This window comes from Novosphingobium rosa NBRC 15208 (genome assembly GCF_001598555.1).
Taxonomy (GTDB): Bacteria; Pseudomonadota; Alphaproteobacteria; order Sphingomonadales; family Sphingomonadaceae; genus Novosphingobium; species Novosphingobium rosa.
In genome coordinates this window covers 1-43,574 of the sequence record NZ_BCZE01000068.1, presented here as the reverse complement: position 1 = coordinate 43,574, position 43,574 = coordinate 1, and the positions used below count along the sequence as shown (strand labels likewise).

57 protein-coding genes, 2 tRNA genes and 1 pseudogene are annotated in these 43,574 nt (G+C 62.5%); 34 read left to right on the top strand and 26 right to left on the bottom strand.

The window, feature by feature from the left end; all coding sequences use genetic code 11:
* From SR3_RS22880 to SR3_RS22860, 8 genes are all read right to left on the bottom strand, one after another.
* Positions 1–222, bottom strand: a 222-nt coding sequence (locus tag SR3_RS22880; RefSeq protein WP_218018875.1) for a hypothetical protein, incomplete at its 3' end; no start/stop codon positions are given.
* Positions 223–320: 98 nt separating this feature from the next.
* Positions 321–845, bottom strand: coding sequence for a hypothetical protein (locus tag SR3_RS31565; RefSeq protein ID WP_157099057.1), 525 nt, complete (start codon positions 843–845; stop codon positions 321–323).
* A 16-nt stretch (positions 846–861) separates the two neighbouring features.
* Positions 862–1,254, bottom strand: coding sequence for a type II toxin-antitoxin system HicB family antitoxin (locus SR3_RS22875; RefSeq protein ID WP_068091063.1), 393 nt, complete (start codon positions 1,252–1,254; stop codon positions 862–864).
* 66 nt (positions 1,255–1,320) lie between these two features.
* The gene (locus SR3_RS30815) at positions 1,321–1,503 is read right to left on the bottom strand and encodes a type II toxin-antitoxin system HicA family toxin (protein WP_084455844.1); all 183 of its coding nucleotides are present in this window, start codon (positions 1,501–1,503) and stop codon (positions 1,321–1,323) included.
* A gap of 61 nt (positions 1,504–1,564) precedes the next feature.
* Entirely contained in the window at positions 1,565–2,365 is an 801-nt protein-coding gene (locus SR3_RS31560; RefSeq protein ID WP_157099056.1) for a hypothetical protein, read from the bottom strand.
* A gap of 17 nt (positions 2,366–2,382) precedes the next feature.
* On the bottom strand, positions 2,383–2,817 hold the full coding sequence (locus tag SR3_RS31555) for a hypothetical protein (RefSeq protein WP_157099055.1): 435 nt from the start codon (positions 2,815–2,817) through the stop codon (positions 2,383–2,385).
* A gap of 57 nt (positions 2,818–2,874) precedes the next feature.
* Complete coding sequence (locus tag SR3_RS22865; RefSeq protein ID WP_068091060.1) at positions 2,875–3,333, bottom strand: hypothetical protein; 459 nt, start codon at positions 3,331–3,333, stop codon at positions 2,875–2,877.
* 34 nt (positions 3,334–3,367) lie between these two features.
* Complete coding sequence (locus SR3_RS22860) at positions 3,368–4,114, bottom strand: LexA family transcriptional regulator (RefSeq protein WP_157099054.1); 747 nt, start codon at positions 4,112–4,114, stop codon at positions 3,368–3,370.
* Between SR3_RS22860 and SR3_RS30810 the strand changes: the two genes are divergently transcribed.
* The 18 genes from SR3_RS30810 to SR3_RS22785 are packed head-to-tail and all read left to right on the top strand — an operon-like array spanning position 4,113 to position 12,263.
* The gene (locus SR3_RS30810; protein WP_084455843.1) at positions 4,113–4,457 is read left to right on the top strand and encodes a transcriptional regulator; all 345 of its coding nucleotides are present in this window, start codon (positions 4,113–4,115) and stop codon (positions 4,455–4,457) included. The two genes, SR3_RS22860 and SR3_RS30810, sit on opposite strands and share 2 nt — an antisense overlap.
* Positions 4,454–4,903 (top strand): hypothetical protein, encoded by a 450-nt coding sequence (locus SR3_RS22855; protein WP_068091056.1) that lies wholly within the window; start codon positions 4,454–4,456, stop codon positions 4,901–4,903. The genes SR3_RS30810 and SR3_RS22855 overlap by 4 nt, the downstream gene beginning before the upstream one ends.
* A gap of 8 nt (positions 4,904–4,911) precedes the next feature.
* On the top strand, positions 4,912–5,247 hold the full coding sequence (locus SR3_RS22850) for an ogr/Delta-like zinc finger family protein (protein ID WP_218018874.1): 336 nt from the start codon (positions 4,912–4,914) through the stop codon (positions 5,245–5,247).
* A 22-nt stretch (positions 5,248–5,269) separates the two neighbouring features.
* Entirely contained in the window at positions 5,270–5,551 is a 282-nt protein-coding gene (locus tag SR3_RS22845) for a hypothetical protein (protein WP_068091054.1), read from the top strand.
* A complete protein-coding gene (locus SR3_RS22840) occupies positions 5,548–8,241 on the top strand; it encodes a toprim domain-containing protein (RefSeq protein ID WP_068091051.1) in 2,694 nt (897 codons plus the stop codon). Before SR3_RS22845 ends, SR3_RS22840 begins: the two co-directional genes overlap by 4 nt.
* Positions 8,238–8,774 carry a hypothetical protein gene (locus SR3_RS22835; RefSeq protein ID WP_068091049.1) on the top strand — a complete coding sequence of 179 codons (537 nt, stop codon included), beginning with the start codon at positions 8,238–8,240 and terminating at the stop codon, positions 8,772–8,774. The genes SR3_RS22840 and SR3_RS22835 overlap by 4 nt, the downstream gene beginning before the upstream one ends.
* On the top strand, positions 8,764–8,946 hold the full coding sequence (locus SR3_RS22830) for a hypothetical protein (RefSeq protein ID WP_068091048.1): 183 nt from the start codon (positions 8,764–8,766) through the stop codon (positions 8,944–8,946). The genes SR3_RS22835 and SR3_RS22830 overlap by 11 nt, the downstream gene beginning before the upstream one ends.
* 11 nt (positions 8,947–8,957) lie before the next feature.
* Positions 8,958–9,200: a hypothetical protein gene (locus tag SR3_RS22825; RefSeq protein ID WP_068091046.1), complete on the top strand. Its 243-nt coding sequence runs from the start codon at positions 8,958–8,960 to the stop codon at positions 9,198–9,200.
* Positions 9,200–9,349, top strand: coding sequence for a hypothetical protein (locus SR3_RS31550; RefSeq protein ID WP_157099053.1), 150 nt, complete (start codon positions 9,200–9,202; stop codon positions 9,347–9,349). The genes SR3_RS22825 and SR3_RS31550 overlap by 1 nt, the downstream gene beginning before the upstream one ends.
* Positions 9,349–9,573, top strand: a complete 225-nt coding sequence (locus tag SR3_RS22820; RefSeq protein WP_068091044.1) for a hypothetical protein — start codon at positions 9,349–9,351, stop codon at positions 9,571–9,573. The genes SR3_RS31550 and SR3_RS22820 overlap by 1 nt, the downstream gene beginning before the upstream one ends.
* Positions 9,566–9,727 carry a hypothetical protein gene (locus SR3_RS31545; RefSeq protein ID WP_157099052.1) on the top strand — a complete coding sequence of 54 codons (162 nt, stop codon included), beginning with the start codon at positions 9,566–9,568 and terminating at the stop codon, positions 9,725–9,727. Before SR3_RS22820 ends, SR3_RS31545 begins: the two co-directional genes overlap by 8 nt.
* The gene (locus SR3_RS22815; RefSeq protein ID WP_068091042.1) at positions 9,717–9,983 is read left to right on the top strand and encodes a hypothetical protein; all 267 of its coding nucleotides are present in this window, start codon (positions 9,717–9,719) and stop codon (positions 9,981–9,983) included. The genes SR3_RS31545 and SR3_RS22815 overlap by 11 nt, the downstream gene beginning before the upstream one ends.
* A gap of 25 nt (positions 9,984–10,008) precedes the next feature.
* Positions 10,009–10,290, top strand: a complete 282-nt coding sequence (locus tag SR3_RS22810) for a hypothetical protein (RefSeq protein WP_068091040.1) — start codon at positions 10,009–10,011, stop codon at positions 10,288–10,290.
* Positions 10,287–10,904 (top strand): hypothetical protein, encoded by a 618-nt coding sequence (locus SR3_RS22805; RefSeq protein ID WP_068091038.1) that lies wholly within the window; start codon positions 10,287–10,289, stop codon positions 10,902–10,904. The genes SR3_RS22810 and SR3_RS22805 overlap by 4 nt, the downstream gene beginning before the upstream one ends.
* Positions 10,897–11,121 (top strand): hypothetical protein, encoded by a 225-nt coding sequence (locus SR3_RS22800; RefSeq protein WP_068091037.1) that lies wholly within the window; start codon positions 10,897–10,899, stop codon positions 11,119–11,121. The genes SR3_RS22805 and SR3_RS22800 overlap by 8 nt, the downstream gene beginning before the upstream one ends.
* Positions 11,122–11,132: 11 nt before the next feature.
* Positions 11,133–11,525, top strand: a complete 393-nt coding sequence (locus tag SR3_RS22795; RefSeq protein WP_068091035.1) for a hypothetical protein — start codon at positions 11,133–11,135, stop codon at positions 11,523–11,525.
* A complete protein-coding gene (locus SR3_RS22790) occupies positions 11,518–11,748 on the top strand; it encodes a hypothetical protein (RefSeq protein WP_068091033.1) in 231 nt (76 codons plus the stop codon). The genes SR3_RS22795 and SR3_RS22790 overlap by 8 nt, the downstream gene beginning before the upstream one ends.
* Positions 11,745–12,263 carry an ASCH domain-containing protein gene (locus SR3_RS22785; protein WP_068091031.1) on the top strand — a complete coding sequence of 173 codons (519 nt, stop codon included), beginning with the start codon at positions 11,745–11,747 and terminating at the stop codon, positions 12,261–12,263. The genes SR3_RS22790 and SR3_RS22785 overlap by 4 nt, the downstream gene beginning before the upstream one ends.
* 50 nt (positions 12,264–12,313) lie before the next feature.
* Here SR3_RS22785 and SR3_RS22780 read toward each other — a convergent pair whose 3' ends face one another.
* Positions 12,314–12,607 carry a hypothetical protein gene (locus SR3_RS22780; RefSeq protein ID WP_169805695.1) on the bottom strand — a complete coding sequence of 98 codons (294 nt, stop codon included), beginning with the start codon at positions 12,605–12,607 and terminating at the stop codon, positions 12,314–12,316.
* Positions 12,608–12,756: 149 nt separating this feature from the next.
* On the opposite strand from SR3_RS22780, the gene SR3_RS22775 reads away from it, so the two are divergent.
* Positions 12,757–13,506 (top strand): DNA methyltransferase, encoded by a 750-nt coding sequence (locus tag SR3_RS22775; RefSeq protein WP_068091027.1) that lies wholly within the window; start codon positions 12,757–12,759, stop codon positions 13,504–13,506.
* 57 nt (positions 13,507–13,563) lie between these two features.
* Positions 13,564–14,607, top strand: a pseudogene (locus SR3_RS32505) (recombinase family protein); the annotation flags it as partial.
* Here SR3_RS32505 and SR3_RS32500 read toward each other — a convergent pair.
* The 7 genes from SR3_RS32500 to aspS all read right to left on the bottom strand — a co-directional run bounded on the left by SR3_RS32500 (position 14,584) and on the right by aspS (position 20,613).
* Complete coding sequence (locus SR3_RS32500; RefSeq protein WP_245654060.1) at positions 14,584–14,721, bottom strand: hypothetical protein; 138 nt, start codon at positions 14,719–14,721, stop codon at positions 14,584–14,586. The pseudogene SR3_RS32505 and the gene SR3_RS32500 sit on opposite strands and share 24 nt — an antisense overlap.
* Before the next feature lie 30 nt (positions 14,722–14,751).
* Complete coding sequence (locus SR3_RS32495; RefSeq protein ID WP_068091025.1) at positions 14,752–14,946, bottom strand: hypothetical protein; 195 nt, start codon at positions 14,944–14,946, stop codon at positions 14,752–14,754.
* 235 nt (positions 14,947–15,181) lie between these two features.
* Positions 15,182–15,258 (bottom strand) — tRNA-Met (locus tag SR3_RS22765).
* 237 nt (positions 15,259–15,495) lie between these two features.
* The gene (gene mltG, locus SR3_RS22760; RefSeq protein WP_068091023.1) at positions 15,496–16,473 is read right to left on the bottom strand and encodes an endolytic transglycosylase MltG; all 978 of its coding nucleotides are present in this window, start codon (positions 16,471–16,473) and stop codon (positions 15,496–15,498) included.
* A gap of 97 nt (positions 16,474–16,570) precedes the next feature.
* Positions 16,571–17,836, bottom strand: a complete 1,266-nt coding sequence (gene fabF, locus SR3_RS22755; RefSeq protein WP_068091021.1) for a beta-ketoacyl-ACP synthase II — start codon at positions 17,834–17,836, stop codon at positions 16,571–16,573.
* A 316-nt stretch (positions 17,837–18,152) separates the two neighbouring features.
* The gene (locus SR3_RS22750) at positions 18,153–18,389 is read right to left on the bottom strand and encodes an acyl carrier protein (protein ID WP_068091019.1); all 237 of its coding nucleotides are present in this window, start codon (positions 18,387–18,389) and stop codon (positions 18,153–18,155) included.
* Between the two features lie 439 nt (positions 18,390–18,828).
* Complete coding sequence (gene aspS, locus SR3_RS22745) at positions 18,829–20,613, bottom strand: aspartate--tRNA ligase (protein ID WP_068091018.1); 1,785 nt, start codon at positions 20,611–20,613, stop codon at positions 18,829–18,831.
* A 234-nt stretch (positions 20,614–20,847) separates the two neighbouring features.
* Here aspS and rnd point away from each other — a divergent pair, with 234 nt between their 5' ends.
* The 4 genes from rnd to SR3_RS31540 all read left to right on the top strand — a co-directional run bounded on the left by rnd (position 20,848) and on the right by SR3_RS31540 (position 23,918).
* On the top strand, positions 20,848–22,056 hold the full coding sequence (gene rnd / locus SR3_RS22740; protein WP_068091016.1) for a ribonuclease D: 1,209 nt from the start codon (positions 20,848–20,850) through the stop codon (positions 22,054–22,056).
* A gap of 5 nt (positions 22,057–22,061) precedes the next feature.
* Positions 22,062–22,958, top strand: a complete 897-nt coding sequence (locus tag SR3_RS22735) for a hydrogen peroxide-inducible genes activator (protein ID WP_068091014.1) — start codon at positions 22,062–22,064, stop codon at positions 22,956–22,958.
* A complete protein-coding gene (locus tag SR3_RS22730) occupies positions 22,955–23,602 on the top strand; it encodes a YitT family protein (RefSeq protein ID WP_068091012.1) in 648 nt (215 codons plus the stop codon). Before SR3_RS22735 ends, SR3_RS22730 begins: the two co-directional genes overlap by 4 nt.
* 151 nt (positions 23,603–23,753) lie before the next feature.
* Positions 23,754–23,918, top strand: coding sequence for a hypothetical protein (locus tag SR3_RS31540; protein ID WP_157099051.1), 165 nt, complete (start codon positions 23,754–23,756; stop codon positions 23,916–23,918).
* A 37-nt stretch (positions 23,919–23,955) separates the two neighbouring features.
* Here SR3_RS31540 and pgsA read toward each other — a convergent pair whose 3' ends face one another.
* Complete coding sequence (gene pgsA / locus SR3_RS22725; RefSeq protein ID WP_068091067.1) at positions 23,956–24,531, bottom strand: CDP-diacylglycerol--glycerol-3-phosphate 3-phosphatidyltransferase; 576 nt, start codon at positions 24,529–24,531, stop codon at positions 23,956–23,958.
* 209 nt (positions 24,532–24,740) lie between these two features.
* Between pgsA and SR3_RS22720 the strand changes: the two genes are divergently transcribed.
* Positions 24,741–26,045 carry an MFS transporter gene (locus SR3_RS22720; RefSeq protein WP_068091009.1) on the top strand — a complete coding sequence of 435 codons (1,305 nt, stop codon included), beginning with the start codon at positions 24,741–24,743 and terminating at the stop codon, positions 26,043–26,045.
* A 10-nt stretch (positions 26,046–26,055) separates the two neighbouring features.
* On the opposite strand, the gene SR3_RS22715 is transcribed toward SR3_RS22720, so the two are convergent.
* Together SR3_RS22715 and SR3_RS22710 are read right to left on the bottom strand one after the other, a co-directional pair.
* Positions 26,056–26,304, bottom strand: a complete 249-nt coding sequence (locus SR3_RS22715; protein ID WP_068091007.1) for a hypothetical protein — start codon at positions 26,302–26,304, stop codon at positions 26,056–26,058.
* Positions 26,305–26,432: 128 nt separating this feature from the next.
* Complete coding sequence (locus SR3_RS22710; RefSeq protein ID WP_068091005.1) at positions 26,433–26,852, bottom strand: EVE domain-containing protein; 420 nt, start codon at positions 26,850–26,852, stop codon at positions 26,433–26,435.
* 107 nt (positions 26,853–26,959) lie between these two features.
* Here SR3_RS22710 and SR3_RS22705 point away from each other — a divergent pair, with 107 nt between their 5' ends.
* Together SR3_RS22705 and SR3_RS22700 are read left to right on the top strand one after the other, a co-directional pair.
* Complete coding sequence (locus SR3_RS22705) at positions 26,960–27,895, top strand: isopenicillin N synthase family dioxygenase (RefSeq protein WP_068091003.1); 936 nt, start codon at positions 26,960–26,962, stop codon at positions 27,893–27,895.
* A gap of 34 nt (positions 27,896–27,929) precedes the next feature.
* Positions 27,930–28,883: a 2-hydroxyacid dehydrogenase gene (locus SR3_RS22700; RefSeq protein ID WP_068091001.1), complete on the top strand. Its 954-nt coding sequence runs from the start codon at positions 27,930–27,932 to the stop codon at positions 28,881–28,883.
* A gap of 170 nt (positions 28,884–29,053) precedes the next feature.
* On the opposite strand, the gene SR3_RS22695 is transcribed toward SR3_RS22700, so the two are convergent.
* Together SR3_RS22695 and recG are read right to left on the bottom strand one after the other, a co-directional pair.
* On the bottom strand, positions 29,054–29,719 hold the full coding sequence (locus SR3_RS22695; RefSeq protein WP_068090999.1) for a hypothetical protein: 666 nt from the start codon (positions 29,717–29,719) through the stop codon (positions 29,054–29,056).
* Positions 29,720–29,754: 35 nt separating this feature from the next.
* Positions 29,755–31,815: an ATP-dependent DNA helicase RecG gene (recG, locus tag SR3_RS22690; protein ID WP_068091065.1), complete on the bottom strand. Its 2,061-nt coding sequence runs from the start codon at positions 31,813–31,815 to the stop codon at positions 29,755–29,757.
* Between the two features lie 107 nt (positions 31,816–31,922).
* On the opposite strand from recG, the gene SR3_RS22685 reads away from it, so the two are divergent.
* Together SR3_RS22685 and mfd are read left to right on the top strand one after the other, a co-directional pair.
* Positions 31,923–32,201 (top strand): FAD assembly factor SdhE, encoded by a 279-nt coding sequence (locus tag SR3_RS22685; protein WP_068090997.1) that lies wholly within the window; start codon positions 31,923–31,925, stop codon positions 32,199–32,201.
* Positions 32,202–32,360: 159 nt separating this feature from the next.
* A complete protein-coding gene (mfd, locus tag SR3_RS22680) occupies positions 32,361–35,864 on the top strand; it encodes a transcription-repair coupling factor (protein ID WP_068090995.1) in 3,504 nt (1,167 codons plus the stop codon).
* Positions 35,865–36,119: 255 nt separating this feature from the next.
* On the opposite strand, the gene SR3_RS22675 is transcribed toward mfd, so the two are convergent.
* Entirely contained in the window at positions 36,120–37,478 is a 1,359-nt protein-coding gene (locus SR3_RS22675) for a bifunctional diguanylate cyclase/phosphodiesterase (protein WP_068090993.1), read from the bottom strand.
* Positions 37,479–37,634: 156 nt separating this feature from the next.
* On the opposite strand from SR3_RS22675, the gene SR3_RS22670 reads away from it, so the two are divergent.
* The 4 genes from SR3_RS22670 (at position 37,635) to SR3_RS31535 (ending at position 40,642) form a co-directional block, all read left to right on the top strand.
* Positions 37,635–38,414 (top strand): NAD kinase, encoded by a 780-nt coding sequence (locus SR3_RS22670; protein WP_068090991.1) that lies wholly within the window; start codon positions 37,635–37,637, stop codon positions 38,412–38,414.
* Between the two features lie 238 nt (positions 38,415–38,652).
* Positions 38,653–38,727 (top strand) — tRNA-Asn (locus SR3_RS22665).
* A 432-nt stretch (positions 38,728–39,159) separates the two neighbouring features.
* Positions 39,160–39,741, top strand: coding sequence for a Panacea domain-containing protein (locus tag SR3_RS30800; RefSeq protein ID WP_157099050.1), 582 nt, complete (start codon positions 39,160–39,162; stop codon positions 39,739–39,741).
* A 583-nt stretch (positions 39,742–40,324) separates the two neighbouring features.
* Positions 40,325–40,642 carry a hypothetical protein gene (locus SR3_RS31535; RefSeq protein ID WP_157099049.1) on the top strand — a complete coding sequence of 106 codons (318 nt, stop codon included), beginning with the start codon at positions 40,325–40,327 and terminating at the stop codon, positions 40,640–40,642.
* A 393-nt stretch (positions 40,643–41,035) separates the two neighbouring features.
* On the opposite strand, the gene SR3_RS32850 is transcribed toward SR3_RS31535, so the two are convergent.
* Positions 41,036–41,227 (bottom strand): helix-turn-helix domain-containing protein, encoded by a 192-nt coding sequence (locus SR3_RS32850; protein ID WP_407668196.1) that lies wholly within the window; start codon positions 41,225–41,227, stop codon positions 41,036–41,038.
* A gap of 100 nt (positions 41,228–41,327) precedes the next feature.
* Positions 41,328–42,005 carry a hypothetical protein gene (locus SR3_RS22645; RefSeq protein WP_157099048.1) on the bottom strand — a complete coding sequence of 226 codons (678 nt, stop codon included), beginning with the start codon at positions 42,003–42,005 and terminating at the stop codon, positions 41,328–41,330.
* On the opposite strand from SR3_RS22645, the gene SR3_RS32245 reads away from it, so the two are divergent.
* The gene (locus tag SR3_RS32245) at positions 42,004–42,474 is read left to right on the top strand and encodes a KTSC domain-containing protein (protein WP_218018873.1); all 471 of its coding nucleotides are present in this window, start codon (positions 42,004–42,006) and stop codon (positions 42,472–42,474) included. The genes SR3_RS22645 and SR3_RS32245 overlap by 2 nt on opposite strands.
* A 249-nt stretch (positions 42,475–42,723) precedes the next feature.
* Here the strand turns inward: SR3_RS32245 and SR3_RS22640 are convergent, their stop codons facing one another.
* Together SR3_RS22640 and SR3_RS31935 are read right to left on the bottom strand one after the other, a co-directional pair.
* Positions 42,724–43,134, bottom strand: a complete 411-nt coding sequence (locus SR3_RS22640) for a hypothetical protein (protein WP_068090981.1) — start codon at positions 43,132–43,134, stop codon at positions 42,724–42,726.
* On the bottom strand, positions 43,134–43,574 hold a 441-nt coding region (locus tag SR3_RS31935), incomplete at its 5' end, for a hypothetical protein (RefSeq protein ID WP_218018872.1). The genes SR3_RS22640 and SR3_RS31935, both read right to left, overlap by 1 nt.

The following is a 43,574-nucleotide window of genomic DNA, read 5'->3' as shown; positions in this document are numbered from 1 at the left end:
GCCTATTTTCGCGGTCTGGCGAGATAGGTTCAACGGCACAAAGGGCGCTGGCGTGGCCGTATCAGCCTGCGCGGGCTCTCGCGGCGGGGCCATATCGCCCGCCGAGGCTTCATCGCAGGCCGGTAGCGCCAAGGTTATGGCCAGCGCCGCGATGGGCATCGCCAGCAGGCGCGCTTGCCGCGCGCCGCGCGCAGGCATAGGGGTGTCATCAGCTTGAATCATGGCTTCTCTCCATGGTTGCAGGTCAGGGCGGCAAGGGATCTTCGACCATCCCATGTCGCCCGCTTCCTCAAAATTTGAAAATCTACGGCGCGCAGTTTTCACGCGGCAAAAATCTTCTTCTTAGCCATGATCTTCAAATCATCAGCATGAGAATTGATTGCAGACAAATGCATTTGTGCCCGTTCTTCAGGATCTTGGCCTTCGAAAAAAGAAAGAAAAGATCCGCGCCATTTCACATATTCTTTTACAAAATCATCGCCTAAATATATTAGATTGTTTTCAAAAACTTCATTTAAAGCACCAAATTTCTCACTAAGCCCTCCCAAATGCTCAATATATTTATCTTTCCCAAAATATGAATTTTTATCTAAATTCTCAAATTTATAATGATAAGCAAGTAGGGTGCATGCATTGTGGAGCTTGTGCCACTTACTAAAAAAATCAGAAAAAATCTCTCTTTGAATATCAAATACTTTATTTTTATAGTATTTTTTCAAATCAAGATTTAGCAAGTGCTCCGCTGTTTTTACAGCGTTTCTTTGATTGAGATAACCACCAAACCATATCCCAACCAGAGCCGACGCTGGTGAAACGAAGCCAAGTAAAACGCTCGCCTCCAACATAATCCCTCCGATCAAATCAGTGCATGCCGCGGATCTCGTTTCGCGTGGCCTCTGCGATGAAGGCGCTCCGCGTCAGCTTGCGCTGGGCCGCCGCCGCATCGATGTCGGCCAGCGTGCCGGAATCCAGCGACAGATTGACGCGGACGGATCGGGTGGAAACGCTCAGGCGCGGCACGGCCAGCAGGAACGCACCCTCGGCCAGATCATCGGCCACAACCGCCAGCACCTCTTTCAGGCTGCGCGGCGTGACCTCCTGCGCATCCTCGAACCACAGCGTCAGCGCTTCGGTGGCCATGGGCAGCAGCTCATCTTCAGTATCGGCGGCGGAAAAACATCCGGGCAGATCAGGCCAGCTGATCCCATAGGAGCTGTCTTCTTCCTTATGCACCAGGGCGATATAGGTCTTCATGTGGGTTACCTCCGGGGCGGTGGGGAGCCCTTAACAATCATTATCTAGGCGGGTAGCTGGCCCTTTTCAGAGCCAGCCAGCATCTTTAGCGATTTTGCGAGCCGTGCCGGTTGGCAGGTCTTTCTTGGGGTGAGGAACAACCAAGTGCTGACCGTCTTTGCGGAACTTGTGGTGGGAGCCACGGGTGGAAATCTCTTCCCACCCTTCCGCCAGCAGGCGCTTGATGATCTTGGTGCTGTCCCGTTCCATGCGTACATATATACACACTGGAACCGAAGGGCGCAAGCAGAGTTGTGTAAATATTTGCGCATCATTTTGCCAAATGGCTGAGATACCCTGATACCTCCGGGGCGTGGCTCAGATAAAGGTGCGCTCCACCGTAAATGTCGAGTGTCCAACGCGCTACCGCAGTAACATCCTTTGCAAGCTTTATTTTATTATATGTATCAACTACAAGAGATTTAACTTTGACAGCAGCAGCTTTGGCAACATTGTTGACGTCTGCATCTAGTTCTAAATTTTCCAAGGCCTTGTAAGCTACAATAATTTGTTTGAAATCACCAATAGGGGCCAGCCATCCGACAAAATTTACATATTTGATATCAAAAAGGAATTTCTTCAAACCTTCGATGAGGGCCGCGCGTATGATATCGTGCTCTTGAAACTCGTGTTCGCCCAGCCACTGCAGAAGAGTTTCAACTTCTGCTCTAAACTCATCCAACTCATCTCCATCCGGCACCTCGTATGCCATTTCATACGAGAAGCTGGACGCAATCATAGCGATAGTGTCCAGGCAATCTTCTTTGAGATATTCCCGATTAACTAATTCCCATGGGTTTTGTAGACCACCCATAGAAAAGGCATTCGAGGTTAACACTATCGAGTTAACAATACGCGCCTTTGTCGAAGCGGGCACGTTTAAGGACTCTACCGCAAGCTTCAATCGGTGAACCCGTTCATTTATAGCGGCTATGACCCGCCAAAATTCGGACGATCCTTGCTCAACATCAAATCTCACCGCAAGATAAGTGATGCCGGCAGAGCTACTATTCTCTTTCAGTCCCACCAGACAATCATAGTAATCTTGTGCAATGTTAGTCAGCTTGCTCAAAATAACCCCCAATTATCTCAGCGAGAAATCCAATTGCTGATGCGATCCTGCCGGAAAAGGCGGCTTGCACGCTTCTCCATGCAAAACCCCTCGATATAGGCGCCGCGCTTTGACCATTGCCGGATGTGCCGATCCGTGATCACGCCATCGGCATCGACATATTCAAATTTGGCCCATGTCCCAGCATTTTGGATTGACGGATCATCAATGCTGGTAACCCACGCGTCACGCGAAAGCCAATCTTGCCCGTGAGCGTTGAGCTTGCGAGGCTCGGCGCCTTGAATAGCTCCGAGCCGTTTTTGTCTTGCGGCCCTTGTACGCACATCAACTTCTTCCGGTGTGCGGTCAGGATTAAGCGATGCTGCTCCGGCCCGTGACGCGGCAGCTTGGGATTTTAGCAGAGCAGCCATTTCCCCAGCCTTCTTCCAGGCGTGGAATGGGTTCCATTCCATAGTCGGCCTCCCATAGGTCGAGAAATGAATATTCACATCAGAACATTGGACGGGCCATCACAAAATACCGTTCAACGTCATCAACACGCCGCAGCCAAAGCAACCAAGGGATAGAAACAAAGTCACAATTGCGCCCCAAAGCGTGCGAGTGCCTTGGACTGTATGCTTTTGCGGCTCTTCAATCCCCCCCGCCTCAATCATGCGCGATTGAGCATTCTTTAGGCGGTAATAAGTTGTCATCATAAATTCCGCTTGGGAAAAATAAGCGAAAAAGTGCGCTATCAAGGCTAAGAACAATCCCAACCCAAAGAGACCGACACCACATTTCAGAAAGGAAGAGTCAGCGACGTGACCTTTATTGCCAACAAACGTCAGCAACCCGATAATCGAGCCGCCATTAACAAGGATCATGCTCTTGAGCGCAGACAAGCCTAGCTGGCTCTGCACATCCATCCGGTACATGACCTCTTTCGACTGCTGATCAAAGTCGCTAGCCCAATAATCTGGCTTCTCCATCTTCGCCCCCTCTGATGTCGCCCAGGTTGAGTGGTCACATTTTGCGGACAATAGCTACCACACGCCCCAGCACATGCATCTCGCCGTCATAGGCTGTGCGATTTGGCGCCAAGGGATTGTCGGCCAGCATCTCCACGCCGCCATCGGCCAGAGGCTCCAGACGGCGGATCGAGCCGCAATTGGCATAGGCGATGAACCAGAATTTGGATGCGACCGTGATGGACTGCTGTGAACAGTCGATAAACAGCAAGTCACTGTCACGGATAGTCGGTTCCATCGAATCGCCGATCCCTTGGGCGAACAGCAGGTTTTCGGGTGCCGAGTTCGTATAGGCCCGCAGCCAATCCCGGTCGAAACTCCGGATCATCTCGGTGACAGGCACGTCCAGATAGGTTGCCCCCATCCCCAGATTAAGGTCGATCTCGCGCACTTGCACGATGTTGAGTTGCTCTGCCAAATTCTCCGGGGTCGGAACTGGTAAGGCTCCGGCAGAGGGATCATCTGTATCGCCCATCAGAAAGGCAGCTGTGGTGCCGAGCAGATGTGCGATCTTATGCAAGTGCTTAGAGCCCTGAGACGGCTCATTCAGCAGCTTCCAAATGGTGGCCTGAGACACTCCGACTGCGCGCGCAAAAGCGCTCTGGCCGAAGCCATGCTGCTTCATCAGAGATTCGAGTCTGTCATTCCTAAACACGAGCCTATCGTAACAACCTTGGTTGTAGGCATCGCTAATCTTTTTCCGTTTGACGGACCTACAGCTTTGGTTGTAATCATCGGTCATGGATACCACTCCCACCCCATTCGAAGCGCTGGAGCAGGCGGTTTTACGCGCAGGCGGGCAGTCCGCTCTCGCGCGGATCTGCAAGGTCAGCCAGACGGCAGTGTGGAAATGGCTTCAGAGTTCGAAGCGCCTTCCGTCTGAACACGTTTTTGCTGTCGAAGCGGCCACCGGCGTTCCCCGTTATCTCCTGCGGCCAGACATCTACCCGCGCGACATGCCGCCAGCACCGCGCTGGTTGGGTGTCGATCAGGATGCGGGCCCAATCGTATTTCCCGATTCGCGCACCAGAAACGGCAATCGCCTGACCTTTTTGGACACGCCTGCGCGGAGTGCCGCCCGGTGACCAAACAGCGTGATCCCCTCACCCCCTATCGCGCCCTGTGCCGCATCGAAGAGGTGCTGGGCTGGGATGGCATTGCCACTATCATCAGCAAGAACGTGTGGCATTGCCGCAAGATGTCAGACCCTGACACCGGGCGGGAACTGTGCCTGCAAGATGCCATCCGGCTTGATGCCGCCTTCCAGCGCGCGGGCGGCGTCGGCTTCCCGCTGATGGAGGCCCATTTTGCTCAGCTGGTCCTCACCACCGATCCGGGTGTTGCAGCGCCGCTGACAGGCGCCCTCACCAAGGCGGTGAAGGAAAACGCGGAAGGCATCGCCGCCGCGCTCGCCCTGGTCGAAGATGCCAGCGATCCGAAGGTGCGCCGCAAGGCCATCAAGGAAGTCGAGGAAAGCATCGAGGCCTCGCTCTCCCTGCTCTTCCACATCAAACATGGGGTTTCTCAGTGAGCGCCTTTGTGCCGACCGAAGAAAATCTGCCTGACCGCGATGGTGAACTGTGCTGCCCGCATTGCCGGTGGCGCGCGACCCGCCGCACAAGCCGCCCCATCGTGGTCACCCTGCGCGAGATCTATTACCAGTGCAGCAACCTCGCGTGTGGCCATACGTGGAAGGCCAGTCTGGTCTACGATTACGGGTTGGTCCCCAGCGCCATCCCCGATCCCAAGGTCAACCTGCCCCTCAAACCCATGGACCGCCAGACCGTCATGACGGCCAAGGCTGACGCCAAGGCCGACCCCAACCAACCACGCCTGTTTGACTGGCCCGGTGGGCCCAGCCCCGCAGCGGCCTAACCACCAGCACCATCCAAAACCGATGATTTTCAACGGCCCGCAAAGGGCCGAGGGGGAAGCTTTGTCTAAATTTATCGCGCCAGCGCCGCTGAAGCGCAAATCCGCCATGCGGATCGCCACCCTGGAAGCGCTGGTCACCGCCATGGAAGACGCGCTGGACGCCAGCGGCACCCTCCTCATCAAGGCGAGTGTCTACGGCGAACTGTCCGACGAGGCGAAGGAGAGCATCCGCGCCCAGATCGCAGAAAATTCGGAACTGCAAGGCATCGCCCAATACCATCTGGAAGAGGGCCGCGCACAGTGAGCCTTCAGCAAGAAATCATCAACGGGCTCAAGGACGAGTTCAAATTCAAGACGCTCGGCAAGGAATGGTTGCAGGGGGGCAAGTGCCCGGATTGCAAGCAGACCACCGTGTTCTGCGCCGCCGTCGATCCCAAGGTGGTCCGGTGCGGGCGGTCGAACGAATGCCGGTGGGAAGACACTGTGCGCAACCTGCTGCCCGATCTGTTCGAGGACTGGTCAAAGCGCCACCCCCGCACCGAAGCCGAGCCCAACGCGGCGGCTGACGCCTATCTGAGCCATGAGCGCGGCTTGGACCTGATGCTGCTGCGCGGCAGCTATACCGAAGAGCTGTATCAGGACTATAAAACACGCGCCACCGGCGCCACGGTGCGCTTCCGCATCGCCGACACCTATTGGGAACGCATCATCGACCGCCCCGGGCGCTTCGGGAAGAAGGCCCATTTCGAGCGCGGCGGCACCTATGGCGGCCATGTCTGGATGCCGCCGGTCACCAGCATCGAAAAGCTGGCACAGGCAGACGAGATCCTGATCACGGAAGGCATCTTCGATGCCACCGCCATCACGCAGGTGCATCGCCACGCCGTGTCGGCCATGTCGACCAGCAACTACCCTGACCGCTTCCTTGCCGATCTGCGCAGCGAATGCGTGCGAGCAAAGCGCCATGATTTCCCCCGCCTGGTCTTCGCCTTCGATGTAGGCCGGGCCGGTGTCGAGGCCACGCGCGACTATGTGAAGCGGGCCAAGCGGGACAATTGGGAAGCCGAGGCGATGCAGGTGCATCCCGACGGCGAGGGCAAAAAGCTCGACTGGAATGACCTGCTGCTGCGGCACGTCAACTGGAAGGGTAACCCTGAAAAGGCACCTCTCAGCGATACCGCCTTTGAAACCTACCGCTACAACGGCGCGATCACCATCGCGGAGACGGCCCATGCCAAGGGCAAGCTGATCGCTGCCCGCCGCGCGGAGCAGGCGAAATCGGCCACCTTCTACTTCCGCCACAACAACATCACCTATTGGGCCAAGGTCAAATCGGACGATGACGATGATGATGGCGGCAAGAAGAGCCTGAGCGGCAAGGTTCACGTCGAGCAGATCGCCAATTGCGCCTTCCGCCTGCTCTACCGCGAGCGGGACGATATCAAGAATGAGACCCGCTATTTCGCGCGGATCGACTTCCCAGAGGGCCAGTCGGAAAAGGCCACGCCGTTTTCCAACAGCGCAATCTCCAGCGTTGGCGAGTTCCGGAAGACGCTGGCCCTGCATGCCAGCCTCTACACCGGCACCGCCGAGCAGCTTGACCGCATCATGCTCAACCAGCTGCGCGGGCTCAAGGTGGTGCAGCCCATCCCCTTCACCGGCTATTCGCGGGACCATAAGGCGTGGGTGCTGGGCAATATCGCGGTCCACAAGGGCGCGACCCACAAGCTGAACAGCGAGGATTACTTCGATTTCGGCAAATCGGCGGTCAAGCTGCTCAGCCGCAAGCGCATGCTGGATCTGTATTACGATCCCGACCAGCTGAAATTCGACTGGCTTCCGCACCTCTGGACGGCATGGGGCCCGAAGGGGCTGGTGGCGCTGGCCTTCTTCACCATGAGCCTGTTTGCGGTGCAGATCCGCGACAAGCACAAGTCGCTGGGCCTGCTGGAGATCACCGGGGAGCCCGGCGCGGGCAAATCGACCTTGATCGAGTTCCTGTGGAAGCTGCTGGGCCGCAACGGCTACGAGGGCTTCGACCCGAACAAGGCGACCCCGGCGTTTCTGGCGCGCAGCTTCCTGCAGGTGTCCAACCTTCCGGTCGGGCTGGTCGAGGGCAAGCGCGGGGAGGACGACAAGACGCCCCACATCAAGGCGTTCGATTATAACGAGCTGCTGGTGCTGTATAATGGCCGCTCACCGCGCGGCACCGCCCAGAAATCCAACGATTACGAGACGAACGAGCCCGATTTCCTCGGCAGCGTCTATGTGATGCAGAATGAGCGCATCAACGGCATCCCGGCGGTGCTGCAGCGCCTCATGTCGATGAACATCGACAAGTCCAACTGGTCGGCGGAAACCAAGGCATCGGCGGTGAAGCTGGAGCAATGGCCCAGCGAGGAGGTGTCCGGCACGCTGATCCATGTCGTGCGACAGGAAGCCAAGTGGCTGGAATTCTTCTTCGAACGCTTCAGCTACCACGATGAAGAGATGCCCAAGCGCAAGCCGGGCCTGTACGAAGCGCGCCCGATCAAGTGCCACAGCCAGCTGGCCGCCGCCGTCGAGGCGCTGGCCGGTCTGTTCCCCAGCAAGCTGGCGCAGTCGTGGATCGACCAGACCGTCGCCTTTGTCGATGCCATGGCGCTCGACCGCCAAACCAGCGCCGGTGGCGACCATCCGCTGGTGGTCCGCTTCTGGGAACTGATCGATGCGCTGCTCGACCGGGAGAAGGCGACGGAAAAGGGCACTGGCCTGTCCATCAACCAGTCGCGCAACAGCAAAACCACGATGGCGATCCGCCTGACCGACTTCGAAATCAAGTGCCGCAATGCCGGGCTGACCCTGCCCGACATGGACAAGCTGAAGAAGGTGTTGAGCAGCAGCAAGAACCCGAAATTCCTTGCCCAGAAGAAGGTGAACAACCCCGACGGCAAGGTGGTGGCCTGCTGGGTCTTCGAATGGAAGGGCGACGAAGCGGAGGGCCGGATCATATGACCGCGCACCCCCGCTACAGCCGCCCGGCGCCGGTCGATTATGCCCGGCTTGAGGCGCCCACCGCCTTCCGCGTGTGGCAGGGCATCGAGAGCGAAGACCCGCCCTATGAGCAGAACAACCTCTCCGCCCTGCTGGGCATGGCCGAAAGCATGCTGGCCACCCGGCAAAGGCGCTCTCCCGAGCTGATCGCCGGTGGCGCCATGGATGCGGAATCGGCCCGGGCCGAACTGGCCGCCGCCGCCGATCTGGTGACCGACTGGCGCTGGATCGTCACCGGCGAAGGCCAGCCCGCCGATGCCGCCAGCCTGCCGGCGCGCCGCGAACTGCTCGATCAGGCCCTGCGCACCATCGCCGCCATCGCTCGCGAGCGCGACGGCTTCTCCACCGCGCTGGAGCAGCAGGGGCACCTTGTGATCGCGATGCGCTGGCACCTCGAAGAGGGCCGCCGGACGCATGAGATCGCCGCCTTCAACCACGAAAGCCGCCGCATCGCCGCGCAGGCCCAGCAGAAGGATCTTGCCCGTGCCGCTTGAGCTCCACTCCCACGGTTGCCCCTGCGAGCGCTGCCCCGCCGCCCAGCCTCACCCGGACGACAGCCGCTTTATCCCGCGCTGCCTTCCCATCGCCATCCCCCTCTCCGGCGTCCTCTGGATCGCCCTCTGGGCCGCTCTGGCCTGCCTTTTCCCCGACGCTTTCGCCCACTGAAAGGATTGCCCATGCCTGCCACCGTCACGCGCCACCGCATCGCCAACGCCGCAGTCGGGCGCCCGACTGCCCAGCCTATCCCCCGTCCTGTCGCCCGGCCCTTGGCCATCGTGATCTGCGCCGCATGTGAGTGCGAGGCCATCACGAAGCCCGGCACCATGCCCAAGCATTGGGCGACGGAAGAGATCGGCGGCCAGACCTATGCCTTCTGCCCCGACGACGCGGCGGATCTGCCCAAGGCCACCCGCCAGTGATGCGCCTCAACCGCCCCAACCGGCGCGAGGCCGCGTGGATCGCCCTTGGCCTGCTGGCCTTCAACGGCTTCCTTTATGCCTGCGACCGCACCGTGGCCGGTGCCGTGCAGTGCCATATGCTGGGCTGCACGCCCCATAGGTGGTTCTGATGGCCGGGCGCCGCATGTCTCCCGCCGAGGTGGCCAGACGCATCGATGCGCTGGACACCTTGCGCCTCTCCCGCCCGCTGACCGATGCGGAGAAGGCCGAGGCCGACAACCTCGCCAGTCGCCAGTATCAGCGCGTTTATCGGCAGGGTGGGGCCTTCGCGATCGGCGAGCGCCGCCGTACCGCCCAGCGCCACGCCCGGCAGGCGGTGGTGCGGCATGGATAAGCTGTTCACCCTAGCCCTGCTGGCCCTGATGGTGGCCTTTGTGGGCGCCTGCATCTTGCTCGGCACCAGCACCGCCGGAACGCAAACGCTGTATCAGGCCTGCCTGGCAGACCCGACCGTGGCCGCGATGGGGAGGCCCTGCCGTGCCCGGTAAGCACCGCCCCGCCCGCAAGGCGCCGCCAAAGCCGAAGCCCACCACGGCGGAACGCACCCGCGCGCTGCGCGAGGCTTTCGAGCTGGGGCTGCAGATGGGCTGCACGCCAGCGGAAGCCGCCGAGGAAATGGCCCGCCGCCGCGCCGCCGCCGCCAGCAAGGCCGCGCGCGATCGGCTGCGCGCCATCGAGAGCCGCCCGCTTCCCCGCCCCAACACCACCCCCCGGTCGCCCGCGCGCGACTGGTGGAACCTCTGACCTTCCAACCGAAAGGCAACCCGCAATGCCCCAAACTTTCGAGATCGACGTCACGCAAACCATCAAGGTTTCGCTCGACCCGGCGAAATTCACCGATGCCTTCATGGAGCAGTTCCGAGCGAGCTTCTTTCCGTTTTTCACTCTGGCCGATCACGCCCACCATATCGCTCAGATGCAGGCGCGGGGCGTTATCGACCTCACGTCCAGCCCCGAGTTTGTTGAGGGGTACGGCCCCAGCGCAGAGATGGGCATCGCGGTTCAAGTCGAATCCGCGATCACGGATCTGATCCGGGAGTACCCGGCATGACACAGGTATTCTACCATGTGGAGGGCGGCGAGCCCTTGGAGTTCTGCCGCGACATGAAGGTTCGGCGGAACGCTAAAATGTCGGAGTTTGCCGACTACAGCGAAGCCAAGGGTGGCATCGGCTACGTGGACAGCTGGGGCCGGTTCGGCGCCATCGTTTTCGAGGAGGGAGCGCCAGTCCCGACCGGGCTTAGAGCCGAAAAGCGGCTGACCAAGGATGGCAGGGTCTATTACCGGCCATCCAAGAAGACCGCATCCGGCAGGGCGTTACTTGCAGAGTTTGATGCTCTGGGCCGGCTCCCAATGAGCGACGAATTTGCCACGCACTTCGGTATCCCAACCAGTCTTTCTTACCGCCAGAGCGAGAAATGCTATGGCAATATGGCTTTGCACTCGGGCGGTTTCAGCACCGCGCAAGTGCTATGGGTCTATGACGATTTCTGGGTGATCCTGCCCGATATTGCCGCGATCATCGATGAGAAGTCAGCTGCTGGGTTCACCTGTGATCCCGCCTCATTCACCGTGCCCGCTGGCCTAACCCGGTCGACCGAAGCCCGATACGAATTGGCCATGGCTGCTGCCAAGGTCCGGGAAGAGGAAGCCGCTGATGGCTGACCAGACCGCCCCGCCCTTCTGGCTTGTCTGGTGCGAGAACGGCGGCCCGCCGACCGTCAAGCACCCGGACGAAGGCTCTGCGAACCGCGAGGCAGATCGCCTCGCCAAATGCTCCCCGGGCCGCCGCTTCTTCGTCTTGGCCACCATCAGCGCCGTCACCCACCACCACACTGTCGTCGAGCGCTTTGACCTCACCGATGACGGCATTCCGTTCTGAAAGTTCGCACCATGGCTAACCGCCCCAAGCTTTCGCTTTTCCGCAATTCTGCAAACCAGTTGCCCCAGGCGAGTCCTGCGGGTCGCAAGGCCACGGCCACCGTCACAGACGGGGCCGAGGCCCTCCGGGCGGCGGATATCCTCCCTGCGCAGACCCTGCGCTATCAGCAGGAAGATCCCGCCGCCCGGACTGTGAAATTCAAGGTTGCTGCCCCCAATGGGGGCGGCGCCACCGCCGAACGCCCGGCGACCCTCGAAGGGTTCAAGCGTCGCGCCAAGAAGCTGAGGAAGGCGGAAGGCATCACGCACAATGACGCGCTGGAACAGTTCGCCCGCACCTGCGGCTTCAAGAGCTACCAGACCGCCTTGGGCTTCTATCGCCAGATGGAGGTGGCCAATGGCTGACCCGAAGAAACTGGCCACGTCCTTCAAGGGCGAAGTGCAGACCCTGCGCCAGATCGGCCCGCATGAACTCGTTTGGGTGGGCACGCCCTGCCTCATCGGCCTGACCGTCGATGTGGACGAGCTGGTCAAGCGGATCGGTGAGAAGGCACTCAAATCCAAGGGAAAGCGCGCGACCGCCTTCCATGGCGCCCTTGTGATGCAGGTTAAGGAGATCGAGGCATGAAAGCCCTCACCATCTATCAGCCGTGGGCCAGCCTGATCATGGTCGGCGCCAAGCCCTATGAATTCCGGGGCTGGCGCCCGCCCGCCAGCATGATCGGCCAGCGCATCGTGATCCACGCCAGCGCGCGCAAGATCGACCGGGAGGAGGCCAGCGGACTTTACAACACTCTGATGGGGCGGGGCGATGGCGATGATGCCCGCCTGATCGCCGCAGAGACCTGCCTGCATGCCGAGGCAGCGCTGCCGATCTTGGGCCGGGCGTGGATGCCTTACCGCGAAAAGCTGCCCATGGCCGCCGGTCTGGGCACCGCAGTCATCGGCGAACCCAAGCTGGGCACGGCCATCGCCGAGGAATTCGGCGTACCGCGCGCCAACGACAGCGAGCGCGACCAGCACGCCAATTGGGGCTGGCCGATGCTCGACATCGATGTGTGGGCCGAGCCAATCCCGATGCGCGGCATGCAGGGCCTGTGGAACTGGCCCACGCCTGCCGAAGTGATTGGAGGTGCCCCATGAGTGCGCCATATACCATTCACGCCGAGCAAGAGCGCGCCGCCATAGGGCACCTAGCCAAACCAACCAATCGCGCCCCACATGAAGCGCGGGGCACGCGCCTTAGAAAGCGCCCAAGCCTCGTAAAGGCTTGTCGCCGCGAGGCGCCGCATATCGAGATGGTCAATGGCCTCGTCGCCCGTGATAGCGGAGAACCGCCATTGTTCATCAGCGGGTTCATGGATCACAACGTCAATGGCGTTGCCGAGCGACCATTCGCCCTCCTGTTGAATGCTTCGGATCACGCCCTGATCGTCGGCGGCCATTCTCCAGAAGCTAACGGCGGAATTGAAAGCGCGATTTGGCACCTTACAGTCCTCCTAAGGACTCGCAGCAATCCGCGCGCCCCCTCATCCCAGCGCCTCTTTCGCTCGAAGGTCAAAGTAATTCTCACGAATGCGGTGCGAGTTGTGGGTGCTTTGGGGCCGGGCGTTCAACGAGCAGGGGGTGAGGCTTGATGACCGCCATCATCATCGGCCCGGCGATTCTCTACCTCGGCGACGCATACACAATCCGGCCCACTCTGGGCTGGATGGACGCCGATGTCATGGACCCGCAATACCGGTTCAACAACTCGGGCGGCGGGGCCTATCGCGCAGCGCGCGGCGCCAGCGACCAGATCGTGGCAGAAGGGCTCGATCGCGGCTTCGACCATTCGATCATCGATCCGGCGCTCGCCGGCGCTGTGATCGTCTTCTGCCACAATGACCAGCTGGGCGATCTGATCCCCGATCTGGTCGAGGACGAGTCCGCGGATTTCGATGCGCTGCTGGTGGCCGACATGTTCGCGCGGCTGAAGCGCCGCTTCCACCGCGCGGCCCTGTGCGTCTGGATCAAACAGAACCCGGCGCCGCACCGGAACAAGCACTATCTCGCGGACATGGAGCCCTACATCCATGCATGGAACCCCGGCTATCACCCGGTGGGCGATCATCACGACATGCACCGCTGGCACACCGCCACATCGATGCCGTCGAAGACGTTCAGCCACCCCACGGTGAAGCCGCTGAGCCTGATGGCCAAGATCATGGCCAATGTGGCAGGCGAGACGGTGTGCGACCCCTTCATGGGCACAGGCAGCACCGGCGTGGCCGCGCTGCGCGCCGGCAAGCGCTTCTACGGCATCGAGAAGAACCCCCAGCATTTTGAAACCGCCGTGGCGCGCATCAGCGCAGCATGGGCGGAGATTGAACAGCGCTGCGCGTGACACCTGGCTGCATCCTCGATCTTGCCCGTATGCTTGCCATGGACATGGCGGCGGAGGATGCTGCTGCCGAATCGATTTCAGGACCGACCACGAATGCCCAAGGCCGCCATCTACGCTCGCTTCAGCAGCGAACTCTCCAACGAGAAATCGGCGGAGGATCAGGCGCGCGTCTGCCGCGAACTGGCTGAACGCCAAGGCTGGGAGGTGGTTGAGGTCTATTCGGACCTTGCCATCTCCGGCACCACCAACCGCCGCCCCGGCCTCAACGCCCTGCTTGCAGATGCCAAGCAGGGCCTTTTCGATGTGGTGGTTGCCGAGGCGCTGGACAGGATCGCGCGCGATCAGGCGGATATCGCGACCATCTATAAGACCCTCCATTTCGAGGGCATCAAGATCTACACCCTTTCCGAACAGGAAGTGAGCGAGCTGCACATCGGCCTGATGGGCACGATGAACGCCCTCTATGTGAAAGAGCTGAAGAACAAGATCCGGCGCGGCCAGAAGGGCGCGGTGTCGCGCGGGCGCGTGTCGGGCGGGAAATGCTATGGCTATGATCCGGCGCCGGTCCTGATGGCCGATGGTACCGTCGATCGCGGCCACCGGGTCATCAACCCGGAGCAGGCCGCCGTGGTCCAAAGGATTTTTGCCCAATATGCGGCCGGAATTGCCCCGCGCGAGATCGCTTATCGCCTGAATAAGGACGGCATTCCCTCCGCGACGGGCGGCGAATGGCGGGCCAATTCCATCGTCGGCAGCCGCCAGAGGCAGATCGGCATCCTGCACAACCCCATCTATGTCGGGCGTTTCGTCTATAACCGCGTCACGATGGTCCAAGATCCGGAGAGCCGGAAGCGAATCTCCCGCATCAATGCCGCTGATGAGCGGATTGAGCAGGAGATGCCCCACCTCCGCATCGTGGACGATGAACTGTGGGAGAAGGCGCAGGCCCACGTCGATGCCCGAGGTGCGGTGCATGTGGCCCATCGCCGGCGCGCAAAGCATATCTTTTCGGGGCTGGTGCGCTGCGGGGAATGCGGCGCCAGTTACACCGTGATCAACCGTGATCGCTGGGGCTGTTCACGCCACCGCGAGAAAGGCACCTGCGGAAATATCCGCCGCATCGCGACCAATGTGCTGGAAGACCGGGTGCTTTCCGGCCTGAAGCGCCAGTTGCTGGCGCCCGAAGCGATCAGCGCCATGGTCAAATCTTACCATGAGGAGCGCGCACGCCTGCATGCCGAGAAGCTAGGCAAGCGTGAGAATGTGGAGCGCGACCTTGCCCAGGCGCGTGCCGCCGTGGGCCGCCTCGTCTCCGCCATCGCCCAGGGTGGCGGCGAGTTTGCCGAGATCCGTGAAGCGCTGGCCAAGGCCAAGGCCGACGCGAGCCGTTGCGAAGCGGAGCTGGCCGAATTCGACGCCGTGCCAGTGATCGCGCTGCATCCGCAACTGATCGCCACCTATAAGGCGCGCGTGGCCGAGCTGGGCCGCCACCTGATGGAGGGCGAGGAAGCGCGCCTGAAAGCCCTGCCGTGGATCAGAAGCTTGATCGACATGATCGAGGTGCAGGACAGCGATACAGCGCCGGATAATGCCACCGTGACGGTGACAGGCTCGCTCGATGCTGTGATTGGGATGGCTACCGGTCGCGCTCCGCGCAATGACCGCACTGTATTAGTGGTAGCGGAGGAGGGACTCGAACCCCCGACACGCGGATTATGATTCCGCTGCTCTAACCGACTGAGCTACTCCGCCACACGTTGCCGCATGGGCTTTTCTGCCGCCTTTCGGATCGTCCGCCCGGGGCAGGCGCGGTCCTTAGGCGGGGGTTGCGCGGCGGTCAACAAGGAAAAACAGGGTCCGCGCATTTTCTTGGCGCGATTTCCACAGGCGCATCATTCCATGCCGCACGCAGCAGCCCTGTGAAGCCTTTTCTCCATGAAATTCGCGAAGAATCGCGCTTGGCCTATCCTGTCAGCGCGCAAGCGGCGCTCAGATCTCGCCCTTGGCGCGGCGGATGGCGAACCACTTCTTCACATTCTCATTGTGCTGCTCAAGCGTGTCGGCGAAGGCATGGCCGCCCGTGCCATCCGCCACCATATAGAGCGCCTGGGTCTTGGCCGGATGCAGCACCGCCTCGATGCTGGCGCGGCCCGGATTGGTGATGGGGCCCTTGGGCAGGCCCTTCATCGAATAGGTGTTGTAATCGTTCTGCGCCACGATCTCGCTGTGGAGGATGCGGCGGCCCAGCGGCTTGCCCCGGGTGATGGGATAGATGATCGTCGGGTCGGCCTGCAGCGGCATATCCTGCCTCAGGCGGTTTTCGTAGAGGCCCGCCACCATCGCGCGTTCCGCAGGCTTGCCGGTCTCCTTTTCCACGATGGAGGCCAGCGTCAGCGCTTCCTTGGGCGTCTTCACCGGGATCGAGCGGTCCCGCTTGTCCCAGGCCTCGGCCAGCAGCTTGGTCATGCCCGCCTGCATGCGGGTGACGACCTGCACGCGCGTCTCGCCCGCTTTCACATCATAGGTGTCGGGCAGGATCGAGCCCTCATCGGGCACGGTCACCGGACCGGTCAGCGCGCTTTGCGCCATCAGCCGCTCCTGCACCATGATGCTGGGCAGCCCCTCGGGCACGGTGACGAAGCGGCGCAGCGCCTCCTTGCCGGTCAGGATGGCGAAAATCTTCGATTCGCTGGCGCCCTTGGGCAACAGGAACTCGCCCGCCTTGATATGAGCCTCGCTGCTGCCCATCAGGCGCACATGGAAGCGGAAGGCGCGCGCGGAATAGACCGCGCCCGAAGCCTGCAGCTTCACCGCCACATCGGAGAGCTTGGCGCCATCGGGCACGATGAAGGTCTTTTCGGCAGGCAGCGGCCCGGCGCCGTAATAGCCGTGCAGCAGAGCGCCACCAGGCACCACCACCGCCAGAGCGGCCACACCGGCCAGAATCAGAGAGGTCTTCTTCTTCATGCCGCCCAATTTCGCCGCAAGATAGCCACAGGGCCGGATATGTGTCGGCGGAGCCGGGGTTCAAGCCCCCAGCTCCGACTTCGCCCCCAACTTCGTCTTAGTCTTCAATCGCCTTGACGATCACGCTGGCATTGGTGCCACCGAAACCGAAGCTGTTGTTGAGCGCCGCGCGCACCACCCGCTTCTTGGCGACATGCGGCACCAGATCGACGCCATCCGTACCCTCATCCGGCGTGTCCAGATTGAGCGTGGGGGGCACGATCTGATCGCGCAGGGCCAGAATGCAGAAGATGGTCTCCACCGCGCCAGCGCCGCCCAGCAGATGGCCGATGGCGCTCTTGGTGGAGGACATCGAGACACGGCCGATGTCATCGCCGAACAGGCGGCGCACCGCGCCCAGCTCGATGGTGTCGGCCATGGTCGAGGTGCCATGGGCGTTGATGTAGTCGATGTCGGCGGTGGTCATGCCCGCCTTCTTGAGCGCCATCTCCATCGAGCGGTAGGCGCCGAAGCCCTCGGGATGCGGGGCCGTCACATGGAAGGCATCGCCCGAGAGGCCATAGCCCACCACCTCGGCATAGATCTTGGCGCCGCGCGCCTTGGCATGCTCATACTCTTCCAGCACGACCACGCCCGCGCCCTCGCCCATGACGAAGCCGTCGCGGTCCTTGTCATAGGGGCGGCTGGCCTTTTCGGGCTCGTCGTTGAAGGCGGTGCAGAGCGCGCGCGCCTGGGCGAAGCCGGCGATGCCGATGGGGCAGATGGTGCTTTCCGCGCCGCCCGCCAGCATGATGTCGGCATCGTCATCCTTGATCATGCGCGCGGCGTCGCCAATCGAATGGGCGCCGGTCGAGCAGGCGGTGACGACCGCGTGGTTGGGGCCCATCAGGCCATATTTGATCGAGACCTGGCCCGAGATCAGATTGATCAGGCGGCCATGGACGAAATGCGGCGACACGCGGGCCGGGCCCTTCTCGGCCAGCACCAGCGATTCGCTCTCGATGCCCGGCAGGCCGCCGATGCCGCTGCCGATGGAGCAGCCGGCGCGCAGCTTCATCGCTTCGGGCATGTCGGTCAGGCCGGCGTCTTCAAGCGCCTGGCCCGCGGCATCGATGCCGTAAACGATAAAGGGGTCAACCTGGCGCTGCACCTTGTGGTCCACGCGCTTGTTGGGATCGAAGCCATATTCATGGTCTGCGGGCTTCACCTCGCAGGCGATATGGCACTTCTGCCCCGTGGTGTCGAAGCGCGTGATGCGCCCCGCGCCCGACTTGCTCGCCAGCAGATTCGCCCAGGCGGTTTCCACGTCAGCCCCCAGCGGGGTGACCAGACCAAGTCCGGTGACAACGACACGACGCGTCATGCTTGCTTCTTCCTTCCTGCATCCCCGGCGAAAACAAGGCCGGGTTAAGACAGCAACAGGCCCAGCCCTCGCGGACCGAGCCTGCCATGCCCTCCGACCGATCCTTCAGAGCCGGTTCATCCGTCCTCTGTCAGACCGTGCAGGAACTGGTACCTAAAACCAGCGCGCCTGCCGCCGAGGGTATTGGCGAGCCCTTATGCTCGCCCTCGGGCCGGGGCATGGCCGGGCGTTTTGACGCGCCCTGAAGCCATGTCCGCCTGCCCCGGGGCACCGGCCCGCGCCCGCTATGGGCGAGGCCGGGAACCCGAAAGGCCGATCAGCCCTTGTGCTCGTCGATGTACTTGATCGCATCCGAGACGGTGCTGATCTTCTCGGCGGCATCGTCCGGGATTTCAACGCCGAACTCTTCCTCGAAGGCCATCACCAGCTCGACGATGTCAAGGCTGTCTGCGCCCAGATCGTCGATGAAGCTTGCGTCCTCGGTGACCTTCTCGGCCTCGACGCCCAGATGCTCGACAACGATCTTCTTCACGCGGTCAGCGGTGTCGCTCATGGTATTCCCCTTAAGAAGCGGCAAAACAAAAACTCTATCGGCCCACGCCACTAATGGCTGGCAAGGGCACTGGCAAGAGGCATAGCGAAAGCGGCGGCACCGGCGACCCGGCCTTATGCGACGCAATCGCGCTTTACAGCGGCGAAACGTGATTCGCAGGGATATTTGTGTGACCGATTGTCGCAGCACACCCCGCCGAATCGCAGCCGTTCCGGGCCGTATGGGGCGCTCTTCCCGCCCCTGAAAGCCGGATGCGGCGGGCCGAAACCTGTCGCATCCGTATTCGTTTTGCGGAAAATGTGCGGAAGAGCACATTTTCTGCCCGGCACCGGCCCTCTCCCCCGCCCGGCCACCCACAGGATACTACCGATGGGTGGCCGGGCGGGGGAGAGGGCCGGTGCCGCGAAATCCGGCTTTCGCCGGATTTCCAAACAGACGTTTAACCCTTGGAAGGCTCGATCACGCGGATGTGAAGCTCGCGCAGCTGCTTGAGGCTGGCGGGCGCGGGCGCGTTCATCAGCAGATCCTCGGCACGCTGGTTCATCGGGAACAGCGTGACCTCGCGCAGGTTCTGCGCGCCGCAGATCAGCATGACGATGCGGTCCACACCGGCGGCCATGCCGCCATGCGGCGGCGCGCCATACTGGAACGCGCGGTACATGCCGCCGAAGCGATCCTCCACGTCCTGCTTGGACAGGCCCACCATCTCGAAGGCCTTGACCATCAGATCAGGGTGCTGGTTACGGATCGAGCCCGAGGCGATCTCGAAGCCGTTGCAGACCAGATCGTACTGGAAGGCCTTGATCGAGAGCGGATCGCGCCCGTCGGTCAGCGCCTCGATCCCGCCCTGCGGCATGGAGAAGGGGTTATGGGCGAAATCGATGCTGCCCGGCTCCTCGCCTTCCTCGAAGAAGGGGAAGTCGACGATCCAGCACAGGCGGAAGGCGCCCTTTTCGATCAGATCGAGCTGCTCGGCGCAGCGCGTGCGGGCAACGCCCGCCAGCTTGGCCGCCTGATCGGGCTTGCCAGCGGCAAAGAACAGGCCGTCGTCAGCGCCAAGACCCAGCTCGGCATAGAGCTTTTCCATGCCTTCTTGCCCATGATTCTTGGCGATGGGGCCGCCGAACTCGCCGCCCTTGCGGGTGACATAGCCAAGACCGGCATAGCCTTCGCTGCGCGCCCATTCGTTCATCTCATCGAAGAACTTGCGGCTCTTTTCAGCGGTGCCCGGCGCGGGAATCGCGCGGACCACGCCACCGGTGCCCACGATCTTCTCGAACAGGCCGAAGCCCGAGGTCGTGAAGTGGTGCGACACATCCGAGATGATCAGCGGGTTGCGCAGATCGGGCTTGTCGCTGCCATACTTCAGGATCGCGTCATCATAGGCGATGCGCGGGAACTGACCGATGGGGGTCATGGCCTTGCCGTCGGCGAACTTCTCGAAGATGCCGCCGATCACCGGCTCCATCGTCTCCCACACCTCTTCCTGCGTGACGAAGCTCATTTCCAGATCGAGCTGGTAGAACTCGCCGGGCAGACGGTCGGCGCGGGGGTCCTCGTCGCGGAAGCAGGGGGCGATCTGGAAATAGCGGTCGAAACCGGCCACCATCAGCAGCTGCTTGTACTGCTGGGGCGCCTGGGGCAGCGCGAAGAAGGTGCCGGGATGGATGCGGCTGGGCACCAGGAAGTCGCGCGCGCCCTCGGGGCTGCTGGCGGTGAGGATCGGCGTCGAATATTCGGTGAAGCCGGTGTCTTCCATGGCGCGGCGCATGGCGCTGATCACCTGGGTGCGCTTCACGATGTTGGCGTGCAGCGTCTCGCGGCGCAGATCGAGGAAGCGGTACTTGAGGCGGATTTCCTCAGGGTATTCCTGCTCACCGGCGACGGGCATCGGCAGCTCTTCCGCGCGGCTCAGCACCGTGGCGGCGCGGGCATAGACCTCGATGGCGCCGGTCGGCAGGTTGGGGTTGACGGTGCCCTCGCTGCGGGCCTTCACCGTGCCGTCGATGGTCACCACGCTTTCGACGCGCAGCGAATCGAGGATGGCGAGCGCCGGGCTGTCGCTGTCGGCCACGATCTGGGTGATGCCGTAATGGTCGCGCAGGTCGACAAAGAGCACGCCGCCATGGTCGCGCTTGCGGTGGACCCAGCCCGAAAGACGAATGTCCTGCCCCACGGCATCGAGGTTAAGGGCGCCACAGCTGTGCGAACGATAGGGATGCATCGAAGAAACTCTTTCCATAAGCCCCCTTTCCATGACGGAACCTTTGAGGCAGGGGAGTGCAACGCGCACCGACCGGCGCCGGACGCGTAGGGCGGCTAACAATGCAATGCCGCCTGTTTGTCAAGCCGAGAGGGGCATGTTCCCTCACCCATCCCCGCCGGAATGGCGCCTTTGTCAGGCGTTATGAAGGCTGCGGCCCGCATTCGGGCCGACGAAAGAACGAAAAGAAGACCTATGAAAATTCATCCGCTGATCACCACGACCGACGCGCTGGCCGATCTGTGCGACCGCCTGTCGCAGGCCGATTTCATCTGCGTCGACACCGAATTCATGCGCGAGAGCACCTATTGGCCGGAACTCTGTCTGATCCAGATCGCCGACAGCAAGGAAGCCGCCGCCATCGATCCCAAGGCGCCGGGCATCGATCTTTCGCCGCTGCTCGACCTGCTGGTGGACAATGAGGATGTCCTCAAGATTTTCCACGCGGGCGGGCAGGATGTGGAAATCATCTACAATCTGACCGGCAAGACCCCTCACCCGATTTTCGACACGCAGATCGCGATGATGGCCATCAGCCAGAGCGAGCAGATCGGCTATTCCAATCTGGTCGAGGCGTGGCTGGGCCTCACCATCGACAAGGGCGCGCGCTTCACCGACTGGAGCCGCCGTCCGCTGACCGAGCGCCAGATCGAATATGCCATCGGCGATGTCACCCATCTGGCCAAGATCTTCCCCAAGCTGCTGCAGCGCCTGATCAAGACCGGGCGCGGCGAATGGCTGGACGCCGAGATGGAAAAGCTGGCCGATCCATCCAATTACGCCAATGACGCGGGCAATGCCTGGCTCAAGATCAAGGCCGCCGGGCGCAACCCGGCCATGCTGGGCCGCCTGAAGGCCCTGGCCGCCTGGCGCGAGCATGAGGCGCAGGACAAGAACATCCCGCGCGGCCGCATCGCCCGTGACGAAACACTGGCCGATATCGCCAGCCATCCGCCCAAGGCGCAGGCGGACCTTGCCAAGGTGCGCGGCCTCTCGCCGGGCTGGAAGGACAATGAGATCGGCAAGCGCCTGATGCAGGCCATCGACAATTCCAAGCCGCTTTCCGAGGACGAACTCCCCCCGCGCACCCCGCGTGGCGCCCCGCTGGGCAAGGAAGGCGCGCTGGTGGCCGATCTGCTGAAACTGCTGCTGAAGATCCGCGCGCGTGAGATCGATGTCGCCGCCCGCCTGCTGGCCCGCTCCGACGATCTGGAGCTGCTGGCCGCTGGCGTCCGCAAGGATCTGCCGATTCTCGAGGGCTGGCGCGTGGGCGTGTTCGGCAAGGATGCGCTGGATCTGGTGGAGGGCAAGCTGGCCTTCGCCGTGGTCAATGGCCGCCTCAAGATGACGCATGTGGACGATGTGCCCGCCCCTGCCCCTGCTGCCCCCGAAACCGAGCAGTAAGGCGGATGCACGTCTATCAGCCCACCCTCAAGCAGCTGCAATATCTGGTGGCCCTGCATGAGCATGGCCATTTCGGCCGCGCCGCCGAAGCCTGTTTCGTCTCGCAATCGACGCTGTCGGCGGGGTTGCGCGACCTTGAAACGCTGCTGGGCGTGGTGCTGGTGGAGCGCACCAAGCGCAATGTCCGCTTCACGCCGCTGGGCAATTCGGTGGTGGAAAAATCGCACCGCATCCTGCGCGAGGCCGAGGAACTTTCCGACCTGATCCACTCCTCCAGCCAGCCTTTGTCTGGCGAGGTGCGGATGAGCGTGATCCCCACCATCGCCCCCTTCCTGCTGCCGCGCATGCTGCCCCGCCTGCGCCGCGAGCGCCCGAACCTGAAGCTCTTCCTGCGCGAGGAGCCCAGCGCCCAGGCGGTCGAATCGCTGCATCATGGCCGCGCCGATTGCGTGCTGCTGGCCCTGCCCTTCGCCACCGGCGAGGTGGAGAAGGAAACCATCGAACTCGACGCGCTCTTCGTGGCCTTCCCCAAGGACGATCCGCGCGATCCGCCGCAGGAAATCCTGCCCGGCATGATCGAGGAAAACCGCCTGCTGCTGCTGGAAGACGGGCACTGCCTGAAGGACCACGCGCTGGCCGCCTGCAACCGGCCCGAACTGCGCGCCTCGGCGACGATGATCGGCACCTCGCTGCACACGCTGGTGCAGATGGTGGACAATGGGCTGGGCCTGACCATGCTGCCCGAAATGGCGCTGGACGCGGGCATTCTCAACGGCACCAATGTGGTGGCGCGCCCCCTGAAATCGGAAGCCGCCAACCGCGAGATCGCGCTGGTCTGGCGCAAGAACAGCCCGCGCTCGGAGGAATTCCGCCTGCTGGCCGAGGAATTGCGCGCCGGATGAGCGAGAATCTGTCCCCCGATTCGCTGGACGACATCGCCGATCTGCGCGGCGTTCCCCATACGGCGATCGAGGATATGTACGGCATCTTCATCGGCTGCGTGCTGATCGCGCTGGGGCTCTATCTGCTGCGCATGGCAGGCCTCATCACCGGCGGCGTGGCGGGGATCGCGCTGATGATCTCCTATTTCGTGCCGCTCAGCGCCGGGCAGCTCTTCGCCATCATCAACCTGCCGATCTTTCTCGCTTTCTGGCGGATGCTGGGCACGGCCTATATTCTGCGCACCATCGTGGCCACCATCGCCATCATGGTGCTGGTGCAGGTGGTGGCTCAGCAGATGATGATCTCCGCCATTGCCCCGCCGATGGCCTCGCTGGTGGGCGGCACCGTGACCGGCATGGGCGTGCTGGCGGTCACCCGCCACGCCACGGGCGTGGGCGGCAGCGCGGTGATCGCGCGCTGGCTCAGCCGCCTGAAGGGCTGGAATTTCGGCGCGATCTGCATGGGGGTGGACGCGATGATCGTGGCCGCCGCCTTTGTGGTGCTGGGGGCTGATCGCGGCATCTGGTCGCTGGTGGCGGCGCTCTCGATGAATGCCGTGGTGCTGGTCTGGCACCGGCCAGACCGCTATCTGGCCGATAGTTAACGGCTGGTCGCTGGGCAGCGGCGGCCGATCTCGAAAGGCTGGAACCGGCTTTGCCTTCAAGGGTTAAGCAGCCGGGCGGCGGTATATCAAAAGCCAAGTTGAAAAATTTGGGCCGTCGCCAGATCAGTCTCTCGAATCAGGAGCCCCCCATATGAACCGCAAGACCATGGCCACCCTCGTCCTGACCGGCCTTGCCTTCGCTGTCTCCAGCGCCACCCCCGCGCTGGCTCAGCCCCACCGTCACCCGCCCCGCAAGGTGTGCAAGACCGTGCGCGACCATCATCACGTCAAGCGCGTCTGCCGCTGGGTGCGCTAAAAGGCTTGCGGGGCTGTCTTGAAGGGCGGCCCCGCCCTCAATCCATATGCTTGAGGCCGACGCGCAGATAATCCCAGCCGGTGATCAGCGTCAGCGCCGCCGCCACCCACAGCGTGACAAAGCCCACATTCGCTGGATCGATCCAGCCCCCGGTGAAAGGCACCGACCAGCCCGGCACCGCCGGAATCAGGATCAGACTGCCCAGAGCCACCATCTGGAAGGTCGTCTTCCACTTGGCCAGCTTGGAGACGGGCACCGAAACGCGCAGGCCGCCCAGAAACTCACGCAGGCCCGACACCGCGATCTCTCGCAGCAGAATCACCAGCGCGGCCACGATATGCAGCCCGCCGATCACGCCTTTGCCCGTCAGCACCAGAATGACCGCGGCCACCATGATCTTGTCGGCAATGGGGTCGAGAAACACGCCCAGCTTGGAGACGGTGCCCTTGGCCCGCGCCAGATAGCCGTCGAAATAGTCGGTGATGCCCATCAGGCAGTACATGCCATAGGCCAGCCCGTAGCCCAGACGCCATGCCGGCCACCACAGCAGCCAGACAAGCACCGGAACGGCAAAGATACGCGACAGGGTCAGGATATTGGGCAAGGTCAGCATCATCTGCGCCCATAGCGCGCAAAGAGCCGGGGAAAAAGATGCGGCTGCAAAAACTCCTGCAAGGCCCGCCCCGCGGCCCCTGACGAGAGGTTAAAGCCCGGCGCGATCCGCCCGTTCTACCGCTAAAATCGCATCCGCTCTTGCGGCACGGGCCGCATCCGCTAGGACTGCGCGGAAGCGAAATCCAGAGGGGCGCAAGCCAGTTACTCATGACCACATCCACGCATCTGGTGCGGCGCAGGCGATTCCTGCCGCTGTTTGTCACCCAGCTGCTCGGCGCCTTCAACGACAATCTGTTCAAGAACGCCCTTGTCTTCTTCGTCGTCTACAGCGTCTATGATTCGGATACGGCGGAGGCCAATTTCTCCGCGCTGTCGTCGTTTCTCTTCATCCTGCCCTTTTTCCTGTTCTCCGCGCTGGCCGGGCAGCTGGCCGATATGCGCGACAAGGCAAGGCTGATCCGCTTTATCAAAATGGCGGAGATCGGCATCATGTCGGTGGGGGCCGCCGGGCTGCTGCTGGCCTGGAAGGGCGTGGCGGTGCAGGGTCTGGCCGTGCCGCTGATGCTGGTGGCGCTGTTCGGCATGGGGGTGCATTCCACCTTCTTCGGCCCGATCAAATACGCCATCCTGCCCCAGCACCTGCATGAGAATGAGGTGCTGGCGGGCACGGGTCTGGTGGAAGCGGGCACCTATATCGCCATTCTGGCCGGCACGATTCTGGCGGGCTGGATCCCGGTGGAATGGGCGGCGGGCGGCGTGGTGGTGACGGCCCTGATCGGTTATGCCTCCAGCCTTTCGGTGCCCCCGGCCCCGCCGCTGGTGACGCCCGAGCCGCTGGATTTCCACATCTTCCGCTCCTCCGCCACATTGGTGCGCAACACCATGGAGGACCGGCGGGTGTTTCTGGCGATCATGGCGATCAGCTTCTTCTGGTCGATCGGCGCGATCCTCTTCATCGAGTTTCCGCCGCTCGCCAAGAATGTGCTGGGCGCCAGCAAGGAGGTCGCCAGCCTGTTCCTCGTGATCTTCTCGATCGGCGTGGCGATCGGCTCGGTGTCGATCAATGCGCTGCTCAAGGGTCGGGTTTCGGCGCGCTACAGCCCCTTCGCGGTGCTGGTGATGGCCTGTTTCGTGGTCGCTTTCGAGCAGACCTGCGTGATGTGGCCATCCTCCGACGGCACGCTGATGGATGTGCCGAACTTTCTGGTGCAGCCGCTGGCTCCGGTGCTGCTGGGCACGCTGGGCGGGATCGCCATTTCGGGCGGCATGTTCGTGGTGCCGCTCTATGCCTTCCTGACGACCTTCGTGCACAAGTCACAGGCCGCGCGCACCATTGCCGCCAACAACATCGTCAATTCCGGGGCCATGGTGGCAGGCGCCATTCTGGCCGCGGGGCTGAGCGCGCTGGGCGTGCTGGTGATCCAGCAATTGCTGCTGGCCGCCGCCCTGTGCCTGGTCTCGGCATGGCTGGCGCTGCGCCTGTGCCGGGCCGAGGGTTGCGCCTCGGCCTGAGGCGCGGAACTCACCAGATAAAGGTGCTGACCGCCAGAAAGCAGGAGCAATAGGCCAGCAGGAAATGCCGCACATCGCGCGCGGTGACATTGGCCATCGCGGCCTGGCTGCGGGCAGCCAGAGCCGCGCGCAGCGGATGCGTTCCAGCCTCCACCCCGCGATTGATGACCACGGCGGTGCCGCTGCGCACATGCGGCGGCAGGCTTTGCAGAAAAGGGTGGCGGGCGGCTTCATCGCCCAGAACAAGCGAACGTCTCATGCCCTCAATGTTAAGAATGTCTTAACTTTTGAGGAAGCGTCTCGCGGGCCAAACGCAGTCCCGCAGCGGGACAGGCGGCCAGGAGTCCCGTTATGGGACAGGCCGCCTATCGCCAAAACCGCCGAAAATCAGGCCTTTTCAGACAGGCCGATGATGTAATCCCATTCCTGCGGCGTAATCACGCTGACCGACAGGCGCGAGAGGCGGATCAACTCGATCTCGGCCAGCTCAGGATCGGCCTTGATCTGCTTGAGAGACACAGGGCGCTTCAGTTTCCGCACCGGCTTCACCTTCACGCAGGCCCATTTGCCGGTCTCGTCGGTGGGATCGGTCAGGCCGCTCTGGCTGATCTCGCAGATGCCCACGATCTCCAGCCCGATGTTCGAATGGTAGAAGAAGGCCAGATCGCCGGGCTTCATCGCCCGCAGATTGTTGGCCGCGCGATGGTTGCGCACCCCATCCCACGTCCCCTCGCCCTCACGCACCAGCCTGTCCCACGAATAGGCGTCGGGTTCGGACTTCATCAGCCAATGATTGATTTTGGTCATGCGCAAAGCTTCCATTTGGCTTAAGGACGGTGGCAGCAGGGCGCCCCACAGCGGCACGCGCCCCCATAAACAAGCGCTTTAGCGCCAAGCGACATACAGGACCACCCATGGATCTCACCACACTTCCCGTTCTCTCGCTCGCCGCCGCGCCCGCAGATTTCGCGCGCGACATCGGGCAGAGCTTCCGCCAGTTCGGCTTTGCCATGGTGAAGGATCACGGCGTCGATCACGATCTGGTCGCCCGCGCCTGGGCGCTGACCGAGCAGTTCTTCGCCCTGCCCGAGGAGGAGAAGCGCGCCTATTTCCTCGCCAATGGCGGCGCGCGCGGCTACACGCCTTTCAAGACCGAGATCGCCAAGGGCGCCACCCGCCACGATCTGAAGGAATTCTGGCACGTGGGCCGCGATCTGCCCGAGGGCAGCCCGCTCGCCGGCCCCTCCATGCCGCCCAACATCTGGCCCACTCAGCCCGAAGGCTTCGAGGCCACTTTCCGCGAACTCTACGCCGCGCTGGACCATGCCGGTGAGCGCATCCTTTCGGCCATCGCGGTGGATCTGGGGCTGGACAAGCATTTCTTCGACAAGCCCATCGAGGATGGCAACTCCGTGCTGCGCCTGCTGCACTACCCCCCCATCGCCGACGCCACCGAAGGCGCCATCCGCGCCGGCGCGCATGAGGACATCAACCTCATCACCCTGCTGCTCGGCGCCGAGGAAGCGGGCCTTGAACTGCTGACCAAGCAGGGCACCTGGATGGAGGTCGCCCCGCCGCCGGGCGCGCTGGTGGTCAACATCGGCGACATGCTGCAGCGCCTGACCAACCATGTGCTGCCTTCCACCACCCACCGCGTGCGCAACCCCACCGCGCAGCGCGCCGCTCATTCGCGCTATTCGATGCCCTTCTTCCTGCATCTGCGCTCCGACTACCGCTTCGAAACGCTGCCCGGCTGCATCACCGCCGAAAACCCCGACCGTTATCCGAATTCGATCACCGCAGACGACTATCTGCAGGAAAGGTTGCGCGAAATCGGCCTGAGGATGTAAGCCGAAACACCCCCCATCCTTGTCGGAAGCAGCCATGACGCAAATCCTCTTCACCGCCCCTACCCCTCTGGTCGAAAAGCGGCTGGAGGGTCGCTTCACGCTGCATCGCCTGTATCAGGCGGCTGACAAGGATGCCTTTCTGGCGCAGGTCGGCCCGGCAATCACCGGCATGGTCGCCACGCAAAGCGGCGGCCTGCTGGGCGAGGATCTGCTGCAGCATCTGCCCAATCTGCAGATCATCGCCAGCTTCGGCGTGGGCTACGATCATCTCGATATCCCCGCCATCGCCGAGCGCCGCCTGATCGCCACCAACACGCCCGACGTGCTGACGGAAGAAGTGGCCGACCTGACGCTGGGCCTGCTGCTCGCCACCATCCGCCAGATCCCCGCCGCCGAGCGCCACCTGCGCGAGGGGCATTGGCTGAAGGGCGGCTTCCCCTTCTCGCCCTCGCTGCGCGGGCGGCGCGTGGGCATTCTGGGTCTGGGCGATATCGGGCTGGCCGTGGCGCGGCGGCTGGAAGGCTTCGCCGTCGAGATCGACTACCACACCCGCCGCAAGCGCGATGTGCCCTACACCTGGCACGAAAGCCCGGTCTCTCTAGCCGCCGCCGTCGACGTGCTGGTGGTGCTGACCCCGGGCGGCGATGCCACGCGCCACCTCGTGGGCGCCGAGGTGCTGACCGAACTTGGCCCCGACGGCATCCTGATTAACGTGGCGCGCGGCAGCGTCGTGGATACCGAGGCCCTGATCGAAGCCCTGCAGAACGGCACGATCCTCTCGGCCGGGCTGGATGTGTTCGAGGATGAGCCCCGCGTGCCGCAAGCCCTGCTCGATCAGCCCGGTCTGGTGCTGCTGCCGCATATCGGCTCGGCCTCGGTCATCACCCGCGAGGCGATGGGGCAGCTGGTGGCGGACAATCTGGTGAGCTGGTTCGAAACCGGCAAGCCTTTGACGCCGGTTGTGGAGACGCGTCCCTTTTTGCGTTGAAGGGGTTCAAGAAGGAGAATGCGAGGGGGTTACCCCCTCGCGCTCCCATTCCGTCTTCCGACGAAAGGGCAGTGGCGCCCGATCCTTGCGCCCGGCCTCTCCACCTGAAGCGCAACGCGGACAGTAAAGGGAGCGCGAGGGTGATGACCCTCGCATTTTCCCCTTTCACCCTACCCCAAAACCCACCCAACCGCTGGCTGCAAAAACACATGCACCCCGGTCGAGGCGATCTCGGTGGTGACGAAGCCGTGCCGCCAATAGAGCCAGCCCCAGACCACGCCGGGCAGCACATAGCGCAGAGACCAATAGAGCAGCATGGCTCCACTGACCGGCCCCGGCTCGATCAGCGCCACATTCAGGGCGATGTTGACCATCTGCGCCAGCAGCGCCAGAGCCAGCACCATCGCTGGCGACAAGGGGCGGCTTGAACGCAGCAGGGCGATTAGCCCGCCAAACAGAAACAGCCGATAAATCACGCTCTCGTTGAAGGCCCGCGCCATATAGACCGCCAGCCGCCCCGGCAGAGGCGTATGGACAAAAGCCAGCGCGCCCGGCGGCACCATGGGGCGCATCAGCACGCCATCCAGCACCAGCACATAGGCCGCCATCCCCAGCGCCCAGGCCAGCCCCACGCGGAGATGCGCCGCAGATGTCAGTCCGCCCTTTTGCGCGAAAAAGCCACCTACCAATGCCAGCAAACCCATCAGCAGGATATGGAGCGTATCGCGCCCGAAGCTCAGCAGACGCAGGCCCTGATCGAAGGGCAGGAACGCCGCGATTCCCATCGCGATCAGGGCAATCAGCAGGATAGAGCGTCGCGGAAAAGAGGCAGCCATGGCTCATCTCTAACCGCAAAGCCTTGAAAAAGCGCTTACCCGCCGCGCAGAAGCTGCACGCCCCAGTCGCGCTCGAAAAGGTAGAGCAGCAGGCGGGCAGCTTCCCCGCGTTCGCCGACAAGGCCGCCGTCGCGCTCCATCAGCAGGCGGGCGTCATCATGGGCCATGGGCAGCAGGCGCTGGATCTGTTCGAGGCTGGCGGTGCGGAAGGGCGTATCGCCGGACTGGCGGGTGCCCAGCAGCTCGCCGCCACCGCGCAGGCGCAGATCTTCCTCGGCAAGACGGAAACCGTCCTGCGTTTCGCGCATCAGGGCCAGCCTTTCGCGGCCGACCTCGCTCAAAGCTTCGCCGCGCAGCAGCAGGCAGGTGGATTTCTCGCTACCACGCCCCACGCGGCCGCGCAGCTGGTGAAGCTGGGCGAGGCCGAAACGCTCGGCCTGCTCGATCACCATCAGCGTGGCGTTGGGCACGTCCACGCCCACCTCGATCACCGTGGTGGCAACCAGCAGCTTGGCCTCGCCGCGCGAGAAGCGCTCCATCGCGGCATCCTTCTCCTCGGGCTTCAACTGCCCGTGGACCAGCACCACATCATTGCCGAAATGCGCGGCCAGATCGGCATGGCGCGCCTCGGCGGCGGCAAGGTCGGCGGTTTCGCTTTCGCGCACCATCGGGCAGACCCAATAGGCCTGCTGCCCGGTCTCGAAGTGGCGGCTGAGCGCGGCGACCACATCGCCGATCCGCTCCTGCGCCACCACGCGCGTGTCGATGGCCTGACGGCCCGGCGGCAGTTCATCCAGCCGGCTCACATCCATCTCGCCATATTGCGCCAGGGTCAGCGTGCGCGGGATGGGCGTGGCGGTCATGGCCAGGCAATGCGGCGTGGCCTTGCCCTTTTGCGTCAGCATCAACCGCTGGCCGACGCCGAAGCGATGCTGCTCATCGATCACCGCCAGCGCGAGGTTCTTGTAGGCCACCGCATCCTGAAAGATGGCATGGGTGCCCACCACCATATCGATGCTGCCATCCATCAGGCCCATCAGAATGCCCTCGCGGGCCTTGCCCTTGTCGCGCCCGGTCAGCAGGGCGATGTTCACCCCGGTGGGCGCGGCCATGCGGCGCAAAGTCTCGAAATGCTGGCGGGCGAGGATTTCGGTCGGCGCCAGCAGCGCGGCCTGAGCCCCCGCCTCCACCGCGATCAGCATGGATTCCAGCGCCACAATCGTCTTGCCGCTGCCCACATCGCCCTGCAGCAGGCGCAGCATGGGGGCGCTCTGGGCCAGATCGCCCTCGATCTCCGCGATGGAGCGGCGTTGCGCGCCGGTCAGCGCGAAGGGCAACGCCAGCTTGGAACGCAGCCGTCCGTCGCCCTGCAAAGGCTGGCCCTTGCTGCGGCGGTTGCTGGCCCGCACCAGCATCAGCGCCAGAGAATTGGCCAGCAGTTCGTCATAGGCGAGGCGGTCGCGCGCCTTGGGGTCTTCTCCGCGATGGGCCGCCAGCACGGCGGGCTGCCAATCGGGCCAGCCTTGCTTGCTTTTCAGCGAAGGCTCGATCCATTCCGGCAGTTCCGGCACGGCCTTCAAGGCCTGCTGCACCAGCGCGCCCAGACGGCCCTGGGTCATGCCTTCGGACAAAGGGTAGATCGGCTCGATGGTCTTGCCCATCGCCGCCGTGCTGTCCTCGCCGACATGCTCGGGGTGGACGATCTGCAGGCTCTGCCCGAACTGGTCGAGCCGCCCGGCGATCCAGCGCGGCTCGTTCAGCGGCAACTGCTTGCGCGCCCAGCCCGCGTTGCGCCCAAAGTAAACCAGAGCACAGACATTGCCCGCCCTATCCTCGGCCATCACCCGGAAGGGCGCGCGCGGATTGCCGCCGCCGCGATAATCGACCGGCGTCAGCTCCACGATCACCTGCTCGCCCACCGCGCTTTCCTCCAGCGCCTGAAGCACGCGGCGGCTGACGAAACGGTCAGGCAGATGATAGACGAAATCACGAATCCGGTTGAGCCCCAGCTTGGCCAAAGGCCGCGCCAGCCCAGCCCCCACGCCTTTCAGCGCTTCGGCATTCACGAACAGGGGATTGAGCTCTTCGGGACGCATGCCGCCCTCATAAAGCGGCATATGGATTTTTCCAGCCGCGTTCCCGCTTTATTCCACTGTTCCAAATCGCTGTTGATCTGGCGCCCGCCCCGGCCTAACCCGCCCTCATGACCGACTCCCAAGCGCATCAAGACCGCCTCAAGCGCCTCCATTTCCGCGCCTGGCATCGCGGCACGCGTGAGGCCGATTATATGATCGGCTGCTTCTTCGACCGCTTCCACGCGCAATGGAGCGAAGCGGAGCTCGTCTGGTTCGAGACCATGATCGAGGAAGAGGATGTCGACATCCTCGGCTGGGCGCTGGGCTCGCTGTCCGTTCCGCAAGAATATCAGGGCCCGATGATGGATCGCATGCGCAAGCTGGATTACGTCGACATCCCGCGCTGAATGATCCGCGCCCCATCGGAACAAAACGCAAACCAACGCCTTCCCTCCGGGCGCCCGCTGCCCTAAAGGCGTGAAAATCCCCTGCCCGCCGAATCGGCGCGGCGGGTTGTTTGCCGTGCCCGGATCTGACGCCAAAAACCTGACGAAAGCGCTGTTGCCATGCCCGATATCTCCCGCATCCTCGCCGCCAAGAGCCCGCTGACGCTGGCCGGGCTGGTGCGCGGCGCCCAGCCCATGGTGCTGGCCGATCTGGCGCGGGCCGCGGCGGTGAAACAGGGCCGCGCGGTCTTCGTGGCCGCCGACGATGCCGCCATGCGCGCCATCGGCGACGCCGCCAAAATCTTCGCCCCCGAGCTGGAGGTGGTGGAATTCCCCGCATGGGACTGCCTGCCCTATGACCGCGCCAGCCCCGCCGTCTCGATCTCCACGCGCCGTCTGGCCGCGCTGCACCGGCTGCAGCAGAAGGTCGAGGCGCCGCAACTGCTGCTCACCACCGTGGGCGCGATCACCCAGCGCGTGCTCACGCCCTTCCGCATCCGCGAATCGGTGCGACTGCTCAAGCCCGGCGTGGAAATCGGGCGCGAAAGCCTCACCGCCCTGCTCGCCCGCGCTGGCTATGCCCGCACCGACACCGTGGCCGATGCCGGCGAATATGCCGTGCGCGGCTCGATCTTCGACATTTTCCCCAGCGGTCTCGATCAGGGCCTGCGCCTCGATTTCTTCGGCGACGAGATCGAGACGATCCGCCTCTTCGATCCCGCCACCCAGCGCACCACCGGCACGCTGCCCCAACACCTGCTGCTGCCCGCCAGCGAGGCGCTGCTCGATGACGAGAGCATCAAGCGCTTCCGCAGCCGCTACCGCGAGCGTTTTGCGGCGCACGCCACCACCGATCCACTCTATCAGGCGGTCAGCGATGGCCGCCGTCTGGCCGGCATGGAGCATTGGCTGCCGCTGCTCGAAGACCGTCTGGTCACCCTCTTCGACCATCTGGGCGAAGCTGACCTGCTGGTCGTGGAAGCCGGAGCACAAGGCGCCATCGAGGAACGTCTGGCCGACGTCACCGACTACCACCATTCGCGCGCCGATCCGGAAATCCAGAAGAAATCGGGCGCCTATCGCCCGCTGCCCGCCGATGCCCTGTACCTGACACAGGATGAAATCGCCCGCAGCCTGCAAGGCTGGCCCGCGCATACCGCCCAGCCTTTCCCCCAGCCCGACAGCGCCGCCACGGTCGATTTCGCTTTCAGCGGCGCACGGGATTTCGCGCCGGAACGCGCGCGGGGCGACAATGCCTATGAGGCGGCGGCGAAACATTTGATCGCTCAGGCCCGCATGGGCAAGAAGGCGGTGCTGGCCTGCTATTCCACCGGCAGCCGGGCGCGCATCACATCGATCCTCGGCGAGGCGGGCGAGGCCTTCAAGGCCCCCACCCCCGCTCTGGCCGACACATGGCAGGAGGCGCTGGGCATCGCCGCCTCGGGCCGGGTCGCGGCGCTGGTGCTGCCTCTGGAAACCGGCTTTGCCAGCGAGAGCGTGGAAATCCTCACCGAGCAGGATCTGCTGGGCGACCGCCTTGTCCGCCGCAAGAAAAAGAAGAAATCCGCCGACGCCTTTCTGGCCGAACTGGCCGCGCTCAGCCCCGGCGATCTGGTGGTCCATATGGATCATGGCATCGGCAAATATGAGGGGCTGCAGTCGGTGCCCGTCGGCGGCAGCCCGCATGACTGCGTGATGCTGACCTATGCCGGGGGCGACAAGCTCTACATCCCGGTCGAAAATCTCGATGTTTTGTCGCGCTTTGGCGCCGAGAATGAAGGCGTCGCACTGGATCGCCTCGGCGGCGAGGCATGGCAGAAGCGCCGCGCCAAGCTCAAGGAGCGCATCCGCGAGATCGCCCATGAGCTCCTGAAAACCGCCGCCCTGCGCGCCCTGCGCACCGCCCCGGCGCTGGTCAGCGATCCGGCCAGCTTCGCCCCCTTCGTCGACCGCTTCCCCTGGGACGAGACCGAGGATCAGGAAGCCGCCATCGGCGACGTGCTGGAGGATCTGGCCAGCGGCAAGCCGATGGACCGCCTCGTCTGCGGCGATGTCGGCTTCGGCAAGACGGAAGTGGCCCTGCGCGCCGGTTTCGTCGCCGCCATGGCGGGGATGCAGGTGGCGGTGGTGGCGCCGACCACCCTGCTTGCGCGCCAGCACCACAAGAGCTTTTCCGAGCGCTTCGCCGGTTTCCCGCTGGAGGTAGGCCGCCTCTCGCGCCTCGTGCCCGAAAAGGAGGCCAGCGCCACCCGCGCGGGGCTGGCTGAGGGCAAGGTCGATCTGATCGTGGGCACCCATGCGCTGCTCGCCAAATCGGTGAATTTCAAGCGGCTCGGTCTGGTGATCGTCGATGAGGAACAGCGCTTCGGCGTCACCCACAAGGAGCGCCTGAAGCAGCTGCGCGCAGATGTGCATATGCTGACGCTGACCGCTACCCCCATCCCGCGCACGCTTCAGATGGCGATGAGCGGCCTGCGCGAACTCTCCACCATCCAGACGCCGCCGGTCGATCGCCTGGCGGTGCGCACCTATGTGATGGAATGGGACGAGATGGTGATGCGCGAGGCCCTGCTGCGCGAACACCATCGCGGCGGGCAGAGCTTTATCGTCGTTCCCCGTATCTCCGACATGGCCGAGGTGGAGGAGTGGCTGCGCACCTATGTGCCTGAGGTGAAATATGTTTCCGCCCATGGCCAGATGGCGGCCAGCGAGGTGGAAGAACGCATGAGCGCCTTCTATGAGCGCAAATATGACGTACTGCTCTCCACCACCATCGTGGAAAGCGGGATCGATATTCCCTCCGCCAACACGATCATCATCCATCGCGCCGACCGTTTTGGCCTTGCGCAATTGTACCAGCTGCGCGGGCGTGTGGGCCGCTCCAAGCTGCGCGCCTATGCCTATCTCACCACGGCGGCGGGCAAGGGCATGACCGACACCGCGCAAAAGCGCCTGAAGGTGCTGGGCGACCTGGACTCGCTGGGCGCCGGTTTCCAGCTCGCCAGCCACGACCTCGACATTCGCGGCGCGGGGAACCTGCTTGGTGACGAGCAATCGGGCCATATCCGCGAGGTCGGCTTCGAGCTTTATCAATCCATGCTGGAAGACGCGATCCTCGCCGCCAAGGCGGGCGAGATCGGCCTCGAGCGCGACAGCACCAAGGGCCTTTCGCCGCAGATCACCGTCGATGCGCCGATCATGATCCCCGAGGAATACGTGCCGGATCTGGCCGTCCGCATGGCGCTCTACCGCCGCCTCAACGATGCCGAGGATGGCGCCGAGGTCGAAGCCCTCTCCGCCGAGATGATCGATCGCTTCGGGCCGCTGCCGCAGCCGACGATCAACCTGATCCAGCTGATCCAGATCAAGCGGCAGGCCATCGAGGCGCATATCGCCAAGATCGACGTGGGCGCGAAGGGGACGCTGGTGTCGTTCCACAACGACTCCTTCCCGGATATCGCCGGTCTGGCCGCCTATGCCGCGCGGCTGGAGGGCACGATCAAGCTGCGTCCGGACAGCAAGCTGATCGTCAGCCGGGCATGGGGTGATCCAAAGGCTCGGTTGAACGGATTGTTGCAGTTGACCAAGGGGTTGAGCGCCATTCTTAAGAAGAAGGGCAAGTAAGAGAAGATGCGAGGGGGTTACCCCCTCGCGCTCCCATGACGTCTTCCGGCGATAGAGTGGTGGCGCCCGATTGTTGCGCCCCGGCTCTCCACCTGCACAAGCTGAAGCGCCGCAGGCAGCCATCCCGCGAACGATAGGACACGCTAGGTATATTAAAGCCTGCGGCGCTCTGAACACGAGGCCAAGGTTTAGTCAGAGCGCAACGCAGACATGAAAGGGAGCGCGAGGGCGATGGCCCTCGCATCTTCTCTTTTCTTACTGCTCTGAAGCCAACTGCAAAAACGCTTCCGCACTCATCGGCTGGGCCCGCACGAAGCCCTGATAATAGGCGCAACCCTCACGCGCGACGGCCAGCCTTTGCGGCTCGCTCTCGATCCCCTCCGCGATCACTTCCAGATCCAGCGCGTGCGCCATGGCCGCAATCGCGCGCAGAACCGCCAGATCGCGCGGGTCTTCGGTGATGCCGTCCACCATCGAGCGGTCCAGCTTGAGGTAATGCAGCGGCAGGGTCTTGAGGTAGCGGAAGTTGCAGAAGCCTGCGCCGAAATCGTCCAGCGCGATGCGGATATCCTGCGCGGCCAGATCGGACAGCGAACGCTCGGCGAGGCTCATGTCGGACACCAGCACCTGCTCGGTCACCTCCAGCGTGAGCCGGTCGTTGGGGAAGCCGGTCTTGCCCAGAGCGCGGCCCAGATCGAAGGGGAAACTGCCTGCGGAGAGATCCGCCGCTGTTACGTTCAAGGATAGACGCAAGGGCGCGGGCCATGCGGCGGCGGCTTTCAAGGCCTGTTCCGCGATATGGCGCGACAGGGGCACCACATGATCGGCACGCTCGGCAATCGCAAACAGTGCGCCCGCGCCAATCCGGCCCAGCTTGGGGTGGTTCCAGCGGGCCAGAGCCTCCGCGCCGGAGAGGCGTTCATCGGCCTGCTCGCCTTCGGGGCCCGCGTGCCAGTTCAAAGCGAATTGCGGCTGGAACAGCACCTCAATCTCATGGCGATCGATCGCCTTGAGCAGATCGGCCTCCAGCTCGGCGGCGGTGCGGCCCGCGCGGGTGGCCTCGCCATCGGCCCACATCACGCGCAGGCCCTGATGGCGCTGGGCCACGGCAAAGGTCTGCGCCAGCCGGTCCAGCACGCTTTCGGAGCTTTCGCCCTGCAGCACGCGCAGCAATGCCACGCGCGGAGACAGCCGCAAAGTCCCGCCCCGGCGCACCAGTGGACGGGCCACGCGGTCGGCCAGTTGTTCGGCGAACATTTGCCAGCGCTCGCGGCTGCAGGGTTCGTCGGCGATCAGCAGAAAGGTGCCGCCCGGCGCACGGGCGGCCATCCAGCGGCCGGTCAGTTCCTGCTCGGCAAAGCGGGTCAGGCGGCCCGCCACCTCGACAAGCGCGCCATCGCCGGTGGCCGAGCCATAGGCCAGATTGACCGTCTCGAAGCGGCGCAGGCCCAGCAACAGGGCGTGGACACGGGTGGCGGGGTTGGGCTCATCGGGGGCCTGCCCGGCATTTTGCGCCCAGTCGGCCAGCTTCTCGCGCGCCATATCCAGGTCGGGCAGGCCGGTCAGCGCATCGCGCATCGGCTCATCCTCAAGGTCCAGTTGCGCGTCATCCATGGGGTGTCGGGTCCGATGCTGGCGCGGGGACGGCCCCCGCCTCGAATCAGCTTCTTACGCCCTGCAGCTTGCCAAAGCGTTCCTTTTCTCTCCATGGACAGCGCTCCGGACGCCGCCTATGAAAGCGCCCTCCCCAAGACGTTTGCCGGATCGAGAATGACGACAGAACCAAGGCTCGCTCTGGCCGCATCGGAAACCCCCGCCGCGCAGGCCGCGCGCGAGGCGATGGCGAACGACCACGACTGGGCGCCTCTGGCCGAGGCCGATGCCGTTGTCGTGCTGGGTGGCGACGGCTTTATGCTGACCGTGCTGCACCAGATGCTGGACCTCGATCATGTGGTGCCCGCCTATGGCATCAATTACGGCACCGTTGGTTTCATGATGAACAAGGTGCGCTCCACCCGCAGCATCGAGCAGCGCGTGGCCCGCGCCACGCCCATTTCCGTGACGCCTTTGCAGATGGTGGCGCGCACCCATGCGGGCGAGACGATCAGCGCCTATGCCATCAATGAGGTCTCTCTGCTGCGCGAAACGCGCCAGACCGCCCGGCTGGAGATCACCGTGAATGACAAGGTGCGCATGGCCGATCTGGCCTGCGACGGCATTCTGGTGGCGACGCCCGCTGGCTCCACGGCCTATAATCTCTCGGCCAATGGCCCGATCCTGCCGCTGGGCAGCCAGATGCTGGCCCTGACGCCGATCAGCCCCTTCCGCCCCCGCCGCTGGAAGGGCGCCATCCTGCCGCAGAGCGCCGAGGTCTCCTTCCGCGTGCTGGAGCCGGCCAAGCGTCCCGTCGCCGCCGTGGCCGATCAGAAGGAGGTGCGCGACATCGATAGCGTGACGATCACCGCCGCGCGCGACCGCCAGCTGCATCTGCTGTTCGACCGTGGCGCGAGTCTGGAAGAGCGCATTTTCGCCGAGCAGTTTCTGGTCTGAGATTATTTGCAGCATGATCGGGGTCGGAACGGCGTTTAACGCGCGGTTCCGACCCCTTTTTTGTGCCTTCCGGCGGCGCTGGAGGGCGAAAAACTGCTTCAACACCTTCAAAAAGCGAAAACTTTTCCACAGATCGCTGTTTTTTGCATTTTGGCGGCATTTTTGGGTTGTCAGTCTCGGAATGCCTGCTATTAGCGCGCTCCTGCCCGGCAGCGATGCCACGGCGGAAACGACATGGTCCCTGATAGCTCAGCGGTAGAGCTCTCGACTGTTAATCGAGCGGCCGTAGGTTCGAATCCTACTCAGGGAGCCAGTCATAGAAGAAAAAAGGCGGCTTTTCAGGCATATAGCTTGAAGCCGCCTTTTTCGTTACCAAAGCCATTACCCAATTCGATTGCGAATGGTGGCGAACGCCTGCGGTCCATTGACCATTTATCACGAAGCTTCATTATGACGTTTCGGAAACGACTTGTCGTTATATAGTGGCTCGGGCCTCCATCCTTTCTCCGTTATATCTCGTATTTTCAGGCGCTTAAATGCCGCCGAGATAATGGAGTCCCCACACCAGTCCCCTCAAGTCGAGTTGGTCGAGGCTGTTCAAGGCTGGACAGTGGCATCATGCCTCGCTGGCTTTAGACCTAGGCATATGTATGAGCCGCCCCCTTGCTATCGACATAGGCGGCTTTAGCGTTTATGTAGCAATGTAATGTAGGGCGCCGGTTTTGTGCATCCGCCGAGGTGATAAGTGTCCGACAATGTTCCTGCACGTATGACACCCAACGGACCAAAAGTCCGTGAGGCACTTCTGTGCCTCATTCGTCAAGCAGATCAGCATGACTTCTGCTTGACGCAATACTATCTTCTTAAAGCATTGTTTTTTGCAGATAGGTCACACCTTAATAAATATGGCCGTCCGATCACCTTTGATCATTATTACGCATTGCCAGATGGGCCGGTCCCATCGCTAAGCTATGAAGTTCTTAAAAAGTCACCAGGCGCTTGGGACTATACCGGTATGGATGCCGCATTATGGGAGGCTACGCCGCAAGACGGGACGAAAGTTCGCTTCCATAATGCCGCTCGCGATCCGTCGGATGAAATTTTGTCTGAAAGCGATATGGAAGAGCTTGAGGCCGCGTTCGAGCATGTTCGGCATCGAAGCTTCAAGCGTATCTGGAGCGAAACACATCAAGATCGTGCTTATGTGAACGCGAAGGCAAAAGGCGGAACTTCCAACAATCCGCCAATGGAGTACGTGGATCTTTTCGACGAACCGAATGCAAAGCGGGCACAAGACCTGTTGTCACAGGCAAAGGTGCATTTTTGACCCCCTCCGTAGGCGAGATTGTATTCGTGATGGCCCCCTCAGTGGGTTATCGAAAGTACCATCTCTGCCTTGGCCAAAATGAGGCTGGCACATACCTGTTCCTTTATCTAAACTCAGATAATGGATTTGCGGGCGATGTTGTTTTTGAATGCGGGAGACTACCCGCTATCCCGGCCTCAAAAACGGGAGAAAGCGTGGTCAGTTTCTCCATGGTTCCGCGTTTCACTGAAGCTCAACTAGCGCTGCACGGGGCAACATCTTTCGGATTACTACCCAAAGATGTTGCGCAGGATTTACTCAACCACTGCGCTAGTGTAAAAACTCTGACTCGCGCAGAGAAGCTATTTGTATCAAATGCTTTGGCTGAGATGGCAGCATAAGCGCTCGTGGATCGATGGGAACGCACCGCTAACCGGAACGTCCTCGCCCAGGGCCACCGATCCGGGCGGGGGCGTGTCGGCTGGCATTTAGCCTCTCCCAGCCCAGCCCTTCGCTACTGGGGGTGCCCACACCCATAATGGTTGTGCGCTGCGGCGATCCGGGCGATTGCCCGACCTACCGCTTTTCGCTGGGGAGTTAGCGCATGACGATTGAGGTAAAGGCGCACCATCGCCGCATTCTGGATCTGGCAGCCGAAGATAACCCGACGAACGCCCGCGTTGATAGCTATAAGAATCTGCTCGGTTATCGGGAAAGCCTCGCACAAGGCTGGATTGTTGAGGTGCCCAAGCCTGCTGGGCATGGGATGTATTTTATCATTACTCCCGCCGGGCAGAATGCGCGCTACCGGCCTAAGTCGAAGGCCCCGAAGCGCGCAAGCCTACGCATGATAGAGCCCCGTATCCCCACCCTTCCAGATCGCATCCAAGCCGCGCCGCCGCGTCTTAGGCGCGCTGACTGAGAGTCAGCACCTGCCATCGCACTGGGCTTGAAGCGAGCGATCTGCCTGTTGGTTGGCACTCTTTTCGCAAACACGCTGACCTAAGCGGCGGGTAATCCGTGGGATGATGGCCCGGCTGGGTAGAATTGACGCAAATGTGGGCGTACTACAATTGTCATACAGAAATATGCTTTCAGTACAGATGCTTATCGAATGCCTAGTTAGTGTATGCCATTTGACTGTCGGCCTCTGACCCTATGCTTTTCCCGCCTTTTCAATCGCCTACGCCTGATAGTTTACCGTGTTGGGTGTATGGCTTTCAGGGACTTCATCTGCACCTCGATATGGTTATTCCGAGGGGAAAGTTGCGCGCCGCAGAGCCTCCCCTGTGGACGGGGCTTTGTCCTTCACAGCTCAACCCGCTTTCCCAGCGATCAGAGCATGCAAGGCCTCTGCGGGAATAACCGTGCGCCCACCGATGCGAACGGCGCGCAGGCGACCAGCGGCGATATGGCTATAGAGCGTGGTTCGCCCCAAGCTGGAGACCTGGCAGGCCTCCTTGATGCTGTAGGCGATTTTCGGAAGGTCGGTGGGGTGGACAGGCATCATCACTGTTCCCGCAAGGCCGAAACCGGATTGCTTCGGACGTTGTGGGATTGTGGTCAGCTACCTTCGCCCGGCAAAACATGGGGGGTTAAAAAGAAAGTTATGGGCGCGCTTGATCCGGCTCAGAGGGCCGCAGAAGCCCCTTGGCATGTTCCAGGGGATCAATATCCGGATCGCTGGGCAGCATCGCGTGGTAGGCGGTACGGATCGGACTATCCTCCGCCCCAACCCTGGCCTCTTCCCTCAAGGTGCGGAGCTTTGCAGGGGTGAGGTCCTTCCCATACCCAGCCGCGCGCAAAAGCCGGGAAGCGAGCCTGCTGGCCTCTAGCAAATATGCCTTGTTACCCTTGGCCTTTTCGTGCCGGACGCAGCATTCCAGAATGGCGGCCATCTGGCCTTCGTGGATGTTCGTCCTGAATGCGGTGCCGGGCCGCCCTCCCTTGCGCTTGACCTTGAAGGCGGCTGGCTGTCGCCCCTTGTCAACATCAAGGACAGCTTCAGCAACCCTAAGAATGGGGCTCAAAGTCGCCTGCGGGAGGCCGACGGCGGGGAAGTAGTTGAGCAGCGCGATCATGGCGCGCTGGATGCCCCGCCGGCCATCGTCATCGCCGTTCTCAAGCAGTTCAGCAGCCACGGCCAGTTCTATATGCACCCAATCCAACGCGGAGAAAGGGTCTGTTTTCATCGGCAGTTTTGCCAGGAGGCTTTCGCGTGGAAACCCTGTGATTGCCCCGGTTTCGGGGTTCCGCTGGACGTAGTTTTCCTTGGCTGGTTTCATGGTGCTGTTGCCGGCTACTGATGATGCGATGCTACCCATCATAAAATCAGTTACGATGCGTTGGCCAGCATGTGACCGTAGGCACAACCGTTTCGGAGGGCCAAACCAGATCTCTGCCATTGCCGCTGGTTTGCGATTTGCCAGATCTGTTACGGACGAGCGTTGTTACGCTGCGATGTTGTCCCAAATCGGTCAACTTGATCTTGGCGCGGATGTAGACTCGAACTTTTTCTGGTTTCAGCATCGCGATCAATTGATGCGATTCGAGGGTAAAATGCCTTTTCTAAATTCCAGTGCCATCAAGCGGGCGGAATATGACGCCCAGTCCATGCGACTTCAGCTTTGGTTTCCAGATGGCGGGCCATACAGCTTCTGCCGTGTCCCCGTCCAAGTTTATCAAGGCCTGCTCAATGCCTCCTCAAAAGGGAGCTATTACAACACCTACATTCGCGATCGTTATCAGTGCTAGTCTTCGTTGACCGTTACCCAGCAGACGCCTGTGACTGTCAAAGTCTGAGACTGGCCGGATGCTATAAATTTGGCAGAGACACCAGGGCGGCCCGCCAACGCATGCTGAAGCAAGTATGTAGGCACAGCCTTCAACAGGTTGAGCCAAATCGTTTCAGTGAACCATCTCATAACGATAAACCATCCTAAGTTTGAGACGGCTAGCTCACGCCAAAGCCACCGCTACAGCTATGTTTTGCCGGTTCATTCTCTACTGAATCGTAGGCGCCAGATCCCCGAGCATGACCTCTGCCGGGATCGCAATGTTCATGGCCAGGCGACGGGACAGTTCCGCACGCTGGGCCTCTGCTGGCTCATGCCCTTCTTCGATCGCGGTGGCCAACAATCCCATCCCCTCGTCGATCAAAGGCTGCGCAAGATCGTTATGGCCGCCCAGCCGGAAGATCGATGCCCTGAAAATGACGACGCCCGCCAGTTTCACCTTATCCTCGGCGCTGCCGTGGCTGGCCAGCATGCGCGCCCAGATCTCGATTACACCCAGCATCTGAGGGCCAAGGGCACCAGGCTGAAAGGCTGTCATCATGGTATTTTCAAGCATATCCGCCTGAGCCTTGATGTCGCCCTTAGCCGCGCGAAGGAGAGTATCAGACATATTGGCCATCAGCTATCTCCAAGCCAATTGCCACTGAAGGCTGCCTTGAAAGCGCCACTGCCTCCGTTGCCGCCAAGTGCGCTACTCTTCGCGTAACTTGAACCCAGCGCAGCGCCAGTCAAAGCGGCGAAATTCCCGATGGCCGAATTGATCGTGTTCGCGCTCGAAAGGGCCGCATTGCCGATGGTGTTTGCAGCAGTGTTGTTGTTCGCTGAGACGGCATTGGCATAATTTTGACCAGCACCGGTCAGCGCCGCCGCTGCATTCAACCCGGTCTGCTGTTGGGTCTGAAGCTGACCAATGTAGGAGCCGATGTTCTGGTTTGCGAAGTCCTGGCCATATTGCAGGAGGGCCTTGTCGGCTGCTCCGCTCTCCGTCAGGCCCTTCTGTCCAAGTGCAGCGGTTACACTGTCCTGACCGGTTTTCAGCGCAGCTTGATAGCCTGTGCT

Bases quoted from the DNA above. Each gene is read 5' to 3' on its own strand.
- SR3_RS31565 (WP_157099057.1), bottom strand. From the start codon at position 845: ATGTTGGAGGCGAGCGTTTTACTTGGCTTCGTTTCACCAGCGTCGGCT.
- SR3_RS22875 (WP_068091063.1), bottom strand. From the start codon at position 1,254: ATGAAGACCTATATCGCCCTGGTGCATAAGGAAGAAGACAGCTCCTAT.
- SR3_RS30815 (WP_084455844.1), bottom strand. From the start codon at position 1,503: ATGGAACGGGACAGCACCAAGATCATCAAGCGCCTGCTGGCGGAAGGG.
- SR3_RS31555 (WP_157099055.1), bottom strand. From the start codon at position 2,817: ATGGAATGGAACCCATTCCACGCCTGGAAGAAGGCTGGGGAAATGGCT.
- SR3_RS22865 (WP_068091060.1), bottom strand. From the start codon at position 3,333: ATGGAGAAGCCAGATTATTGGGCTAGCGACTTTGATCAGCAGTCGAAA.
- SR3_RS30810 (WP_084455843.1), top strand. From the start codon at position 4,113: ATGGATACCACTCCCACCCCATTCGAAGCGCTGGAGCAGGCGGTTTTA.
- SR3_RS22860 (WP_157099054.1), bottom strand. From the start codon at position 4,114: ATGACCGATGATTACAACCAAAGCTGTAGGTCCGTCAAACGGAAAAAG.
- SR3_RS22845 (WP_068091054.1), top strand. From the start codon at position 5,270: ATGATTTTCAACGGCCCGCAAAGGGCCGAGGGGGAAGCTTTGTCTAAA.
- SR3_RS22835 (WP_068091049.1), top strand. From the start codon at position 8,238: ATGACCGCGCACCCCCGCTACAGCCGCCCGGCGCCGGTCGATTATGCC.
- SR3_RS22825 (WP_068091046.1), top strand. From the start codon at position 8,958: ATGCCTGCCACCGTCACGCGCCACCGCATCGCCAACGCCGCAGTCGGG.
- SR3_RS31550 (WP_157099053.1), top strand. From the start codon at position 9,200: ATGCGCCTCAACCGCCCCAACCGGCGCGAGGCCGCGTGGATCGCCCTT.
- SR3_RS22820 (WP_068091044.1), top strand. From the start codon at position 9,349: ATGGCCGGGCGCCGCATGTCTCCCGCCGAGGTGGCCAGACGCATCGAT.
- SR3_RS31545 (WP_157099052.1), top strand. From the start codon at position 9,566: ATGGATAAGCTGTTCACCCTAGCCCTGCTGGCCCTGATGGTGGCCTTT.
- SR3_RS22810 (WP_068091040.1), top strand. From the start codon at position 10,009: ATGCCCCAAACTTTCGAGATCGACGTCACGCAAACCATCAAGGTTTCG.
- SR3_RS22805 (WP_068091038.1), top strand. From the start codon at position 10,287: ATGACACAGGTATTCTACCATGTGGAGGGCGGCGAGCCCTTGGAGTTC.
- SR3_RS22800 (WP_068091037.1), top strand. From the start codon at position 10,897: ATGGCTGACCAGACCGCCCCGCCCTTCTGGCTTGTCTGGTGCGAGAAC.
- SR3_RS22795 (WP_068091035.1), top strand. From the start codon at position 11,133: ATGGCTAACCGCCCCAAGCTTTCGCTTTTCCGCAATTCTGCAAACCAG.
- SR3_RS22790 (WP_068091033.1), top strand. From the start codon at position 11,518: ATGGCTGACCCGAAGAAACTGGCCACGTCCTTCAAGGGCGAAGTGCAG.
- SR3_RS22785 (WP_068091031.1), top strand. From the start codon at position 11,745: ATGAAAGCCCTCACCATCTATCAGCCGTGGGCCAGCCTGATCATGGTC.
- SR3_RS22775 (WP_068091027.1), top strand. From the start codon at position 12,757: ATGACCGCCATCATCATCGGCCCGGCGATTCTCTACCTCGGCGACGCA.
- SR3_RS32500 (WP_245654060.1), bottom strand. From the start codon at position 14,721: ATGGTAAGATTTGACCATGGCGCTGATCGCTTCGGGCGCCAGCAACTG.
- SR3_RS32495 (WP_068091025.1), bottom strand. From the start codon at position 14,946: ATGCAGCGCGATCACTGGCACGGCGTCGAATTCGGCCAGCTCCGCTTC.
- mltG (WP_068091023.1), bottom strand. From the start codon at position 16,473: ATGAAGAAGAAGACCTCTCTGATTCTGGCCGGTGTGGCCGCTCTGGCG.
- fabF (WP_068091021.1), bottom strand. From the start codon at position 17,836: ATGACGCGTCGTGTCGTTGTCACCGGACTTGGTCTGGTCACCCCGCTG.
- SR3_RS22750 (WP_068091019.1), bottom strand. From the start codon at position 18,389: ATGAGCGACACCGCTGACCGCGTGAAGAAGATCGTTGTCGAGCATCTG.
- aspS (WP_068091018.1), bottom strand. From the start codon at position 20,613: ATGCATCCCTATCGTTCGCACAGCTGTGGCGCCCTTAACCTCGATGCC.
- rnd (WP_068091016.1), top strand. From the start codon at position 20,848: ATGAAAATTCATCCGCTGATCACCACGACCGACGCGCTGGCCGATCTG.
- SR3_RS22735 (WP_068091014.1), top strand. From the start codon at position 22,062: ATGCACGTCTATCAGCCCACCCTCAAGCAGCTGCAATATCTGGTGGCC.
- SR3_RS22730 (WP_068091012.1), top strand. From the start codon at position 22,955: ATGAGCGAGAATCTGTCCCCCGATTCGCTGGACGACATCGCCGATCTG.
- SR3_RS31540 (WP_157099051.1), top strand. From the start codon at position 23,754: ATGAACCGCAAGACCATGGCCACCCTCGTCCTGACCGGCCTTGCCTTC.
- pgsA (WP_068091067.1), bottom strand. From the start codon at position 24,531: ATGCTGACCTTGCCCAATATCCTGACCCTGTCGCGTATCTTTGCCGTT.
- SR3_RS22720 (WP_068091009.1), top strand. From the start codon at position 24,741: ATGACCACATCCACGCATCTGGTGCGGCGCAGGCGATTCCTGCCGCTG.
- SR3_RS22715 (WP_068091007.1), bottom strand. From the start codon at position 26,304: ATGAGACGTTCGCTTGTTCTGGGCGATGAAGCCGCCCGCCACCCTTTT.
- SR3_RS22710 (WP_068091005.1), bottom strand. From the start codon at position 26,852: ATGACCAAAATCAATCATTGGCTGATGAAGTCCGAACCCGACGCCTAT.
- SR3_RS22705 (WP_068091003.1), top strand. From the start codon at position 26,960: ATGGATCTCACCACACTTCCCGTTCTCTCGCTCGCCGCCGCGCCCGCA.
- SR3_RS22700 (WP_068091001.1), top strand. From the start codon at position 27,930: ATGACGCAAATCCTCTTCACCGCCCCTACCCCTCTGGTCGAAAAGCGG.
- SR3_RS22695 (WP_068090999.1), bottom strand. From the start codon at position 29,719: ATGGCTGCCTCTTTTCCGCGACGCTCTATCCTGCTGATTGCCCTGATC.
- recG (WP_068091065.1), bottom strand. From the start codon at position 31,815: ATGCGTCCCGAAGAGCTCAATCCCCTGTTCGTGAATGCCGAAGCGCTG.
- SR3_RS22685 (WP_068090997.1), top strand. From the start codon at position 31,923: ATGACCGACTCCCAAGCGCATCAAGACCGCCTCAAGCGCCTCCATTTC.
- mfd (WP_068090995.1), top strand. From the start codon at position 32,361: ATGCCCGATATCTCCCGCATCCTCGCCGCCAAGAGCCCGCTGACGCTG.
- SR3_RS22675 (WP_068090993.1), bottom strand. From the start codon at position 37,478: ATGGATGACGCGCAACTGGACCTTGAGGATGAGCCGATGCGCGATGCG.
- SR3_RS22670 (WP_068090991.1), top strand. From the start codon at position 37,635: ATGACGACAGAACCAAGGCTCGCTCTGGCCGCATCGGAAACCCCCGCC.
- SR3_RS31535 (WP_157099049.1), top strand. From the start codon at position 40,325: ATGACGATTGAGGTAAAGGCGCACCATCGCCGCATTCTGGATCTGGCA.
- SR3_RS32850 (WP_407668196.1), bottom strand. From the start codon at position 41,227: ATGCCTGTCCACCCCACCGACCTTCCGAAAATCGCCTACAGCATCAAG.
- SR3_RS32245 (WP_218018873.1), top strand. From the start codon at position 42,004: ATGGTGCTGTTGCCGGCTACTGATGATGCGATGCTACCCATCATAAAA.
- SR3_RS22645 (WP_157099048.1), bottom strand. From the start codon at position 42,005: ATGAAACCAGCCAAGGAAAACTACGTCCAGCGGAACCCCGAAACCGGG.
- SR3_RS22640 (WP_068090981.1), bottom strand. From the start codon at position 43,134: ATGGCCAATATGTCTGATACTCTCCTTCGCGCGGCTAAGGGCGACATC.